Origin of the sequence: Streptomyces sp. NPDC012466, from assembly GCF_042955215.1 — a bacterium.
GTDB lineage: Bacteria > Actinomycetota > Actinomycetes > Streptomycetales > Streptomycetaceae > Streptomyces.
Genome location: NZ_JBIBEQ010000002.1, coordinates 625004 through 682674, shown reverse-complemented (window position 1 = coordinate 682674; position 57671 = coordinate 625004). Strand labels below are relative to the sequence as shown.

Here is a 57671-nt window from a genome sequence, read left to right as displayed (position 1 = left end):
TCAGAGACGCGAAACGCCCTGGAGGGGAGATCCCCTCTGGGGCGTTTTTGCTGGTGAGAGGTGGCGCCCCCGGCAGGACTCGAACCTGCGGCCAAGCGCTTAGAAGGCGCCTGCTCTATCCACTGAGCTACGGGGGCCGGGTGTGGTGGCCTCTGTCGTGGTGCCCGGGTGTGGGCCGATCCGTGACGTTGCCGGGGACAAGGATAGGGCTCCCGCGTCCTTGTCCCTGTTGCTTCGCCTCCGTGGCTCGATGTGGAGGTTCGGTGAAGCGGTCCTGATAATCGCAGGCAGGTACGAATCGTGCATCGCTTTTGGCGTCAGAGGCATCGGGTGTTGTGCACTCGTTATGCCTGGAGCGTGCCCGTGTCCCAGTCGTCCCTTCCGTCCCTTGTGTTCCGTCGGCGCGCAGACATGCTCATATGCTTCAGAATTCCCCTAAAATTGGGCATTCTTCACATGTGGTGACCTTGGACGTACGGCCTCAGCTGCTCGACGCACTCTCCGCCCTGCGCGACCGTGTCGCCGCCGCACGCTTCCCGCTGCCCCTGGCGGGGGCCCCACGCGCGCGTGCCAACCGCGACGAACTCCTCGCGCAGCTCGACGACTACTTGGTGCCCCGCTTGCGGGACCCCGAAGCGCCGCTTCTGGCCGTCGTGGGCGGGTCGACCGGAGCCGGGAAGTCGACGCTCGTGAACTCCCTCGTGGGACGGCGGGTCAGCGAGGCGGGCGTGCTGCGGCCGACGACACGCACCCCCGTGCTGGTCTGCCATCCGGAGGACCATCACTGGTTCAGCGGGATGAGGGTGCTGCCCGACCTCACCCGCGTGTGGGTCCCCCAGCAGGACTCCACGGACGACCTGCTGCTCCCCGGCGAGAACCCCGCGCGCGTGCTGCGCGTCGAGACCGCCGAGACCCTGCCGCCCGGCCTCGCCCTCCTCGACGCACCCGACATCGACTCCCTGGTCGCCGACAACCGCGTCCTGGCCGCCGAACTCATCTGTGCCGCCGACATCTGGGTCATGGTCACCACCGCCGCCCGCTACGCCGACGCCGTCCCCTGGCACATGCTGCGCACCGCCAAGGAATACGACGTCACCCTCGTGACGGTCCTCGACCGCGTGCCCCACCAGGTCGTCAACGAGGTGTCACGGCAGTACGGGGCCCTGCTCACCAAGGCCGGGCTCGGCGAGGTGCCGCGCTTCACCGTGCCCGAACTGCCCGAGTCCGCCTGGGGCGGCGGGCTCCTGCCGGCCTCCGCCGTCGCCCAGTTGCGCACCTGGCTGGTCCATCAGACCCAGGATCCCGCGGCCCGGCAGCACGTCCTCGCCCGCACGGCCTACGGCGTCCTCGACTCCCTCAAATCCCGGATGCCCGAGCTGGCCGGTGCCGCCGCCGCGCAGCACGCCGCCGCGCTGCGGCTCACCTCCGCCGTGGAAGGGGCGTACGACAGCGAGCACGCGCGCGTGCGGGGCCGGTTGCACAGCGGCGCGGTCCTCGCCGGGGACGCGCTCAAGCGCTGGCGCGCCTTCCCCCTGGACTGCACCGCGGCCGAACTCCTCGACGCGCTCGTGGAGAGCCTCAGCGCACTGCTGCTGTGCGCCGTCACCGCCGCCGACGAGCGCGTGGACGACGCCTGGCGGCGCGAACCGGCCTCCGCAGCGCCGGAACTCGCCGCACGCGACACCGGCGCGGACAGCGCCGAGCACCGCATCGGGCTCGCCGTACGGCGCTGGCGCCGCGAGCTGGAGGAGCACGCCGAGGACGAGGTACGCGAACTCGACCGCAACCTCGCGCCCGACCCCGAACTCGTGGCCGCCCTGGTCGCCACCTCCCTGCTGGGCGGCCGCCGGGGCCGGATGGCCGGGGAGGGGCTCGCCGAGCGGATCGGCGCCCATGGGGCGCTGCGGCTGCGCGACCGCGCCGGGCGGCTGCTCACCGAGCACGTGGACCGGGTCCTGCACGCCGAGCGCGAGCGCCGGCTCGCCCCGCTCGACGCGCTCGACGTCCACCCCGAGCCCCAGGCCGAACTCATCGCCGCGCTGTCCGTACTGCAGAAGGAGAGGTGACCGGTGACCGCCGTCACTGACCAGGACCCCACCGAGCACGCCGATCAGCCGGACGACAACACCGGCAGGAGGGGGGCCGCCAAAACCCCTTCCCGGGGCGCCTCGGGTGGCGAGCGCGCGGCGCGTACCGACTCGGCGGAGGCCTGGGACGACGGGCTCATCGCGCGCCGGGTCAACGAGACAGCCGAAGGAGACCGGTTCCCCATGACGGACCACCGCTGCGCCGTCCCTGCGACGGTGACCCCGCTGGTGTACGAGGGGTCGCTACGCTCCCGGCTGGAGGCCCTGCGCGAACTCGTCGGACTCTCCCGCACCCGCCTCGACAGCCGGACCCTCTCGGAGGCCGGCCGCGTGCTCGACGAGGCGTCGGCGCGCCGCAGGCTCTCCGGGCAGCACACCGTCGTCGCCATCGCGGGCGCCACCGGCAGCGGCAAGTCGCAGCTGTTCAACGCGCTCGCCGGGGTGACCATCTCGGAGACGGGCGTACGCCGTCCCACCACCGCCGCCCCCCTCGCGTGCAGTTGGAGCGACGGGGCCGCCGGCCTCATCGAACGGCTCGGGATCCCGCCCCGGCTGCGCCGCCGGCCGCTGCCGACCGGGGACGGCGAGTCGCCGCTGCGCGGACTCGTCCTGATCGACCTGCCCGACCACGACTCCGCGGCCGTACAGCACCGCGAGCACGTGGACCGCATCCTGGCGCTCGTCGACGCGGTCATCTGGGTCGTCGACCCGGAGAAGTACGCCGACGCCGTCCTCCACGAGCGCTATCTGCGGCCGATGGCGGCGCACGCCGAGGTCATGTTCGTGGTCCTCAACCAGATCGACCGGCTGCCCGGCGAGGCCGCCGAGCAGGTCCTCGACGATCTGCGGCGGCTCCTCGACGAGGACGGCATCGCCCTCGGCGAGTACGGCGAACCGGGCACGACCGTGCTGGCGCTGTCCGCCCTCACCGGGGACGGCGTTGGCGAACTACGCGAGGCACTCGGCCAGTTCGTGTCCGAGCGGGGGGCGCCCGCCCGGCGTATCTCGGCCGACGTCGACATGGCGGCGGCGCGGCTGTGGCCCGTCTACGCCACCCAGCGGCGGACCGGGCTCAGCGAACAGGCCAGGGAGGAGTTCTCCGACCGGCTCGCGGACGCGGTGGGCGCCACGGCGGCGGGTGAGGCGGCCGAACGCGCCTGGCTGCGCAACGCCAACCGCGCCTGCGGCACCCCCTGGCTGCGGCTGTGGCGCTGGTATCAGGACCGCGGCGAGCCCAGCACGGGCCGGCTCCCGTCGCGCACGCAGGCCGACGAGGAGGCCACCGCCCGGCAGCGGGTCGAGCAGGCGGTGCGGACCGTCGCCGACCGGGCCTCGGCCGGGCTTCCCGCGCCCTGGGCGCAGGCGGTGCGCGAGGCGGCCGTCCGCGGCTCGCAAGGGCTGCCCGAGGCGCTGGACGAACTGACCGCGCAGGCGGGCGTGCCGACCGGACGGCCACCGCGGCCGGGGTGGTGGCCGGTGGCCGTACTGACCCAGGCGTCCATGACGATCCTGCAGTTCCTGGGCGGGCTGTGGCTGCTGGGGCAGATCGTCGGGGTCATGTCGCCGAACCTGGGGGTGCCGGTGCTGCTGATGGTGATCGGCATCGTCGGCGGCCCGCTCATCGAGTGGAGCTGCCGGCTGGCCGCCCGCGGCCCGGCCAGGCGCTACGGCCTGGAGGCGGAACGCCGGTTGCGGGAGGCGGCGGCCGGATGCGGGAGAGCCCGGGTCCTGGACCCGGTGGCGGCGGAGCTGCTGCGGTACCGGGAGGTCCGCGAGCAGTACGGAAGGGTGGTGGGCGCGGGGCGGTGAGGCCACGGCGGTGAGGCCACGGCGGTGAGGCCACGGCGGTGAGGGACGGCCGTGGGCGGATGGTGAGGCGCCGGGACGGGCGGTGAGGCGCCGGGACGGGTGGTGAGGCGCCGGGACGGGTGGTGAGGCGCCGGGACGGGTGGTGAGGCCCAAGCGACAGGCGGCAGGTGATCGGTGACAAGCGACAGATGATTGGTGGCAGGCGGCAGGTAGGTGGTGGCAGGCGGCAGGTGACGCTACGGCGGTGAGGCGCCGGGTGGGCGGTACTCCGGGGTGGGGCGGCTGTGACGGGCCGCGGAGGTGCCGTCGTCGCGGCTTGGGCGCCACCCGGCGTCACCCCTGTGGGTGGCGGCGTTGTCCACAGGGCCGGGGTCGTCCACAGCGCTCAGCGGGCTCGGCCCGGCGGCGGCAGTCTGGCAGACACAGCCGTACGGGACGGGCCCGTACGCGTGTCGGCCCGGTGCGGGTGCCGTGGTCCGGGCGAGGGAGGGGTTCGCGATGAACGAGACGATGGTGTGCGCGGTCGGCAGGGTGGCGACGCAGCCGGTGTACCGGGAGGTGGCGTCCGGCCCGTCGGCGAGGTTCCGGCTGGCGGTGACCGCGCGCTACTGGGACCGCGAGAAGAACACCTGGACGGACGGGCACACCAACTTCTTCACGGTGTGGGCCAACCGGCAGCTGGCCACGAACACGGCCGCGTCGCTGACGGTCGGAGAGCCCGTGATCGTGCAGGGCAGGCTGAAGGTGCGCACCGACGTGCGCGAGGGGCAGAACTGGACGTCGGCGGACATCGACGCGGTGGCGATCGGCCACGATCTGGCCTGGGGCACCTCGGCGTTCAGGCGCGCGGCCAAGACCGAGACCGCGCCCTCGTCGACACAACCGGAGCCCAACTGGGAGACCCCGCCGCCGGGTTCTGCGGACTCTGCGGCCACACCGACTCAACACGAGCCGGAAGCAGCCGTATTGGCGTGACGATCAGTCGTCGACGCGACTGCCCGAACTGTGGCTTATCGACGAGTGTGCACCGAACAGTCAGGGGTGGATTTGTCGATAAGCCCTGCTCACCTGGGGTCTTGGCGATAACGATTCCGAGTCGGATCACTCGTCCGACCGTCTGACCGGCGGGCGGCGTCCCCCGCGTCCCTAGGATGCCGGACATGGCTCTCGGGACTCTTGTGTCCGGTGAGGCCGCTGATTCTGCAGGTGGGACCGTCCCCCCACGTCAACGGTCCTGCTCGAAGGGGAATTTGGTGTTTGCTTCGTTCTCTGAGCTGTTCGTACGCAGGCGAGGGGCGACTCGCCTCGCCACCGCGACAGTGGTGTCCGGGCTCGTCGCCGCCGGCGGGCTGGCCGGTGCCGGCCGGGCGGCCGCCGACGAGACGACGCAGAGTCAGGGCGGAGCGGCCGCGACGATAGGCGGCCTCAAGACGTACGGCGCGGCCGTCATACACGCCGGCACCGGCGACCAGGAGATCTCGGCGGGCCTGTTCGAGATGTCGGTCGACGGCGGCGGCATGCTCCAGACCTACTGCGTCGACCTCCACAACCCCACCCAGCGGGACGCCAAGTACCACGAGACGCCGTGGAGCGGCACGTCCCTGGGCGTCAACAAGGACGCCGGCAAGATCCGTTGGATCCTGCAGAACTCCTACCCGCAGGTGAACGACCTCGCGGCGCTGGCGCGGAAGGCGGGCGTGCGCGGTGCGATGACCGAGCAGGACGCGGCGGCCGGTACGCAGGTGGCGATCTGGCGCTACTCGGACGACGTGGCCGTCGACGCCCTCGACCCGCAGGCCGAGCAGCTCGCGGACTACCTGGAGAAGAGCGCCCGCAGTCTGCCCGAGCCCCGCGCCTCGCTCACCGTCGAGCCGCCCGCGGTCTCCGGCCGGCCGGGGGAGCGGCTCGGACCGGTGACGGTGCGCACCAACGCCGGCAGCGCGACCGTCACCCCGCCCGCGGACGCCGCGACGAGCGGGGTGCGGATCGTCGACAAGCAGGGCAAGGCCGTCACCACGACGTCCGACGGCGGGCAGGTGTTCTTCGACGTGCCCGAGGACGCTGCGGCGGGCACGGCGGAACTGACCGTGCAGGCCTCGACCACCGTGCCGGTCGGCCGTGCCTTCGCCTCCGAGAGCCGCAGCCAGACGCAGATCCTGGCCGGCTCCAGCGAGTCGACGGTGTCCGCGACGGCCGGGGCGGCCTGGGCGAAGCAGGGGCCGGTCCCGGCCCTGACGGCGGCGAAGGACTGCGCCGGGGGCGGGGTCGACATCATCGCGTCCAACAAGGGCGACGAGCCGTTCACCTTCGAGTTGGCCGGTCTGGAACACACCGTCGCCGCGGGCGAGTCCCGCACGGTGACGGTCCCCCTCCAGGAGGACCAGGCCTACGACTTCACGATCCACGGCCCCGGCGGCTTCGAGCAGCGCTTCACCGGCACGCTGGACTGCCGGACCCGCGGCAGCGATACCGGCACCACCACCCAGACCCTCAGCGAACCGAGCCCGATGACCGTGGGCGGCACGGCCTCCGACACCAACCTCGCCGCGACCGGCAGCTCCGACATCACCCCCCTGATCGGGGGCATCGCCATCGGCCTGGTCCTGATCGGTGGAGCCACCCTGATCGTGCTGCGTCGCAGGGAGGGGGCGGCGGGGGAGTGACCCGGACGAACACCGGGCCGGCCTCTGACAGGGAGTGTGCGGTGCGCAGCACGAGCTGGAAGAAGAACACCGTGCAGGCCGCCGCGGTCGTAGCCACATGCGGATTCCTCGCGCTGTCGCTGTGGCTCGGTGATGAGCTGTGGGATCTGGCCGCGTACTGGCCGGCGTCCGGGATCGGATTCGCCGCCACTGTCGGCGTGCTGCTCCCGATCACGGTCACGGCCGCCCAGCGCTCCTTCCGCCGGTTCTGCTCGGGCGGGAGCGCGTACGCGCCCCGGTGGGCCGTGGCCGGCATCGTGTACGCGGCCGTGGCCCTGGTGAGCGCGATGGCCGCATCCCGCGCGATCCCCGGCAAGAGCTCCTCGGCCACCTGCCACAGCGAGTGGCAGCCATGCTGGGTGAATCACCACTACCCAGGGGCCTTCCTCGTGACGCTCGGCAGCGTGGCCGTGACGGTGGCCGCCATGCACTGGCTGCCGAACTGGCTTCCCAAGCTGCGCGCCCGGTCCCGCCGGTAGCCGCCGACATGGTGGAGCGGGGGCGGGCGGCGTACGGAGCGGCCAGGAGTGCCCGTGTCACACGCCGGTATCAGAACGGCTCCTGAAGCGGCGCTCAGAGCGACCAGGTCAGCCACACGTCCCGACAACGAGAATGGTCCACCGACGAAAGCGGTCCACCGCACCTCAACTGATCAGGGCCGTGGCCCCGGCCTCAGGAGCGAGCCGCTGCGGCAGCGGGTTGCCTCGAGGGGCGGGCGCCGGGGCGTCGGCAGGGGCGGCATTCTGGGGACCGCACGACGACCCGAACGCGGTGAGCGGACCATCGACGTCGAGGAAGAGAAGGGCGCGCTCCGCGCTTGTCACGACGGCACCGTAGCCCGGTGCTGTACCGACTGCGACGGGTGCGATGCGGTCGCTGCCGGCCCAGGTTCAGGCCGGGTGGCAAGTCCCGAGACGGGCGCTGATGCGAAGGTGAACGGGGCAAGCACAAAGGCCCATGCGGTGTGCACAGAGACGCGGTCCACCTCGCCGTGGGGTGCCGTCTCCCGCCGTTGTCGCTCGGCCTCGTGCGCAGCTGACTCCGCCTCCCCCCCGGCCTCCGACGTCCCGTATGAGGCCGGGGGGAGGGAGGGGGCGGGGGCTGCCGCGGACGGGCTGACCGGACCTCCGTCAGCCGGTCCGCACCCCGTCAGTAGCAAAGCGCTCGCCCATCCGAATTCCATGACAGAGGGCCTCCGGTACGCAGAAGCCCAGGCATGGTCAATCGCACGGTGCTACATACCTGACTCGGTCGATGATCGCGACGCCGCCCGACCACATGATCGCGGTCACTCGGGAACAGTTGTTCCAACCGGCGTCGTGGTTGCCCTCGCCTTTGACCGGGCCTGCGTACTGCGAAAAGGTCCCCTCGTCCACCTTGCAGGCCACACCGGTTCGGTTCGGGCACAGCTTCAGCTTCATGTGCTTCGCCGTGCCGAGGTTGTTGTCGAATACTGCGCAAGCCCCCGACATGCTGGTGTTGGATTTCGTGTACGTGAACAGGGTGCCGAATCGACGCGCGTCCGGGAGTGGCTCGGCGAGCTCGAGTTCGTATCCGGATCCGCACAGTGTCGCGGTGGCGCTGACAGCGGCAGGGTCTTCCGCTGCGATGGCACGCGTACGGGCGTCACGGGCTCCGTTCTCGGACAGCTCCACACTGGTTCCAGGGACGAGCATGCTGCTGCCCGAGGGAGTGGGAGCGTGGTCATCGGCCATGGCCTGCGGAGTGACGGCGAGAACGGAGACGAGGGCGGCCGCCGGGGCGAGTTTGCGTATCAGTCTGCGCATGGAAAGTCAGGGTTCCTTTTCGAGAGAGAGCAGGTTCACGACCGCACGCGTCATCTTCAGACGCTCCGCTGGGAGCTGCGCATGGGTGCACACCGGCGAGGGACCGCACAGATCGCATCGGTGTGCACGGGTCAGCGACAAGGCATGAGCGATGTGTCCCCCTGTTAATGGCTCCCGGTCGTTGGGCGGTCGCCCAGTCGGGCAGCTTGGTCTGGCTGCCTCGTGCAGGCATCACATTAGGCATGAATCCGAGCCGAAGTGCAGTGATATAAGTCGGCCAGCGGAAGGAATGGCCTGAATGATTCATGAGGGATGAAGGCCGCAGAGATGGACGTATTCCCTGCGCACCTCGGCAGTTCGCGGTGCGCGACATGTGGAGCTCCGGTGAAGTGCCGGGATTGTTGGCTGATTTTCTTCCCTTGGTGACCGGCATCCGACCTCTGAGGTAACCGAACGACCTCCTGGCCGGGTCCGGGTCTCGCTGGACGGCATCAGGTGCGTGTAGACGCGGAGGTGAAGCCCGGGTCGCTGTGGCCGAGGTAGAGGCTCAGAGCCTTGATGCTCTCCCCGGCGTCCAGGAGGCGGGGGCGCCGTCCGCGAGTACCGGCCGGAGTTGTGGTGTGCGCCGGGAGCTCCCATCCCGCCTGCCATCGACCCAGGCAGAGCCGAGCAGACGCGGCCCCTGGCGTCCAGGTCGTTCGTACAGTGGCGCGCTCCACCTGGACGCCAGGAACCACGCCCGCTCCACGGAACAGGCCGCTGCCGCACTCGGTGATCGCCTCGCCGCGATCGACGCCCGTCAGTCCAGCCAGACGAGCATCGCGTCGTCCGCCCTGGCAGCAGCCTCGAAGAACTGTGTGAGGCCGTCGTACCCGGGACGCCCCCACTCCAGGGAGCCTGGCTCACTCCATCCGAGCGGATATACCTCGGCGCTGGTCAGTTCAGCAGGCTCCACGCCACTGATGAGCTGGGCATAACTGGTAGCCCGCAGAGCTTCCGCCGCGAGCCGGACCCGCTCAGGCCGCAGGTACCGCGGAGGTCCGTACCCCCAATCCTCATCCTCGGCGAACGGCTCCTCACCGTGGATCACGTTCACGGGGAACCCGGTGCGCTCCAGCAGGAAGCGGAGCAAGTCCCACGCCTTGTATGTGGTGAAGTGGCGCGCTTCGGCCGGCGCAGGCTCCGTCTCCTCCTCGGCGTCCTGCACCTCTTCGACGAAGTCCAGAGCCCAGTCGGGGTCTCGGATCGCCCGGTCAAGCTCAGCAGCCGTGACACGCAGGTACTCACCGATCATGCTCATGGCCGGAGACTAGGCGAGGCCACTGACAGCGGCCACTGGACGGGCCGTCTCAGTTTCCGTCTCATTCAGCACGGTTCACCGCCGTCCAGCCGAGACCTGGAGCGGATCCCAGCCCGGTGGCCAGCCGCCCATGAACCCAGGTGAACGCCCCCGCACCCGGCTCGTCACCCAACCACCACAGTTGGCAAGCGTGCGCCCCCGACCAGCCTCCTTGGGCCACCGTGCACCGCTGCGCGCAGCAGTGCGCCTTCCACAGAGGACAGGTGTCCGGCAATCCTGCACTGGTTCGCACAACGGTCGAGACCGGGGGTGGGAGACGTGGCTCGTACGCAGTCCAGGTGTGGAGCGCTCACGGAGAAGGGCACTCGGTGCCGGCGGCTGGCGATGGTCGGTGCGTCGCGATGCAACCTGCACCGTGGCGAGTGGTCGTCGTACACCATCGAGAAGCGCAAGGAAGCCGAACGCAAGGCGAAGACACGCAAGCGTCGCAAGTGACCCCGGCCTGTGTGAGGTGACATCCATGGCTGACATCAACGACAGCGGACAGCAGCGGCGCGGTGCGGTCTGGCACGGCCACCGGCCGCCCGCGCAGCACACGGGTGGACGGGCGGTCAGACCGAACTCCTGAAGCGGGTGTCGGAGGTTCGCCTGCCGGGGGCACCAGTCCAGAAGGGGGCCACCTCCGAAATTTCGGAGGTGGCCCCCTTCTGGCATCCAGACCTTGCCCCTAACTGGTTGGCACGGGTGCGACCGGGCGGACCGCAGTGAAGTCCTGGGACTCGTCGCGGGTGGCGGACAGCAAGAGCAGCCACTCGTCGCAGCCCTGCCACGGATAGAGGTCGCCGCCACCTCCACGGACGACCCGCGGTCCGTCGCCGGTGCGGGGGCGTGCGTCCGCCGGCGCGTCCGTGAAATGCGGAATCCACACATCGGCGCAGATCTCGTTCGCCGACCCCATCGCCGCCAACCCGAAGGCGTTCTCAGCCGCGGCAGTGCGCTCCTCGTCGGCAAAGTCGTCGAGCACCTGATCCTCGTCCGGCCTCCCGTCCCCGCGGAAGGTCAGGGTGGTCGTACCTGCCCGGGCCGCGTACTCCCACTCCGCCTCGCTGGGCAGCCGGAAGGGCAACGCCCCGAGCAAATCGTCCACATCGTCCTCGAATCGGGCCGTGCTCGAATCCGATGCGGCGAAGCTGTCCTCGTACTCGGGCAGCCAGTGCCGCGCTTGCGCCACCGTAAGCGGATGTCGGGCGATCAAGAACGGCTCGACCCGCACTTCTCGCACCGGCCGGGCATGGACAGCACCGGCGAAGAACGCTTCGAGGTCGTCATCGGCGCCGTCGGACCGCTCAATGGCACGAACCGCGTCCAGTTCCGCGTCGGACAGACCCATCAGGAACGTCCCACCGGGGACAGCCCGGAAGACCACTCCGGAAGGGGTGTGCCGCCACGCCGGTCGACCGGCCACTATCTCGTGAGCCCACATGGTGCCGGACGCTAGCAGCCGGGCATCCCGGACGAGGGAGGAGGTCCGGGAAGGGAATGTGGTCAGCTGATCACCTCCTGGACGCCGCAGCTCCGCACCCCTACTGCACCAGATCGAGCGGGGAACAGCGGGGAGTCACGGTGAAAGCCGACGGTACCTGCGAGAGTCCATGTCAGCCATCAACGCAGGTCAGCACCCCGATTCAGGCTCGAATGACCGCACCTTCCCAAGCTGAGGGCCCCGATACGTCGGCTCAGCCGGCTCCCCGTAGAGTCGCTGCATGGTGACTGCGACTGTCCGTGAGTGGCACGACGAGGAAGGGTGGGGGGTGCTCGACTCTCCCGAGACACCCGGCGGTTGTTGGGGCCACTACGCCGACATCCGGACGAAGGGCTTCCACACGCTGTCGCCGGGGCAACGTGTAGATCTCCAATGGGAAGCCCCTGGCTTCAAGCAGGACGGCTACGACTACCGGGCAGTGAAGATAGTGCCTCGGCCAGCCTGACATCCCCATCTGACATCAACAACGGCAGACAGCAGCAGCTACGAGCGACCCTTGACGGCCATGCCTTCCAGGCATTCGAAGCTCCTGAAGCCCCGTTGATCGCGTTGATCGAACCCTTGAAGCGGGTGTCGCAGGTTCGAATCCTCCCGGGGGCACAGAGCTAAGGGCCAGTTCAGAGGCTTGATCCTCTCGAACTGGCCCTTTCGCATGATCACGGTCGTGCCACACGGCCACGGCCGTTGACCATGTGCTGCACTCCCCGGTGTGTCGAAGAGCCCCGGCGGCCCCGGCAGCCACGGCCGCGTCCATGTCGGCACCATCGGACGCGGCCTCCGGTACGGCAACCCGCCCTGCCCCCAACACCCGAGCGGCGCCGCGGACACAACCGCCTGCGGCCCCGCCATGGCCGAGGGACCTCGCGCAGGCCTTGGGCGCGTCATTTCATGGGATCGCCTGTCGGCGTGAGTCAGTTCGTCACGCGGAAGGTGGCGTCGCTGCGGGCCGTCGTGGTGGTGATCGGGTCGAGGCGGAGTTCGTAGGCGTAGTGGCGGATGTACCGGTCGGGGTGGCTGTACGACTGGAAGGACGACCATGTCGGGTCGGCGAGGCCGGCGACCTGGCGGAAGGTGGCGTCCGCGGCGAACCGGGTGGTGCCGTCGTTGTAGGCCAGCTGGAAGTCGTAGTCGGAGTGCCGCAGGAAGTGGCCGGGGAAGTTCACCGACTCGAAGGAGACGGTGCCCGAGCCCGCCAGGCCGGGCCTCAGCCGGAACTGGGCGTCCGGGCCCGTGACGTTCTGGTCGATGCGCACGTCGAAGTTGGCGTGCCGTACGTACCGGTCCTGGAAGTTGAACGACTGGAGCCGCTTGGCCGGGGTGTTGGCCCAGCGTGAGAGCACGCGGCTCTCCTCGGCGGCCGTCAGGTTGAGGATCGAGCCGTGGCGCTTCTTCGTCCCGCCCAGGTTGTAGCTTCCTGACGCCGGGAGACGGTAGGTGCCGGCGGCGGAGGGGTTGGTCGTCGTGACCGGCATGTAGCCGCGTCCGGAGGCGTACTGGTCGAGGTACAGGGTCCACTCGTCGCGGTCCCTGAACTTCATCCACATCGGGCCTTCGACCTGGGAGCCGGTCAGGCCGATGCCGGAGAGGTTGCCGAGGTCGGTCCACGTACCGAGGATCGAGTTGCTGCCTTCGAGCGTGATCTGGCCGTCGCCGGAGGCCCGTACGTAACGGAAGTCACCGACGCCGGACGGCACCTCGACGATCTGGGTGTCGATGATGTTCTGGGTGCCGGGGCGGTCGATGTAGAGCTGCGGGGTGGTGATGGTGCGGAAGTCGGTGGTGCGGGCGTAGTAGATGCGGTGCTTGAGCACGCCGCCCCGGGTCGCGTTCGTCGCCCAGTACAGGACGTAGTCGTTGGTCTCGGAATTCCAGATCGCTTCCGGCGCCCAGGCGTTGCGCCCGTCGGGGATCGCGCCGGCGACGTTGAGCAGCCACGGCTGCGACCAGGTGACCAGGTCCGTCGACTCCCACACCACGAGGTTGCGGCTTCCGTTGTTCATGGAGTCGTCCCATGACTGCCCGCAGCCGATGCACAGGTCGGTCGCGATGATCCAGTACTTGTCACCGCCGGGGGCTCTGACCAGTGCGGGGTCGCGCACCCCACGGGTTCCCACCGTGGAACGCAGGGTCATCCCGCCGCCGTTGAGGTCACTCCAGTTCAGGCCGTCCGTGCTGTGCGAGAAGTAGATCTGCTGACCGGTCGAACCCTCCCCGATGAAGTGCGTCATCAGGTAGCCCGGGTCGGCGGCGGCGGCCCGGTCAGGTGTGGTCAGGGCCTGGCCTGTGAAGAGGAGGCAGGCGGCGAGCAATATGGCCGACAGCCTGGAGAGAAGCGTGCGCACGTGCATGTCCCGTCCTTTCTCCGATGTCCGTTGCACCCGTGGTCGCTGCGCCGACGGCGTCGGCTCACTTGGCGCTGCGCGGCTCTCAGCGATGCCCGTCAGGTCTTCCGGCGTGCCGTCATGGTCCGCTGGATCAGGATGAAGGCGCACAGCAGCACTCCCGTGGCGATCTTCGTCCACCAGGAGCTGAGCGTCCCCTCGAACGTGATGACGCTCTTGATCAGGCCGAGCACCAGCACCCCGAAGAGCGTGCCCAGCACATACCCGGAACCGCCCGTCAGCAGGGTGCCGCCGATGACCACGGCGGCGATGGCGTCGAGTTCCATGCCGACGGCGTGCAGCGGGTCGCCCGACTGGATGTAGAGCATGAACAACAGACCGGCCAGGGCCGAGCAGAAGCCGCTCACCGTGTACACGGCGATCTTCGTGCCGCCCAGCGGAAGCCCCATGAGCAGGGCCGACTGCTCGTTGCCGCCGATGGCGTACACACGGCGTCCGAAGCGGGTGTAGTGGAGCACGTAGGCGGCGACGGCGAGGACGACCAGGGCCACGACGGCGCCGATCGACAGGTCCCCCACGCCCAGTGACACCCGCGTCTGGGCCAGGGTGCCTACCGAGGCGTCGTTGATGGAGATGGACTCCTTGCTGATGACCAGGCACAGTCCGCGGAAGAGGAAGAGCCCGGCGAGCGTGACGATGAACGGCTGGATCTCGAAGTTGTGGATCACATAGCCCATCAGGAAGCCGCCGAAGGCGCCGACGGCCAGTGCGAGGGGGACGACCAGGAGCAGGGGCAGTCCCTGACGTTCCACCAGCCACGCCGTGAACATGGTGGTGAAGCCGATCACCGAGCCCACGGACAGGTCGATGCCGCCCGACATGATGACGAAGGTGGCACCGATGGCGGCGACCAGCAGATAGCCGTTGTCGATGAACAGGTTGAGGAACACCTGGGGTTCGGCGAACCCGTAGTTCTGGTACCGGCTGAGGCCACCGACGTACATGGCGATGAACAGGGCGGCCGTGACCAGGACGGGCAGACGCCGGTCGCCGAGCAGGCGCGCGGCACGGGAGGCGGTACTGCCGCTCGGGGCCGCCTTGGTGGTCTGGGCGGTCGCGCTCATCGCGACACCTCCATCTTCGGGGCGGCGTCGGCCGCCGGAGCGGGCTCCACCGGGGCGGCGTCCCGGCGCGGGCCCTTGGGGCCCTTCGCGCCGAAGACCTTGGCCCGGAACTTCGGGGACTGCAGCAGGCAGACGACGATGACGACGGCGGCCTTGAAGACCAGATTGGTCTGGGTCGGCACGCCGATGGTGTAGATCGTGGTGGTCAGGGTCTGGATGACAAGGGCGCCGACCACCGTGCCGCCGATGGAGAACCGGCCGCCGAGCAGGGAGGTACCGCCGATCACCACGGCGAGGATCGCGTCGAGTTCGATCCACAGACCGGCGTTGTTGCCGTCCGCGGCCGAGGTGTTGGAGCTGATCATCAGGCCCGCGATGCCCGCGCACAGCGCGCAGAACATGTAGACCATGATCTTGATGCGGGTGGACCTGATGCCGACCAGACGGCTGGCCTCGGCGTTGCCGCCGACCGACTCGACCAGCAGGCCGAGTGCCGTACGGCGGGTCAGCGCCACGGTGACGGCCACCACCGCGGCCACCACGAAGACGGAGAACGGCAGGGTCAGCCAGTAGCCGCCGCCGATCAGCTTGTACGGCTCGCTGTTGATGGTGATGATCTGGCCGTCGGTGATCAGCTGGGCGACGCCTCGGCCCGCGACCATGATGATGAGGGTCGCGATGATGGGCTGGATTCCCATCCTGGCCACCAGGAAGCCGTTCCACAGACCGCAGACGACCGCGGCCACCAGCCCGATGCCCATCGCCAGGAACACCGCGGACAAGGTGTTCTGGTCGGCCTGGTCGCTGATGTACGAACAAGTCAGGGCGCCGGTGATGGCGACCACGGCACCGACGGAGAGATCGATGCCGCCGGTGGCGATGACCAGGGTCATGCCGACCGCGACCAGGATCAGCGGTGAGCCGAACAGCACGATGGAGACGAGGCTGCCGTAGAGGTGGCCGTCCGTCATGTTGACCGAGAAGAAGTCGGGCGTGAAGGGGACGTTGACGAGCAGCAGGGCGATCAGGACCGCGACCGGCCAGAACAGGTGGTGTTGCGTCAGTGCTCGCCAGCGGGAGGTGGTGGTCACTGGTGTTCTCCGCTCGCGATGGTCTCGAGGATCTTGCTGGTGGTGATCTCCGGCCCGTTGGTCAGCCGCGCCACCAGCCGGCGGTCGCGCAGCACTCCGATGGTGTGGCTGAGCCGGAGTACCTCCTCCAGTTCGGCCGCGATGTACAGCACCGACATGCCGTCCTCGGAGAGGGACACCACCAGTTTCTGGATCTCCGCCTTGGCGCCGATGTCGATGCCGCGCGTCGGCTCGTCCAGGATCAGCAGCTTCGGCTGGGTGATCAGCCAGCGGGCGAGCAGCACCTTCTGCTGGTTGCCGCCGCTGAGCTGTCCCACGCGGGCCTCCGGGTCGGCGGGGCGGATGTCCAGCGCCTTGATGTACGTGGCGACGAGTTCGTCGCGCTGGGAGGCCGGGATGGGCCGGGTCCAGCCGCGGGCCGCCTGGAGAGCGAGGATGATGTTCTCGCGCACCGTCAGGTCGGGGACCAGGCCCTCGCTCTTGCGGTTCTCCGAGCAGAACGCCACACCGGCCGCGATGGCGTCGTTCGGGGCGCTCATCGAGACGTGCTTGCCGCCGATGGTCACCTTGCCGCTGTCGGGCTGATCGGCTCCGAACAGCAGCCGGGCGAGTTCGGTGCGGCCCGATCCCAGCAGGCCGGCGAGTCCGAGCACCTCACCCTTGTTGATCTCCAGGTCGAAGGGGGCGACCCCGCCGGTGCGGCCGAGCCCCTCGGCCTTGACCAGTGTGTCGCCGACGTCGGAGCGCATCTGGTGCTCGTGCAGTTCCTCGAGCTGGTCCAGGGCCTTGCCGATCATCAGCTCGATCAGCCCGACCTGGTCGAGGTCGCGGACCAGGTGCTCGCCGACCAGGGTGCCGTTGCGCAGGATGGTCATCCGGTCGCAGACCTCGTAGATCTGGTCGAGGAAGTGCGACACGAACAGGATCGCGACGCCCTCGTCCCTCAACTGCCGCATGAGGCGGAACAGTTCGAGTACCTCGTCGCGGTCGAGGCTGGAGGTCGGCTCGTCGAGGACCAGCACCTTGGTGCCGAGTCCCGCGCCGTCCCGGGCTCCGGTGCCCACCGACCTTACGATCGCGACCAGTTGCTGCACGGCCAAGGGGTACGAGGACAGCGGCGCGGCGACGTCGATGTCGAGTCCGAGCCGGTCGACCAGCTCCGCCGCCTCCTTGCGCATCCGCTTCCACTGGATGCGGCCGGCGCGGGTGGGTTCGCGTCCGATGAAGATGTTCTCCGCCACCGAAAGGTTGGGGCAGAGATTGACCTCCTGGTAGACCGTGCTGATGCCGGCCTGCTGCGCCTGCAGCGGGCTGCCGAACCGTACGGATTCGCCGTCCAGGGTGATCGTGCCGCCGTCCAGGGAGTAGACGCCCGTCAGCACCTTGATGAGAGTGGACTTCCCCGCACCGTTCTCGCCCATCAAGGCGTGGATCTCGCCGGGGAAGAGCCGGAAGTCGACGCCCGACAGAGCACGTACCCCCGGAAACCCTTTGACTATGCCCGTCATCTCCAGGACGGGTTGCGGCTCTGCCATGGCAGCGCTCCTCGTGAATGGTCCAGGTCCGCAGGGAGCCTCCCGGCCGAGGGATGTCGGCCGGCCGGAGGCTCCCGCCGGTGGGGACGGTCGGTCAGTACTTGCGGGTGGGGAGCGCGTCCTTGGCCTGGTCCTGCATGAAGTCGCTCTCCTTGGTCTTGATCCAGCGTTCGACCGTCTCGCCGTCCTTGACCTTCTTCACGACCTCCATCAACTGCGGGCCGAGCAGCGGGTTGCACTCGACGATGGCGTTGATCTTGCCTTCGGACATGGCGACGAAGCCGTCCTTCACGCCGTCGATGGAGACGATGAGGATGTCCTTGCCGGGCTTCTTGCCGGCCGCCTCGATGGACTGGATGGCGCCGATGGCCATGTCGTCGTTGTGCGCGAAGAGCACGTTGATGTCCGGGTTGGACTGGAGGAAGGCCGCCATGACCTGCTTGCCGCCGGCCCGGGTGAAGTCACCGGTCTGGCTGACGACGACCTTCCAGTCGTCCGCGTGGTCCGCGTCCATGACCTCCTTGAAACCCTTGGCGCGCTCGATCGCGGGGGCGGCGCCGGTGGTGCCCTCCAGCTGGGCGATCTTCACGGCGCCCTTGTGGCCTGCCTTCTCCAGGACCTTCTCCAGGATCTTGGCGGCGCGCCGGCCTTCGTCGGTGAAGTCGGAGCCCACCAGGGTCACGTACAGGGAGTCGTCGGAGGTCTCGACGGAGCGGTCGGTGAGGACCACCGGGATCTTCGCGGCCTTGGCCTCCTTGAGTACCGCGTCCCAACCCGTGACGACCACCGGCGAGAAGGCGATGACGTCGACCTTCTGCGCGATGTAGTTGCGGATCGCGGAGATCTGGTTCTCCTGCTTCTGCTGGGCGTCGGAGAACTTGAGGGTGTACCCCGCGTCCTTCGCGGCCGACTTCACCGAGTCGCTGTTGGCGGTGCGCCAGCCGCTCTCCGAGCCGACCTGGGAGAAGCCGAGGGTGATCGCCTTGCTGCCGCTGCCGGCGGCGGCGGCGGTGTTGCCGTCCTCCTTGGCGCAGGCCGCGAGTCCGGTCGCAGCCGCCACACCGACCGCGGCGGTGAGGAAGTTTCTTCTGCTGAGCATGCTTGATCTCCTTCGTTGAGCCGGCCCGGGGAGGGGACTCGGTTGCTGCGGGGCTTCTGACGGTCGGTCGGAAACCAGGAAAGTGATGCCGTTCTGCGGGCCGATCAACGTTCGAAATATTGAACATGCGTGGGCGCGCCGTCAGGGGGTGGTCAGGGTGGAGTGCGGCCGGGAACGGCCGGACGCAGAGGGAGGGGGGTCGGCGAGGTGCTCGGCACCGGAGGAGCGGATCGGCGGGCAGGGCGGGATCGGGGAGGGGCGGGCGAAGTGGTCGTGGCGCTGATGTCGCCCGGCCGGCGCGGGCGATGGGTCCGGGCTCGATGACGACCGGAGGTGCTCCGGTCGGGCCGCACCCTCGTTCCACTCCTCGACGGCTCCAGGAGCAGGGCGCGGCTTCACTCCGCCACTGCGAAGAGGCCCTGGCGGACCGCGTTCAGCAGAGGTGCGGAGAACTCCGGCTCCGGGGCGCGAACCCGGACCCGGCGGCGTCGTAGGGGGTACGGGCGCTCACTTCGCCCGGCTTTCGCGACGAGAGGTGCCGGTCTAATCGTTGGCCGCAACCCGCCAGGGAGGTGCTGCTGTGCGCCGGATGTGCCACGGCCGTACCTCCCTCAAGTGGTCAGTGATGGGGAGGTCATATGAGCGCCCGCCGTCCCCCCTGGTCAAGAGGTTGCGCGAGAAGCAGGCCATCACGTTTGGGTAACGCGGGGCAGCGGGCGAGGGTGACGGCCTGCCGGCCGCCCGGCGCGCGAAAGCGCCTTCTTCGGCGGAGATATTGACGCTCGGCAGGCAGGGCCCTACCTTTCGATCGCTGAACGAAGTATCGAACTCTGTGCGACATCCCGGACGATCGGCCCGTTAGCGGTCCTCCTTGCACGCTGGTCCGGGTCGGAGCCGCGAAATGAGGGCACCGTCATGACGGCGACACATCCGGCAGCACTGCGGTCCGTGCGACCCGTCCCTGCCTGCTACCGCCCACGGGACGGGATCGCGAACGCAGGACGCCTCGCGCCCGGATCACGGCACGGCTCGGTTTGGGGCGGCGCCCCTCATCGCACGGTGCGCACCTGAGGAGCGGGGCGTCGGGCGCGGGCTGAGGCTGCACATCCGGATTCAGTTCCGGACGCTGTCTCGCCTGCCATGACCAGCGCATGCCGCCGGATCCGGGACCTACGTCACCGAGCCCCGGCAGCGGGTGCGGGTCGTCCGGTCGTCTGCGCACGAGCAGCCCGAGAAGCCGCCCTTCCGTACCGATATGAAGGCCCTGGGCAAACAACGCGACTGGGAGAGCAGGACCGACGCCAAGGTGCCGGCCCCGGCCGGCATTGCAGCCCGGCTCGGCATCGCCGAGGGCGCCCTGTGCGTCAGGACGTCAAACGAGTTCCTGGCCGACGGCAGGCCGTGCAACTGTCGACGAGTTGGGAGCCGTACGACCTCACCGCGGGCACTCTCGTCGTTCTCCCAGAGGGAGGCCCGCACGCCGGGGCCGGTGTCGCGAACCGCATGGCCGCGACCGGTGTCACCGTCAGCCACGCCGTGGAGCAGCCGGAGCCGCGACAGGCGACCGCCGAGGAGGCCTCTCTTCTGGGCATCCGGAAGGCCGCGCTCGTCAACGCTGCCATCGAGTGTTCACCTCTGGGCCGCCTGGGCCGCGCGAGGGTGCCCGAGGCCGGCCAATGGCGACCGACAGTGACAGGCGAGTCTCAGCCGTCCATCACAAAGACCCAGGTCAGGACCGCCCAGCCATACGCGTTTCCACCCAGGGGTGGCGGTACGGCAAGATGGGGTGTATCTGCCCACTGCCAGTTTCAAGCTGCCGGACGGTTTCTCTTGGCTGAGTTCATTTACACCATGCGCAAGGCGCGCAAAGCGCACGGCGACAAGGTGATCCTCGACGACGTGACGACCAGCTTCCTGCCGGGGGCGAAGATCGGCGTCGTCGGCCCGAACGGCGCCGGCAAGTCGACGATCCTGAAGATCATGGCCGGCATCGAGCAGCCGTCCAACGGTGACGCCTTCCTCACTCCCGGTTACACGGTCGGCATCCTGCAGCAGGAGCCGCCGCTGACCGAGGACAAGACCGTCCTGGAGAACGTCCAGGAGGGTGTCGCCGGGATCAAGGGCAAGCTCGACCGGTTCAACGAGATCGCCGAGCAGATGGCGACCGACTACACCGACGAGCTCATGGACGAGATGGGCAAGCTCCAGGAGGACCTGGACCACGCCAACGCGTGGGACCTGGACGCCCAGCTGGAGCAGGCCATGGATGCGCTGGGCTGCCCGCCCGGAGACTGGCCCGTCACCAACCTGTCCGGTGGTGAGCGCCGCCGCGTCGCGCTGTGCAAGCTGCTGCTGGAGCAGCCCGACCTGCTGCTGCTCGACGAGCCCACCAACCACCTCGACGCCGAGTCGGTGAACTGGCTGGAGCAGCACCTGGCCAAGTACCCGGGCACCGTCGTCGCGGTCACCCACGACCGGTACTTCCTCGACAACGTCGCCCAGTGGATCTGCGAGGTCGACCGCGGTCGCCTCTACCCCTACGAGGGCAACTACTCCAAGTACCTGGAGACCAAGGCCGCCCGCCTCAAGGTCGAGGGCCAGAAGGACGCCAAGCGGCAGAAGCGGCTCAAGGAAGAGCTGGAGTGGGTGCGGTCCAACGCCAAGGGGCGTCAGGCCAAGTCCAAGGCGCGTCTGGCCCGCTACGAGGAGATGGCCGCCGAGGCCGACAAGATGCGGAAGCTGGACTTCGAGGAGATCCAGATCCCGCCGGGTCCGCGCCTGGGCAGCATCGTCGTGGAGGTCAACAACCTCAGCAAGGGCTTCGGCGACAAGCTGCTCATCGACGACCTCAGCTTCACGCTGCCGCGGAACGGGATCGTCGGCATCATCGGGCCGAACGGTGCCGGTAAGACGACCCTGTTCAAGATGATCCAGGGCATCGAGGAGCCGGACTCCGGTTCCATCAAGGTCGGCGACACCGTCAAGATCTCCTACGTCGACCAGAGCCGCGAGAACATCGACCCGAAGAAGTCGCTGTGGGCGGTCGTCTCCGACGAGCTGGACTACATCAACGTGGGCCAGGTCGAGATGCCGTCGCGTGCCTACGTCTCGGCCTTCGGATTCAAGGGGCCGGACCAGCAGAAGCCGGCCGGCGTGCTCTCCGGCGGTGAGCGCAACCGGCTGAACCTCGCGCTCACCCTCAAGCAGGGCGGCAACCTGCTGCTCCTCGACGAGCCGACGAACGACCTCGACGTCGAGACCCTCAGCAGCCTGGAGAACGCGCTGCTGGAGTTCCCGGGTGCGGCCGTGGTCGTCTCCCACGACCGGTGGTTTCTGGACCGGGTCGCCACGCACATCCTCGCCTACGAGGGCGAGTCCAAGTGGTTCTGGTTCGAGGGCAACTTCGAGTCGTACGAGAAGAACAAGATCGAGCGGCTCGGTCCGGACGCCGCCCGCCCGCACCGCGCCACCTACAAGAAGCTGACCCGGGGCTGATCGATCTTGCGGCACATCTACCGCTGCCCGCTGCGCTGGGCGGACATGGACGCGTACGGCCACGTCAACAACGTGGTGTTCCTCCGCTACCTGGAGGAAGCCCGTATCGACTTCCTGTTCCGCCCGGAGAAGGACTTCAAGCAGGGGTCCGTGGTGGCACGCCATGAGATCGACTACAAGCGGCAGCTCGTCCACCGGCACCACCCGGTGGACATCGAGCTGTGGGTCACCGAGATCCGGGCCGCGTCGTTCACCCTCACCTACGAGGTGAAGGACGGCGACCAGGTCTACGTGCGGGCCTCGACGGTGATCGTGCCGTTCGACTTCGAGGCACAGCGCCCGCGCCGGATCACCGCGGAGGAACGGGAGTTCCTGCGCGAGTACATGGATGACGCCGAGGAGGAGGCCGTCGCCGCATGACGGTGCTCCACCTCGCCGACGAGGGGGAGGCGGCGGATCTCGCGGCCTTCCTCTCCAGGCTGCTCCACTACGACCGTGGAGCAGCGGTGCGTCTGCAGGCGGCCGGTACCGCCCTGGCCGTCTTCGGGCGGCCCCCGTCCTTCGAGGTGCTGGCCGTGCGGGCGGTACGGCTGGCGAAGCCGTACGAGAAGGGGCTCGAGGTCACGCTGGACGTGACCGTCTCGGCCGGTGAGTTGCTGGAGACGGTGGACGAGAACGCCGGCACGGCCGTCGTGCCCGGTGCCGTGACCGGGCCGCCGTGGGCCGGTGTGCTGCCGCCCCGCGGGGGCTGGCGGGCCGAGCCGGGGCTGCCCGCTCCGGACGCCCTGCGGGCCCTGGTGGCCGCCGTCGTCGCCGAGTTCCGCTCCCGGACGCAGGAGTTGCCCGCCGAGCGGCGGACGCGGGACGAGCTGGACCGGATCGGGCGGGACATCTGGTCCCGTACGGTCGGGGACACCCGGCTCCCCGTCCGGGCCGTGCACGCGGCGCAGTCCCTCGGGTTCCTGCGGCCCGGAGTGCCGCCGGCGCTGTTCTCCTCGGGTGCGTGGCTGAGGCTGCGCACACCGTACGGGTCCGTCGCCGTACGGCGTGCCGGGCTCGGGGCGCTGGACGTCAGCGTCCGCTGACCGGCCCCCCGGCGGGCGTCAGCCCGCGGTGTTGACCATCGAGGCCGCCGCGTACGTCAGGTAGTTCCACAGCGTGTGCTCGTGCTCCTCGGACAGGCCCAGCTCCTCGACGGCGACCCGCATGTGCTTCAGCCACGCGTCGTGCGCCGCACGGTCGACCGCGAAGGGCGCGTGCCGCATCCGCAGCCGCGGGTGGCCGCGGTTCTCGCTGTACGTCGTGGGGCCGCCCCAGTACTGGATGAGGAACAGCACGAGGCGCTCCTCGGCGGGGCCCAGGTCCTCCTCGGGGTACATGGGCCGCAGCAGCGGGTCCTCCGCGACTCCCTCGTAGAAACGGTGGACGAGCCGGCGGAAGGTCTCCTCCCCGCCGACCTGCTCGTAGAAGGTCTGCTCCTGAAGCGTGCCGCGCCGAATCTCATTCACGCGATCCATGGTCTCAGACGCCCCGGCATAGGACTCAAGACCTAGGACCCTGCCCCTACTGTGGAGACATGGGCGACCACGCACCCGGCAGTGAACTCGACGGTCTCGCCGCCGCCGCGCGGGCGGCACTGGTGCGGCGGATCGAGGCGAGCGGGGTCTGGGCCGCCGATCCGGGCTGGCGGGAGGCCTTCGCGTCGGTCCCGCGGCACCTCTTCGTGCCGTACTACTACGTCGGTGTCGCCGGCGGCTACGAACGCCGCTGGGGCGAGAGCGCCGACCCCGGGGCGCGGGAGCGGTGGCTGCGGGGCGCCTACGAGGACACCCCGCTGGCCACCCGGCTGCGCGACGGCGAGCTGCTGTCGTCCAGCAGCCAGCCGTCCCTGATGGCGGACATGCTGGCCGCGCTGGGCGTCGCGGACGGCCACACGGTTCTGGAGATCGGCGCCGGCACCGGCTACAACGCGGCGCTGCTGGCCCACCGGCTGGGCGACGACAAGGTCACCACCGTCGACCTCGACCCGGAGATCACGGAGTCGGCCCGCAGGCACCTGGCCGCGGCCGGGTACCACCCGGTCGTCGTCACCGGCGACGGCGCCCGGGGCGTGCCGGAGCGCGCGCCGTTCGACCGGATCATCGCCACCTGCGCCCTGAGCACCGTCCCGCGCGCCTGGGTGGCCCAGAGCCGCCCGGGAGGCCGGATCCTGATGCCGCTGGCCACCGGCCTGATCGTGCTGGCGGTGACCGGCGCCGGGGACGCCGAGGGACGCTTCCTGCACACACCCGCCTACTTCGTGCCGCTGCGCGGGACCGGCCGGCCCGGGGGCGAGTCGGCCCAGTTGGGCGGGGTGCCGCGCCGGGCCCGGGAGGACGACCTGTTCCGCTTCCTGCTGGCCCTGACCCGCGACAGCCTCGATCCGCAGGAGGCGCACGCGCTGTGGGAGCAGGAGGGCAGGCCGCAGCGCGAGCGCTACGGCATCACGGTCCGGGGCGAGAGGGAGTGGGCCTGGCTGGACGACCCGGAGGGGCCGTACGCCTGGCCCCTCCCGTCGTGACCGGGCTCAGCCGCGGCGGATCGTGATCGTCGTCCAGGCGCCCACGTGCACCCGGTCGCCGTCCTGGAGCGGTACGGGGACGAACGGCTGGATCGGTTCCTCCGAGCCGTTGACCGTCGTGCCGTTCGTGGAGTTCTGGTCGACGACCGCCCAGCTGCCGTCCGGCTGCTGGACCAGCACCGCGTGCTGGTGCGAGACGCCCGGGTCCTCCGGCGGCACCGACAGGTCGATGTCGGGGGTGTCGCCGGTGGAGTGCCGCCGGCGGCCGATCGTGAGCTGGTTGCCGGTGAGCTGGCGCTGCTGCTCCGGCGAGTACGCGGGCAGGTTCAGGCCCGCGGCCTCGGGGCCGGAGCGCTGCATCATCGCCATGAAGTAGTCGCGGTCCGGGCCGATGGTCGCCGTCCACGTCGCGGGTCCCCGCGGGGGCTGGGGCTGCTGCGGGAAGCCGCCGGGGCCGGGAGGGGCCTGGGTCGCGCCGGGCTGCGGGTAGCCGTAGCCGCCCTGACCGGGGCCGCCGGGGCCGGACGACGGCGGGGAGATCACCCAGTCGTCGTCACCGCCGCCGAAGGACGGACCGCCCTGCTGCGGAGGCCGCTGCGTCTCCTGCGGGAATCCGGGCGGGGCCGGCGGGCCGGACTGGTGGTACGCCTGCGGAGCGCCGGGACCACCGGGGCCGCCAGGGCCGCCGGGTCCGGGCGGGGGCGGGACCGGCCGCGAGGGGTCGGCGCCGAATCCGGGCGGGCCGGGAGGGCCTCCCTGACCACCGGGCCCACCGGGGCCTCCGTGGCCGCCAGGACCCCCGTGGCCACCGGGCCCGGGGTAGCCGCCGGGGCCGCCCGGGCCGGGACGGCCGGACGGGTCGCCGCCGAACGGCGGGATCGGCTCGGCCGGACGGTTCATCTGCGAGGGGCGGGAGCCCTGGTACTCGTACGAGTCACCACCGCCGTACGACGGCCCGGGCGGGCCCGGCCGGCCCGGCGGCTGGAAAGGCGCACCCGGACCGGGCGGCGGGGCCGCGGGCGTGTACGACGTCGCCGTGTTCGTCAGGAAGTTCCACCGGCACTCCTCGCAGAACGGGGCGCCGCCCTCACGCGGCGTACGGCACTGCGGGCAGAGTTCCGGCTCGGCGTTCGGTACGGCGGACAGGTGCGGCGGGCGTCCGCCGGGCTGGCCACCGGGGCCCTGGGGGCCGCCCGGGCCGGCGGGGGGCGGGAAGCCGTAGCCGCCGGGCGGCGGCGGGGGAGGAGGCGGAGGCACGGCACCCGCCATGCGGTGACCGCAGACCTCGCACCAGTCGTCGGAACCCGACTGGTGTCCGTTCGGGCAGGTCGGCATGTCGGCGCGTCCCTCCTTCGATCTCTTCTAGGTCACTTCTTCACGCGAACAGTCTTGGTGGAACGGGTTTCGAGCGTCATCTCGTCAGCCTCCGCGACCTTCGCCTTCAGTCGCACAGTACCGGTCGCGGCATCGACCACGTCCACCACCTTCGCAAGCAGTTTCGCAGTATCGGCGTTCCCGGAGGCACTCGCGAGCTGAACGGCCCGGCCCAGTTTGGCCGTTGCTCCATCCATATCGCCCGACTTACGAAGATCCAGCCCCTGTTGGATGACTTGTGCCAGTTCGGCCTGCCCGGTGTAGTGGGCGACCTGGGGGTTGATCGACGTCGAGGCGACCATGTCGTCCGTCCACACCGCCCGCACCAGGCCCTGCGCGCCGAGGTTCTGGGCGCTGCCGTCGGGCTGCGGAATGACCAGCGAGATCCGGGCCGCCAGCATCTCCTGCCCGATGTTCGCGGCCGGGACCTCCACGCAGACGTGGTAGTCACGGGACTCGTCCCCCCAGGAACCGAGGGGATAGTCACCGGCGCGCGGGCCCGCCTCGGTGCGCCGGCCGGTCAGTTCCTCGACCGTCGGCGCGACCTGCTTGACGAACTTCACGGTCGTGCCGACCGGGGTCCACAGCCGCAGGGAGACGTCCGCGACCTCCTTGCCCATCGCCGTCTCCATCATCTGCGTGAAGTCGGCGGCGAGCCCGGCCGGGTCGGCGACGATGTCGGCGGTGCCGAGCAGGGCGGAGGCGATCGCTGTGACTTCTTTCACTTCCCAGTCCGTGCCCACGCCCCGCGCGTCACACGTGAACCGCCCGGCGCACGCGTCGAGCGCGGCCTTCAGGTCCTGCGGCGACTCGTGCTCGTTGCGGCCGTCGGTGAGCAGGATGCCGTGCCGGATCGCGACGTCCGCGGAGGACAGCAGGCGGTCGGCCAGTCTCAGCCAGGTGCCGATGGCGGTGCCGCCGCCGGCGCTGAGCGAGCGCAGCGCCTGCTTGGCCTGCTCCCGGGTGGTGGCGTCGGCGACCGCGACGCGCCCGCCGCCCGGGTAGACCTCCTTCGCCACGTGCGTCCCGCCGATCACCGCGAAGTGCACACCGTCACGCAGGGTGTCGATCGCCGCGGCCGTCGCGTCGCGGGCGTTGCGCATCTTGGTCGGCGGGTAGTCCATCGACCCGGAGCAGTCGACCATGACCGCCACGGCCGCGGACGGGCCCTGGCCGGGCGAGTAGAGGTGGGGCGCCGCGACCGCGCTGCCGATCGTGCCGCCGCCGGTCGCCGTCACCGTGACGATGGCGTTGACCTCGCCGGCGCCCTCCGGCAGGTACTCGTTCTGGTACACGTCCACCGAGAACTGGGGCACGTTCGACTTCGAGAAATTGGCCATGCCTGCTTCGATCCCCCTCCAAAGCCCCCGCCGCGGCGGGGTGATGACGGTAGGCGGACCGGTCCCCTCCGGTCCGCCGAGGCGTCCCCGTACGTGGCCTCAGGCCGATCCTGCCCCCTGGGGCACGGCGGGGAACGGCACGAGCGCCACTGTTACGTTGTCGTGGCCCCCGCCGTCCAGGGCGTGACCGAGGAGCACCCGGGCGCTGTGCAGCGGGTGCACGGCGGCGTCGAGCGGGACCACCCGGGCCATGTCCTCGGCGGCCTCCGCGTAGTTCCACAGGCCGTCCGTGCAGACCACCACCACGCCGGGCCGGTCCGGCTTGAACGCGGCGGTGTGCGGTTCCAGCTCGTAGGCGTCGGCGCCCAGCCAGCCGGTGATCGCGTGGGCGCGCTCGTCGGCGTAGGCCTCGGCCTCGTTCATCAGGCCCGCGGCGACCATCTGCGCGGCCCACGAGTCGTCCTCGGTGAGCCGGGCCGGGGGAGCGCTGCGGTCGACCGGGACCCAGTAGGCGCGGCTGTCGCCGACCCAGCCGACGATCAGCAGGCCCGACGTCACCACGGCGCCGACGATGGTGCAGGCGGGGGCGTTCTGGTGGGGGGCCTGTTCGCGGGCCGTGGCGGGTTCGCCGGCGAGCGAGTTGACGGCGCGCGAGGCGGCGAGGATCGCGTCGTGCATCGCCTGCTGCGGGTGCGTGCCGCGCGGCAGGGCCGCCAGCAGCGCTTCGCCCGCCGCCTTCGAGGCCGCCGCGGAGGCGTCGTCGGGGCGGGTCGCCGAGGAGACGCCGTCGCAGACGATCGCGACGGAGGCGGGGGAGCCGTCGGGCAGCGCGGTGGTGCCGATGGCGAACGCGTCCTCGTTGCGGTGGTGGCGCAGACCGCGGTCGCTGACCGCGGCCACCGGGCCGGACTCCTGCTCCATGTGGTCCCGTTCGCGCGGCTGGGCGTGGCCGCAGTTCTCGCAGTAGCCGTCGTCGTCCACGCGGCCGGCCCGGCAGGCGACGCAGACCTTGCCGCCGGTGCCCGCGGCCTGGGCCGCCGGCTCGGCGGACACCCGTGGGTCCGGTGCCTGGAGGAGGTACTCGTCGGGCTGTGTCTGGTAGATCTCCGGCGACGCGGCAGGCCCGTCGGGCTGCGGCGGCCGGTCGAACCGCACGCCCGCGGCCGGGGCCGGCGGGGCGCTCGGGGGCGGGGGCGTCTGTGGCGGCAGCGCGGAGCCGCCCGAGTCGGTGCCCGGCAGGTCCGTCGGCAGGTGCACCGCATCCGGGGCGCCCGCGCCGTCCGGCCCGGGGGCGGGCCAGGCCGCGCCGGCGGGTGGCGCCGACGGGGGCTCGGGGTACGCACCGGCCGGAGCGCCCTGGGCGGGCACCGAGCCGTTCATGGTGATGGTCGGGTTGTCCTGAGGCCGTTCCGGCACGGCGGACAGGTCGTATCCGCACGCGCCGCAGAAACGGTCACCCGACTCGAGGGGTTCCTCGCAACTCGGGCAGGCGGACAACTGGGGCATCTGCGACATCAACTACACCCACGTCCGGGGGCGGTAACGATTGGCACGTTCCACCAGGTCGATCCTCTCCTCGCCGCCCCGCGCCAGCCGGGCCAGCGTGCGGTACGAGCGTTCCAGACCGAAACGCAGGCCCCGCTCGTCCAGGCCGCTGCCGAGCAGCGTCCGTCCCCCGGCGGCGGGAGGGGCGGAACCCTGGCCCCCGGAGAGTACCCAGTCCAGCGCGCAGCCGAGGACTTCGGCCGACAACTGCTCCCGCCGCGCCGGATCCAGACCGTACGCCTCCAGCGCCTCGACCTGCGCCGCGGCGGCTGTCAGATCCTCCAGGAACGACGCGTCGGAGGCGGTCGCCGTGCGCTGCCGCAGCCGTGCCCGGACGGCCGCCACCCGCGCGGCCGTGTAGTGGATGGAGGACTCCGGCACCGACTCCAGCGTGCGTACGGCACCCCGCCGGTCCCCGGTCGCGAGCTGCACGCGGGCCAGGCCGAACGCGGCGCTCACAAAGCTCGGGTCGGTCGACCACACCAGCCGGTAGTACTCGGCGGCGTTGTCGAGCTGCCCCAGCACCTCCGCGCACAGGCCCAGCGCCAGCTTGGGCGCGATCTCGCCCGGGAAGGCGTCGTAGATCGCGTCGAAGGCGAGCGCGGCGCCCTCGTCGTCGCCCGTCACCAGCGCGGCCACGCCCCGGTACCAGACCACCCGCCAGTCGTCGGGCCGTTCACCCTCCAGCGCGACCAGCGCCTGGAGCGCGGCGGCCGGCTCGCCGGTCTCCAGCCAGGCCCGGATCTGCCTCAGACGCGTCTCGATCGACGGGGCCGGAGCCGCTGCCAGGGCGCCGAGCAGTTCGGCGGGTGCCGAGGTCATCAGGCCCGCCAGGAAACCGGCGTTGGGGTCACCCGGGTCGACCCGGGGGACCGGCAGGGCGAAGGCGGCGGCAGGGGTGTCGACAGGCTTGACGAGGCTGTGCGGGCCCTCGGGCCGCTGCGGGTGGGGCAGGACGGCAGGAGCACCGGCGGGCGCCCGGGTCCGCACCGCACGGGCCCCGAGGCGGGACACCTCTGCGTCCAGCCTCGGGAACAACTCCGTGTCCGTGACCCGTAGTTCCGGTCCGAAGAGCGTGGACAGGGCGGGGCGGGCACGACCCGTCTGGAGGGAGACGACCTCCCGCAGGACGCCCGTCAGCTGCTCGGTCATCTCCTGCGCGGAGGCGAAGCGGCGGGCCGGGTCGGGATCCGTGGCACGGACCAGGAGCCGGTAGAACGACTCGTACTGCCGGAACACCTCGATGTGGTCCGGGTCGGGCAGGGAGTCGGCGTAGACGTTGGTGTAGCCCTGGAAGTCGAACGTCATGACGGCGAGGGTGCGGGCGACCGTGTACAGGTCGCTCGCCACCGACGGGCCCGCCTCGGCCACTTCCGGGGCCTGGTAGCCGACCGTGCCGTAGATGGCCGACTCCTCGTCGTCCATCCTGCGCACCGCGCCCATGTCGATCAGCTTGAGCTGGTCCTCGGTCTGGATCGCGTTGTCGACCTTGAAGTCGCAGTACAGCAGGTTCCGGCTGTGCAGGTGCCCGAGCGCCTCCAGCGCCTCGATGCCGTACGCGCAGGCCTGCTCCACCGGCAGCGGGTCCCGTCTGCCCTGCGCGGTGCGGCGGGCGTTGGCGATCTCCTTGAGGGACTTGCCGCCGACGTACTCCATGACGATGTAGCCGTCGAGCGAGCCCGTGCGCTGGTCCAGATGCTCCACGAAGTTGTAGATCCGCACGATGTTGGCGTGCTCGATCTCCGCGAGGAAACGACGCTCGGAGATCGCCGCCGCCATCGCGTCCTGGTCGCCCGTGTCCAGCAGGCCCTTGAGGACCACCCAGCGGTCCGAGACCGCCCGGTCGACGGCGAGGTAGATCCAGCCCAGGCCGCCGTGCGCCAGGCAGCCGACCACCTCGTACTGGCCGTGCACCACGTCCCCGGCCTTCAGCTTCGGCACGAACGAGTACGGATGGCCGCACTTGGTGCAGAAGCCCTCCGTACGGCCCGGCCGGTCGCCGCGCGCCCGGCCCACCGGCGCTCCGCAGTCGGAGCGCGAGCAGAACCGCTTCCTCTCGGGCACCTCGGGGTTGTCCAGGACCATCTCGCGCGGGTCGGGCCGCGGGATCGGCGGCACCTGCACCAGCCCGGCGCCCAGCCGCCCCCGGGACGCGGAACCGGTGGTCGAGCCGGAGCTGCGCACCGACACCGAGCGGCCCGTCGACGCACCCGACAGGGACCGCGAGAGGCGTCCCGACACCGAACGGCGGGACTTCGACGACTGGGAGGAGGTCCGCGAACTGCGGCTGCCGGAGCGGGAACTGCCACTGCCGGCGGACCCGCGGGAGCCGCCCCTGCCTCCGGCGGTGATGCCGGTGGGAGGCGAGCCGACCATGCCGTTCTCCGCGACGACCGGGGCGAGACCGCAGGTGTCGCAGTACAGTTCCCCGCCGCCCACGTCCTCGTAGGTGCCGCCGCAGGTGGGGCGCTGGCAGGTGCGTCCGGACACGCCGGGTGGCTCCTGCGGTGCCTGACTCATGGACTCCCCCTCGTCACTCATGCGCCCGGCCCCCTCCGGTCGTCCTCGGGCACGCCCTGCCCCGGCACCCGCGGGCCGCCGCCCAGCAGCTCGGCGGCCGCGTGCTGGTAGCGCAGCACCGCCTGCTCGGCGGCGCGCAGGTCGCAGGGGGCGCTCCACAGCATGCGGCGCGCCTTCTCGTACCGCTCCACCAGCAGGGTGTCCTCCGCGAAACCGTGCCGGGCGACCTTCGCCTTGTACGCGTCCAGCCGGCCGCGCAGCTCGGCGCGGACCGCCAGCGGGGCGGTGACGGCCGTCAACGACTCGCGGGCGCGCAGCAGTTCGTCCTCCGCCTTCTGCTCCAGCGACTCCAGCAGCGGGGACAGCCGGTGCCACTGCGCCTGCCTGCGGTACTCCGCGGCCGCCGCCAGCTGCTCCTGGAGCACGGTCGGCGGGCCGCTGACGACCGGCACCTCCGTCGCCGCGATCTTCGCCAGGACCTCGCCGCGAGCCGTGCGCGCCTCGGCGAGCGTGCGGTCCGCGCGGCTGAGGATGTCCCGCAGCCGCACGATCCGCTTCTCGGCGTCCTGGCGCACGGTCAGCACGGCGTCGATCTCGCGGCGTACGTCCTCCAGGGCACGTGCCTCGCGGTCGTACACCGCCGTGTCCGGCCTGCCGCCGCCCGGAGCCGAACTGCCCTCCGCGGCCAGCCAGAACGCCAGCGGGTCCGAGACCACCTGCTCGCGCAGCTTCGTCAGTATCCGCGTGATGCGCTCCAGGTCGTCGCCTGCCGGGTGCTCGCCGGGGCGCACGCCGACCGAGTGCGCGAGCCGGCGGGTGCGCTGGAGCTCCGCCGCGAGCAGATCGATCCGGGCGGGCAGAGCCGACCAGACCGCGTCCGCGGCGACGATCATGTCCAGGCTCGTCGCGTACAGCTCGTTCATCCGGTCGACGAGGGCGGAGAGGGAGTAGCGCTCGCTGAGCTTGGTCGGACCGCCGTGCAGGGTGGGGGCGTTGGCCGTCGCCGTGGCGCTGCCCGCGACGGTGACCGAGTCGCCGTTCAGCAGCTCCGTCAGCTCCACCAGGTCCTCGCGGCTGGACCAGCGGCGCCGGGCCCGGATGTCGCGGGCGGTGCGCAGCGCGTCGGTGTAGGCGTCGAAGTACGTCCACAGCAGCGTGATCGACGCCTCCGTGGACGTCCAGCGCTCCTGGGTGACGCCGGTGAGCCGGGCGCCTTCCAGGAGTCTGCGGCCCGCGTGGTCCTGCAGGGCGAGGAGCGAGGTCTCGATCGCCTCGTGCTCCGCGCCGAGCCGCGCCAGCGCACGGTCCACCTCGTCCCGGTCCATCACCGGCCCGGTGGATCCCGTGACGCCCATCGATCACCTCTCGCTGCGGTCGTGTGTCGCGTGTCGTCTGTCGTCGTCTGGTGCGGGTGCTCGTGGGTTCGGCAGGGGGTCAGGTGGTGCGGAGGTACTGCGGTGCCGGTGGTTCCGACTTCTTCGCATCCTTGCCCAGGGTTGCCGACAGCCATTGGTCGTACGACGCCTGCCAGCCGTTCGCGGTGTCCTTGCGGTAGTCCACCAGGATCTGGTTGACCCGGCGTACCAGATCGTCCGCGTCCTTTTTCATCGCCACGCCGTAGTACTCGGCAGTGAAGGCGTCACCCTTGAGCTGGACCGTCGGATCCTGTGCCGCCTGGCTCGCCGCGAGAGCGCCGTCGGTGACCACCGCGTCGACTTCGCCCAGCTGGAGCCGCACCAGGCAGTCGAGTTGGTTCGGCACGGTGGTGGAGATGTCGGTGCTGGCGGGGAGGTCGCCGGCCTTCTGGTCCGCCTCCAGCTTCGCGTACGCCGTCGAGCCGGCGGCCGTGCAGACGCGGCGGTCCGCGAGCGTGCCGTCGTAGCCCTTGACGGGCGAGGACTTCGGGGCCAGGACCTGCTGGCCCGTCTTGAAGTAGGGCGCGGAGAAGGCCACGTCGGCGATGCGGGCGCAGTTGATGGTCATCGTGCGGACGACCATGTCCACACGGCCGTCCTTGATCGCCGGGATGCGCTGGTCGGTGGGGATCGCCTTGAACTGCACGGCGTTCGGGTCGCCGAGGATGTCCTCGGCGATGCGGTGGACCAGGTCGATGTCGAAGCCCTCGAGCTCCGCGGTCTTGCCGCTGTTGGGGTTGCGGTAGCCCCAGCGGTAGCTGTTCTGGTCGACACCGACGATGAGTTTGCGCTTCTCGCCCTCGCGGTTCTTGATCGCCCGGATGGTGTCGCCGTCGGCGGAGGAGGGGGAGAGCGTCTGCTTCTCGGGGGCCTCGCAGTCCTCTTCCGCCGCCGTGCCGGCGGTGCGCGTGGCCGCGGTGGTGTTCTGGGTGGCCGTGGTGGCCGTGGTGAGCGGCAGGCAGAGGGCCACCAGCGCCACCAGGGCGCAGACGACTGCCATCGCGGTCACTCCGCCCCAGCCCCTGAGTGCGTCTCGCACGGTCGTTCCTCCCTTCGCCCCTGGCCCGTTCACCGGTACTCCGACAGCCTGCGGCCGATGCCCAGGACCGCGCCCGCGGCGCCCAGCACCGCGAGCACGGCCGCGCCGGCCGGCAGGCCCGTCAGTGCGTCGCGGCCGTCACCCGCCGCGCGCTTGAACTCCGTCTCCTCGTGGGCGAGTGCCGTGCGCAGGTTCTCGTCGACGCTGTCGAAGCACTCGCCCGTCGCGCCCTTGGCGCCGATGACCCTGTCCAGGGCCTGCTGGTAGTTGCCGTTCTCGTCCTGCTCGCGGGCCGCGGTGTGGCGCTTCTTCCACTCCGTCATGTTGCCCACGGCGGCGGTGACGGGGCGTTCGCCCGAGGTGTCGTCGGCGAGCTTCTCCGCCGCCGCCAGGTGTGCGGCGAGGGCCTTGATGTCCGAGCCGAAGTCGTAGTCGTAGGCGTCGTAGGTCGTTTCGCCGACCTTCTTCGTCTCCGCGCCGCGGGCCACCAGGGTCAGGTTCTCGTTGCCCCGGGCCTTGAGGGAGGCGATGCGCGCGTCGTGCAGGACGTTCAGGGAGCGGACGCCGTGGTCGTAGGAGTCGTTCAGGCCCGCGCGGGCGAAGGTGTGGCCCACGACCAGCCAGAGGAGGACGACGGTGGCCGTGGCCGTGGCGGTCACCAGGCCGTGGTTCAGGACCCTGTTCGTCCGCCGGTAGTTGCGGTGCTGGGCCCAGGCGAGGGCGGCCAGGGCGGCGACGCCGAGGGCGATGGCCGCCCACGGGTACGGGGTGGCGCCCGCGTAGTCCGCGCGCAGGCGCTGGTTCTCCTTCTTGTACAGGTCCTCCGCCGCCGGGAGCATCTGCTGTTGCATCTTCTCGTTGGCGTAGCGCAGGTAGGCGCCGCCGACGGGGAAGCCCTGGCGGTTGTACGTACGGGCGCGCTCCACCAGGCCCTTGTACTCCGGGAGGAGCCGGTTGAGCTTGGCGATCGTCGCCGTGGACGGGGAGTCCGGGTCGGCGTTGGCGGCGGCGTTGACGAGCTTCTCGGCGGCCGTGCGGATGTCACGCTCGTAGCGGTCGCGGGTGGTGGCCGACTCCTGGCCGCCGGCGAGGAAGCCGCTGGAGGCGGCGGTGTTGGCGTCCGCGAGGGATCGGTAGATGTCGGCGGCGTCCGAGCTGAGGGGCTGGCTGCGGGTGAGGACGTCGTCGGCGGCGGCCGCGCGGCCGGTCATCTGCCAGGCGGCGACCGCGCCGAAGGCGATGACGAGGAGGGCCAGGAGGGCGCCGATGATGCGGAGGCGGCCGGGTTCGGTGGTGGCGGCGGAGCGGAGCTGGTCGAGGCCCTCGGCGAAGGCGGTGCGGCGGGGTCCCGCCGGGGGTGCGGGCGGCGCCGGGGCGCTGCCGGGCGGCCGGGCCGGGGGTGCCGCCTGTGCCGGTACCGCCGGCAGGATGGGCAGGCCCGGGCCCGGTGGTGGCGGGCTGCTCTTCGGCGTGTACGTCACTGTGACCTCCCCCGTGGTCATCCGTCGCCGCAAGTATCGCTGCCGGGGCCGACATCCGCACCGGCCTTGCCTGGATCTTGATCGGATCGCAGCGTGGACACCACCCCCTGCACCACCCCTTGCCCAGGAACACGTACGGGGAGGTGGTTCGGTTCCCGGGCTCGTCGCGTGGGTGGAGGCCCTAGGCGTCGTAGTACGTCCGCAGCCTCTCCTGTGCCCCCTCCCTCGTGCCGACGTGGTCGAGGCCCAGCAGCGCGGCGCCCAGGACCGGGCTGGCCGTCACCACCCGCGGGACGGCCTTCGGTGCGCGGCCGGCCAGCAAGTGCTCGATGTGGTCATTGAGTTGGGCATGCCGGGCCGCCAGGACGCCGCCGCCCAGGAGGACCGGGGTCTCCTCGGACAGGAGATCCAGGCGGGTCAGGGCGACCACGGCCATGGCGACCACCTCCTCGGCCTGGCGCTCCACGATCGTCCGGGCGATCGCGTCACCGCCGGCGGCCGTGGCGAAGAGGACCGGGGCCAGTTCGTGGCGCCGGAGCGTCGGGATGTGCTCCAGGTGCAGCGCCTCGACGAGGGCGTACATGGAGGGCAGGCCGAAGTGGGCGGGGAGGGTGTGGGACAGGGCGGTGGGGGCGCCGCGGCCGTCCTCCGCCCGGGAGGCGTGCCAGAGGGCCTCCTCGGACAGGCCCCAGCCGCCGCCCCAGTCGCCCGAGACCCTGCCGAGTGCCGGGAAGCGGGCCGTGCGGCCGTCGGGGCGCATCCCCACGCAGTTGATGCCCGCGCCGCAGACGACCGCCACGCCCCGGGGTTCGGTGGCACCGGCTCGCAGGATCGCGAAGGTGTCGTTGCGGACCGTCACCGTCGTGCCCCACGCGCGTGCCCGCAGCGCCGCCGCCAACCGCTCCTCCTCGACGGGGAAGTCGGCGTTCGCCAGGCACGCCGAGACGTGGGTGACGGAGGTGAGACCCGCGGTGGTGAGGGCCTGCGCCACCGTTTCGGCGAGGGCGTCCATCGCCGTGTCCACGCCCACGGCCGGCGGACGGAAGCCGCCTCCTCGTGCCGTGGCGAGCACGTCCCCGTCCGCCGTCACGATCGCGACGTCCGTCTTGCTGTTGCCCGCGTCGATGGCGAGGACACGTGCGGTCAGGCCCACGCGAGGTGCTCCCGGTTGTGTGCGATCAGCCGGTCGGTGAGCGTCTCGGCGTACGCGTACTGGCCGACGAGGGGGTGCGAGAGGAGGGCGCGGAAGACGCGGTCCCTGCCGCCGCGCAGGGCGGCCTGGAGGGCCAGTTCCTCGTAGGCCGTGACGTCGGCCATCAGGCCCGCGTAGAGCGGGTCCACGGACTGGACGGGGAGGGGGGACGCGCCCTTGGCCCCCACGGCCGCCTGGACCTCGATCACCGCGTCGTCGGGGAGGAACGGGAGCGTGCCCCGGTTGTAGGTGTTCACCACCTGGTAGGGCGAGCCGCCGCCGCCCAGGAGGGCCGCGGCCAGGTCCACCGCCGCCTCCGAGTAGAAGGCACCGCCCCGCTGGGCCAGCAGCTCCGGTTTCTCGTCCAGGGCCGGGTCGGCGTACAGCGCGAGCAACCGGCGTTCCATCTCGGCCACTTCGGCCGCACGGGACGGTTTCGTCCGCAGTTCCCTGACGACCTCGTCGTGCGCGTAGTAGTAGCGCAGGTAGTAGGAGGGGATCACGCCCAGGGTGTCCAGCAGGGGGCGGGGCAGGCGGAGGTCGGCCGCGATCGTGTCGCCGTGGTCGCCCAGCAGTCTCGGCAGGACGTCCTCGCCCTCCGGGCCGCCGAGGCGTACCGCCGTCTCCCAGGTGAGGTGGTTGAGGCCCACGTGGTCCAGGTGGATCCCGGAAGGCTCCACGGACAGCAGGGCCGCGAACTTGCGCTGCAGGCCGATCGCCACGTTGCACAGGCCCACCGCCTTGTGGCCCGCCTGGAGCAGGGCGCGGGTCACGATGCCGACGGGATTCGTGAAGTCGATGATCCACGCCTGCGGGTTGGTGCGGCGTACGCGCTCCGCGATGTCCAGGACGACGGGGACCGTGCGCAGGGCCTTCGCGAGACCGCCGGCGCCGGTGGTCTCCTGGCCCACGCAGCCGCATTCCAGGGGCCAGGTCTCGTCCTGCTCGCGGGCCGCCTGGCCGCCCACGCGGAGTTGGAGGAGGACCGCGTCCGCGCCGTCCACCGCCTCGTCGAGATCGGTGGTGGTGGTGATACGGCCCGCGTGGTCCTGCCGGGTGAAGATGCGGCGGGCCAGGCCGCCCACCAGGTCGAGACGGTCCTGGGCGGGGTCCATCAGGACCAGGTCCTCGACGGGCAGGGTGTCCCTCAGGCGCGCGAAACCGTCCACGAGTTCGGGGGTGTAGGTCGAGCCTCCGCCGACCACGGTGAGTTTCATCTGTGTCTAACCCTTTACTCCGGTGAGCGTGACGCCCTCTACGAACGCCTTCTGCGCGAGGAAGAACACGAGGATCACGGGGGCCATGACCAGCACGGTGGCGGCCATGGTCAGGTTCCAGTCGGTGTGGTGGGCGCCCTTGAACGACTCCAGGCCGTAGGAGAGCGTCCAGGCGCCCGGGTTCTCCGAGGCGTAGATCTGGGGGCCGAAGTAGTCGTTCCACGCGTAGAAGAACTGGAAGAGGGCCACTGCGGCGATGCCTGGTCTGGCCATCGGCAGAACGACCTTCAGGAGCGTGCGCAGATCGCCGCAGCCGTCCACCTTGGCCGCGTCCACGTACTCGTCGGGGATCGTGGTGAGGAACTGGCGCAGCAGGAAGATCGAGAACGCGTCGCCGAACGCCATGGGGATGATCAGCGGCCAGAGCGTGCCGGACAGGTCCAGCTGCTTCGCCCAGAACAGGTACATCGGGATGATGATCACCTGCGGCGGCAGCATCATCATCGAGATGACCAGCATGAGGGCCGGATTGCGGCCGCGGAAGCGGAACTTGGCCAGGGCGTAGGCCACGGGGATCGAGGAGACGACCGTGAGGACCGTGCCCAGACCCGCGTAGATCAGGGTGTTCTTCCACCAGGTGAGGAAGCCGGGGGTGTCGAAGACCTTGGCGTAGTTGCCCCACTCCCAGGTGTGCGGGATCAGGTCGCGGCTGAGCGCCTGGCTGTCGCTCATGAGGGAGGTGAGGAAGACGAAGACGAACGGGAGAGTGAAGAAGAGGGCCGCCGCGATGCCGAACGAGTGGATCGCGATCCACTCCAGCAGAGCCCTGCGGTGGGCCGTGCGTTCCGCCGGTGACGGGGGTGTCTTCAGCTCCAGGGGTTCGTCGAGTATCCGCGTCATCGTTCACCTGCCTGGATCAGGCCGCCCCTGCGGCGCATCAGGAGTGCGGTGAAGGCCATGGAGAAGGCGAACAGGACCAGGGCGACCACGCAGGCCGAGCCGTAGTCGAAGCGCTGGAAGCCCAGGTTGTAGACGAGTTGGGGGAGGGTGAGGGTGGACTTGTCGGGGTAGCCGGGCTCGAACAACGTGCCCGCGCCCTGGATCACGCCCGAGGCGACCTTCCCGGCGATCAGAGGCTGGGTGTAGTACTGCATCGTCTGGATCACGCCGGTGACGACCGCGAACATGACGATCGGCGAGATGTTCGGGAGCGTCACGTAGCGGAAGCGCTGCCAGGGGCTCGTGCCGTCCAGTTCCGCTGCCTCGTACTGTTCCTTCGGCACGTCGAGCAGGGCGGCCATGAAGATGACCATCAGGTCGCCGACGCCCCAGAGGGCCAGGAGGGTCAGGGCCGGCTTCGACCAGGTGGGGTCGTTGAACCAGCCGGGGGCGGGCAGCCCGGTCGTCTCCAGGACCGAGTTGACCGGGCCCGTACCGGGGTTCAGGAGGAAGGCGAAGGCCATCGTGGCCGCCACGGGCGGGGCGAGGTAGGGCAGGTAGAAGAGGGTGCGGAAGACACCCGTGGCCGTCTTGATCTTGGTGATCAGCAGGCCCACGCCCAGGCCGAAGGCGACCCGGAGCGTGACCATGACGACGACCAGCCACAGGGTGTTGCGCAGGGCGGGCCAGAAGAGGGGGTAGTGCTCGAAGACGTACGTCCAGTTCTTCGTACCGCTCCACACCGGTGGCTTGAAGCCGTCGTACCGCATGAAGGAGAAGTAGACGGTGGAGAGCAGGGGATAGGCGAAGAAGACCGTGAAGCCGATCAGCCAGGGGGACAGGAACGCCAGGGTGCGCAGGGTCGAACGGCGGTGTTTCGCCCGCAACGTAGAGGTACTCATGGCCTACTTCGCCTGTGCGATGTCCGTGTCGATCTGCGCGGCCGTCTTCTTCAGTCCGGCCTTGAGATCGGTGGCCTTGCCGCTTTCGTAGTCGTAGCCGAACTCCTGGATCGTGGTGAGGTAGACACCGCCGTTGATCGAGGCGGGAGCCGTGGTGGAGTCCGGGTTCGCGGCGATCTCCAGGAACGTCTTGAAGCGCGGGTCGTACGTCAGCTTCGGGGACTTCAGAGCCGCCAGCGTCGAGGGCACGTTGTGGATGGCGTTGGAGAAGTCCACCACCGCGTCCGTGTCCGTGGTCATGTACTTCACCAGTTCCCAGGCCGCGTTCTGCTTCTTGCTGGTCGCGGCGATACCGGCGATGGTGCCGGTGATGTAGCCCTTGCCGTACTGGTCGGCCTGGTCGTCGGGGACGGGCAGCGGGGCCACGCCGATGTCGAACTTCGGCTTGGCGTCCAGGGCCATGCCCAGGCGCCACTCGCCGTCGAGCTGCATGGCGACCTGGCCGGTGTGGAAGGGGTGCTTGGGGCCCCACTCGTCGCCGAGCCCGGAGCGGTAGGTCTCCAGCTTGCGGTAGCCGCCGAGTTCGTCGACCAGCTTCTTCTGGACCGTGAAGGCCTTCGCGAAGGCCGGGTCCTTGCCGACGTTCGACTTGCCGTCCTTGTCGAAGTACGTGGGGGAGAACTGGCCGAGGTAGTGCTCGGTGGTGGTCTCCCAGCCGTGGTAGTTCGGCATGAAGCCGAGCTGCTTGTACGTGTCACCCTGGGGGATCGTCAGCTTCTTGGCGACCCGCTCGAACTCCGACCAGGTCTTCGGCGGGGCGGCGACACCGGCCTTCTCGAACGCCGTCTTGTTGTAGTAGAGGCCGTAGGCGTCGCCCAGGAGCGGCACCGCGCAGCGGTTTCCGTCGAACTGGGTGTACTCGTTCATCGCCTTCGGGAAGGTCTGCCGCGGGTCGATGCCCGACTTCTCGAAGAACGGGTTGAGATTCACCAGGGCGCCCGAGGAGCAGAACCTCCCGACGCTGTTCGTGGTGAACGACGAGATCACGTCCGGGGCCTTGCTGCCGCCGGTGCGCAGGGCCTGGTTCATCTTGTCGTCCGTCATGTTGCCGACGACGTCGACGTGGATGTTGGGGTGCTCCTTCTCGAATCCGGTGACCAGGTCCTTGACGGCCTTGACCTCCGACGGCGCGCTCCAGGCGTGCCAGAAGTTGATCGTCGTCTCCTTGGACGCGTCGTCGCTCGCACCGGCGTCCGGCCGGCCGGTGCACGCGGTGGCGAGGAGGGCGAGGGAGGCGGAGGCGGCGAGCGCGAGCGTCGCTTTTCTGGATGTTCCGGGCATGACAGAGCTCCCTGAGGCACGGGGGAAGGAAGGAGGGACTACCGGGGGAGGGGGGTGGATCAGCGGGAGGTGTCGAAGACCTCGTCGCGTGTGGTGGCGAGCGCGCTCTCCAGCGCTCCGCGCAGCACGGGGTGTTCACGGACGTCGCCCACGACCAGACGCGGGCGGGACGCGGCCAGCTCTTCCAGTTCGGCCTGGACGAGGGCGCGCAGCGGCTCGCCGCCCGAGGTGAGGGACGCGCCGCTCAGCACGACGAGCTCGGGGTCGAGGACCGAGACCAGCGAGGCCAGACCGGTGGCCAGCCGGGTCGCGAAGGTCTGGAGGAGGTGCCGGTGGGCCTCGTCGCCGGACTGTGCCGCCCTGGCCACCAGTTCGGCGGCGGCCTCGGCGTACGGGCCCGGCGGGACGTCCTCGATGCCGAGCTCGCGGGCCAGGCGCGGGACGGCCTGGGAACCGGCCAGCTCCTGGTAGCCGCCGCTGTTGGCCTTGGTGACCTGGCGGACCAGGGGGGTGCCCGGCACCGGCAGGAAGCCGACCTCGCCGGCGCCGCCGGTCCAGCCGCGGTGCAGCCGGCCGCCGAGGACCAGGGCGGCGCCCAAGCCCTCCTGGTTCCACAGCAGCACGAAGTCCGCGTGGCCCCGGGCCGCGCCGAGGCGCTGCTCGGCGAGCGCGACCAGGTTGACGTCGTTCTCGTACTCGAACGGCATGGGCAGGGCGGCGGCGAGCTCGTCCAGCAGGGTGGGGGAGTGCCAGCCGGGGAGGTGGGAGGCGTAGCGCAGGCGGCCGGTGGTGGGGTCGAAGGCGCCGGGCGTGCCGATGACCAGGCGGTGGATGTCGTCCCGGGCGAGACCGGCCGCCTTCACCGCGCCGTCCAGGGCGTCGGTGACCTGCTGGGCGACCGGGGTGCCGGTGCGCCTGCCGGGGGTGGGCAGCTCGTGGCGGCCGATCGTGCGGCCGGTGATGTCGGCGACCGCGGCGAGGATCCGCTGGGGGGTGACGTCGAGTCCGGCGGCGTAACCGGCCGCCGGGTTCACCTCGTAGAGCTGGGCGCTCGGTCCGGGACGGCCTTCGGTGGTGCCGGTGGCCAGGACGAGCCCCGCCGCCTCCAGGCGGGCCAGGAGCTGGGAGGCGGTCGGCTTGGACAGGCCGGTGAGCTTGCCGATCCGGGTGCGGGACAGCGGTCCGTGCTCCAGCAGCAGGTCCAGGGCGGCCCGGTCGTTCATGGCGCGCAGGACGCGCGGGGTGCCCGGCGTGCCGGCGGTTCCTGCCATGCGTGTCCACACCTGCCCTTCGGCTGCTCAGCTTCTCAGTGATCAGGCGGGGAAGTCCACCGGACGGCCGTCGCCTCCGGATCACTGTTAGGAAAGTTTCCTATCGGTGGGAGGAAGGTAGGCCGGGCGCCGGGCGGGCGTCAATAGGCGACGGCCCGTCGGTATACGGACACGCGTGGAACCCCCACCGGGCATGCGGCCGAACGCCCATCGGACACGCGGCCGGACACGCGTCGGGGCATGCGAAGAGGGCGGCACCCGGCAGGACCGGATGCCGCCCTCTTCCGTGGGCCGGGACGCTACTTCGTGGTGCTCGTCGGGGCCGGCGGGGTGAGCGGGGAGGCCGCGGCCGACTGCGGGGACGACGCGTTCGCGTACACCGACGGGGCGGCCATTCCCGCCGTCGGGTCCGCGGGCTGCTCCTCGGCCGGGGCCGTGGCACCGCCGACGATCCGGATGTCCGCCGCGTCGAAGGCCCGCTTGACGCGCCAGCGCAGCTCGCGCTCCACGGTCAGGGACTTGCCGGGCATCGTCTTGGCCGTCACCCGCACGACCATGGAGTCCAGCAGCACGCTGTCCAGGCCGAGCACCTCGATGGGGCCCCACAGCAGCTCGTTCCAGGGCTCCTCGGCGCCCATCTTCTCGGCGACCTCGTCCAGGGTGGCCTTGACCTTGTCCAGGTCCTCGCCGGCGTGGACGGTGACGTCGACGTTGGCCGTGGCCCAGCCCTGGGAGAGGTTCCCGATCCGCTTGACCTCGCCGTTGCGGACGTACCAGATCTCGCCGCCGTCACCGCGCAGCTTGGTCACGCGCAGGCCCACCTCGATGACCTCGCCGGAGGCGACGCCCGCGTCGATCGTGTCGCCCACGCCGTACTGGTCCTCCAGGATCATGAAGACACCGGAGAGGAAGTCGGTGACCAGGTTCCGGGCGCCGAAACCGATCGCCACACCGGCGACACCGGCGGAGGCCAGCAGCGGGGCGAGGTTGATGTTGAACGCGGACAGGATCATCAGGGCAGCGGTGCCCACGATCAGGAAGCTCGCCACCGAGCGCAGCACCGAGCCGATCGCCTGGGAGCGCTGACGGCGGCGTTCCAGGTTGACCAGCAGGCCGCCCAGGGAGGTGCCGTCCACCGTCTGCTCGGTGCGGCTCATCCGGTCGATGAGCTTGGTGATCGCCCGGCGCACCGCGACGCGCAGCACCACCGCTATCACCACGATCAGCAGGACCTGCAGACCGATCGCGAGCCACGTCGACCAGTTCTGCTCGACCCAGCCGGCGGCGTTCGTGGCGCTCTCCTGGGCGTCCTCGAGCGAAGGCACTCTCGGGGACTGCGTCTCCGAGGGGGTCGGCGACGGTGACGGGTCGGCGGCCATCAGGACGGCGTCCGCAAGGGACAAGGACACGGCAGGTACCTCCAGGTGCAGCGGTCTGCCCCGGCGCGGTGGTTCAAGGGGGTCAAGGTCACGACTGGGTCACCGAAGGGGCAGAACCACCACACTAACGGGGCATTGTGTGTGCTCCCGCGGGATGTGTGAAGGAGAGACCGTGCTCACCTGGGCTTGAACCGGCCATGATCCTGGGGATGAATGAGATGTGGTCGAAAACACTCCCAGCCCGTTACGGGGACATGGTGGCGCGTCCACCAGGCATGAGGGGAGACTGGCTACGAATCGTCCCGGCGCGAGCCACGCGCCGCCGGCGTCCAAGGAGGCATCCGTGCCGCATGTCCTGGTCCTCAACGCGTCGTACGAGCCGCTAGGCGTCGTACCGCTCCGCCGCGCGCTCGTCCTCGTCCTGGAGAACAAGGCCGTATGCCTCGAGGAGTCCGGCGCCTATCTGCACAGCGCGACCGTCACAGTCCCCGCACCCAGCGTGGTCCGGCTCAAGCGGTTCGTCCGGGTTCCCTATCGGGGGCCCGTTCCACTGACCCGCCGGGCGCTGTTCGCCCGTGACGGGGGCCGGTGCATGTACTGCGGTGGCGTCGCAACCAGCGTCGACCACGTCATCCCGCGCAGCCGCGGGGGCAAGCACGTCTGGGACAACGTGGTGGCGTCCTGCCGCCGCTGCAACCATGTGAAGGCCGACCGCCACCTCTTCGAGATCGGCTGGCGGCTCCGTCACAAACCCGCCCCGCCGTCCGGCCTGGCCTGGCGCATCATCGGGACCGGCCACAGGGATCCGCGCTGGCTGCCGTACTTGCAGCCGTACGGCGCGGAGGACGCCATGGCCCGGATCGACGGCATTTCCGCCTGACGACGATCCGGGCCTTCGTGTTGCCGCGTGCGGCGCGCCGACCGGCCCGGGGAACCCCCGTTCCCCCGGGCCGGTCCGTCATGGGCGGGAGCGGCTACGCGTAGCGCAGTTCCCCCGGGTGCACCGATCGGCGCAGCAGGGGCAGCGCGGTGGCCGCGGCCAGCAGGCAGGCGGCGTAGACGGCGAGGGGCACCAGGAGCGCCGCCCAGGGGACCGGTCGGCCGCCGCCGTCGGCGAGCGAGGCGTACAGCGTGCCGACGGCCATGCCCCCTGTGCCCGCGAGCAGCACCGCAGGCGCCAGCGGCAGCGCGCTCTCCAGCAGCAGGGCCCGGCCCAGCACCGCGTGCGGCACCCCCGCCGCGGCCTGCGCGGCCAGGCCCCGGCGACGGGTGGCCAGGGCCTCGGCGGTGCCGACGGCGAGACCGGACACGGTGATCGCGAAGGCGACGGCGATGGCGGTGCCGGTGAGGTCGAATCCGGTGATGTAGTAGTCCGGGCTCTCGGCGAGGTGCCTGCCGGAGCGCATTCGCGCGAGGAACGCCCCTCGGACACCGAGGAAACCGGTCCCGACGATCGTCACCAGCAGAACCGCCGCGTGCGTACGGGCAGCCGCCCAGGGGTCCTCGCGCAGCCGTTCCGCCGCGATCAGGACCGCCGCCGACCGGGCCCGGGCCGCCAGGACCCGTCCGGTGACCATGGCCATGGCCCCGGAGAGCCACACCGCGCCCGCGCCGGTCGCGAGGGCCACGCCCACCATCGCCAGCGGCATCCCGGCGTTCGGCCGGTTGGTGCCGGCCGAGGACGTGTGGAGGACGGCGAGCAGCGCCACCATCCCGACCAGCAACACTCCGGCCAGGAACAGCAGCCCCGGCCCCCGCCCGGTGCGCGGCGCGACCCTGCGGACCCAGCCGAGGGGCGAGGCCACCACCCGGCGCAGCGCCAGCGCGCCCGCCGCCGCGCCCAGCAGCGGTACGGCGACGGCGACCAGGACGATCCCCGCCCAGGTGAGGGCCGTGGGCCGGGCCCACAGGCGCAGGAGGAGCAGCACGGCGAAGACGGTGGCGACCGCCGAGCCCAGCAGACAGGCCAGCCCGGTCTCCAGCGCGGCGATCCGCCGCACCTGCCAGGGCGTCGCCCCGGCCAGCCGCAGGCCGGCCAGCCGCCGGTCGCGGTGCACCGCCCCGATCCGGGCGCACTGGCCGAGGAACCCCAGGACCGGCAGGAGCAGGAGCAGGAGCGTGACGATCACACCGGCCCGCGTGCCGGGCTCGTCCAGCAGCCCGGCGGCGACGGGCACGTGATATTGGCCGCGCAGTGATGCCAGTGCGACGGCGGCCAGGGCGAACCCGGTCGCGAGCGTCGCGCCCGTCGCCGTGAGGGTCACCCGCCACCACTCGCCGCGGTCGGAGCGCCGAGTGAGGTCCCAGGCGAGGCGCAGATCGGTCCGGAGTGACGTCACGCCGTCACCCCCAGCGCGGCCACGGCCCCGTCCCGCAGCTGGACCTCGCGGTCCGCGTACGCCGCCACCTGGGCGTCGTGCGTGATCAGGAGGACGGCGGTGCCCGACTCGCGGGCGGTGTGGACCAGGGCCGTCATGACCTGCTCTGCCGCCAGCGAGTCCAGGGCGCCGGTCGGCTCGTCGGCGAAGACCACGCGCGGGCCGGTGACCAGGGCCCGGGCCAGCGCGGCCCGTTGCGCCTGGCCGCCGCTCAGCTCGCCCGGCCGCAGATCCTCCTGGCCCCGCACCCCGAACCGCTCCAGCCACTCACCGGCCCGGGCCCGGGCCTCGGCCCGGCCGGTGCCCGCCAGCAGCAGGGGCAGGGCGACGTTGTCCAGGACCGTCAGCTCGGGGATGAGCTGCCCGAACTGGAACACCACGCCGAACTCGGTTCGCCGCAGCTCGCTGAGCCGCTTCTCGGGCAGGTCCTCCAGCCGCGCGCCGTCGTACGTCACCGAGCCGGAGTCGGGGCGGACGATGCCGGCCAGGCAGTGCAGCAGCGTCGACTTGCCGCTGCCGCTCGCGCCGGTCACGGCCAGGATCTCGCCGGCGTGCAGGGTGACCGAGGCACCGCGCAGGGCGGGGGTCCGGCCGTGCGCCTTGGTGAGACCACCGGCCGTGAGAAGGGGCACGGGTCTGCTCATGCTGCGTCGACCTCCGCGGTCAGAGTGGTGAGCCGGGCCGCCGTGGTGTTCATCCAGCGGAGATCGGCGTCGAGGTGGTTGAGGGCGTAGTCCGCCGAGAGGACGGTCGCGAGGTCCGCCCCCTTGGCGGCCTTCACCGCCGTGAGCTCCCGCATCCGCTCCATGTGCGCGGCGCGCTGGGCGCTCAGGTACCCGGCCGGGTCGCCGCCCGAGAGGATCGCGACCACGACCTTGGCGAAGATCTCGTTCGCCACGAAGGGCGCGGGCGGCGCGATCTCCCCGGCCCACCGGGCCAGTTCGCGTGTCCCCTGGTCCGTCGTCCGGTACGTCGTGCGTTCCGGGCCGCCGTCCGAGTCGGTGCCGTCGACCTCGGCGAGGCCGTCCCGCACGAGGCGCTGGAGGGTCGTGTAGACCTGCCCGTAGGCCAGCGGGCGGGCCTGCGGGAAGCGTTCGTCGTGGCGTCGCTTGAGGTCGTAGCCATGGCTCGGACCCGAGGCGAGCAGGCCCAGCAGGATGTGGCGGGTGCTCATGCCGATCATTATGCACTGAGTACATGTACTGAGTGAATAGTGAACGGCGAAGCAGTCTCGTCACCGAAGTCCGGCGGTCCTCAGTCCGTGACGGCGTACGCCTCCACCGACCACAGCGAATACCCGTACGGAGTCGCCCGCTTGTCGCCCTGCACGCGCACGAAGCGCACGTCCCGCTCGTCCATGCGGACGTCCTCCCGGCCGCCCCCGCTGTCCCGGACGGCGGCGGCGTCACGCCAGCGGCGGCCGTCGGGGGAGACCTGGACGCGGTACGCCGAGGGGTGGGCGTCCTGCCAGTGCAGCGCGACCCGGCCGAGCCGCGCCGGACGGGCCAGCTCGACCTGCCACCAGGCGCCGTCGTCGACCGGGGAGGACCAGCGGGTGTCCGGGTCGCCGTCGTTGGCCGCCGACGCCGGGAAGTCGGGCGTCTCGTCGCCCGAGGACCGGGTGGTGCCGGTGCGGGCCAGGTCGGGGCCGCCGGTGGGCGGGACGGCGCGGACGGTGAGCGTGCGGTCCGCTCCCGCGAACCCCAGCCGGATGTCGTACGACCGCATCGGGGTGCCGTGCTCCACGGTCACCTCGACGGGGACCTCCACCGTCGTGCCGCGCCGCACGGTCAGCTCCGTCCTCGGCACCCGGACCCGGACGCCCTCGGGTGCCTCGGCGGTGAGCCTGCCGCGGGCGTCGGCGGGGCGCAGCGAGCTCAGCCGGGCCGTCAGCCGCTCCGTACGGCCGGTCTCGACGTCCGCGCGGTCGCGGGGCAGGCCGAGGGAGGTGGCGGGGGCGTCGGTGAACCAGGGGATGAGGTGGTGCACGCGGGAGGGGGCTGGGCCGGTGATCCGCAGGGCGTCGGCCCGCGCCGAGAGCCGCACCTCGGTCGCCCCGGACCGGTCCAGCCGGCCCGCCTCGCGCCAGCCCTGCCCCGGCACGCGCACCTCGACGCCGCCCTCGGTGCCCGGCTCGGTCAGGGCGGTCACGGCGGTCAGGGCCCGGGGCCGCGGGAAGCGCAGGGTGCGGCCGTCGCCGGGGTTGCGGGGCGGCTCGTGATGGATGCCCGACCAGGCCGCGTACGACTTCTGCGCCCGTTGCAGGAAGGGGTCCAGCACCTCCGTGCCGACCTCGACCGGCGCCGACTCCAGCCGGGCCCGCAGGACGCCGAGCCTGCGGTACGCCGTCCAGGCCGCCGCCGCGTCCCCGGCGCGCTGCGCGTCCAGCATGCCGAGCGCGGCCGTGCCCGCCTGCCCGTAGGTCGCCAGTTGCTCCGCCCAGGGAGCGACCTCGGAACCGAGGCCGGTTCCGGACAGCCGCCGGGGCAGCTCGCGCAGCACGGTGAAGGCCTCGCGCAGCCGCCGCGCGGCGTCGCCGCCGGTGCCGCCGGCCGTGCGGGACCTCCAGTACGCCTCGGCCAGCGGGCGCAGATACGCCGACTCCTCCTCGCCGAGCACCGACGACGCGTCGTTTCCGGCGAGCGCCGCCAGGGCCTGCTCGCGGCGCCGGTCCCCGCCCGCGAGGTCGGTGATCGCGGCGCGCCAGGACTCCCCGGGACGGTAGGCGCGCGGGTTCCAGGCGTAGTCGGCGGCGGTGAACAGCGGGATGCGGGACGCCTCCGGCTGCTGCATCGCGTTGGCGAGCAGGGCGGCCGAGCCGGTCGCCACGGCCGGCTCCCGGCCCCGGTAGGGGCCGAGGAAGATACGGCCGGGGTCGTAGTCGTTGACCGGGTAGTTGTCCATCGTGACCAGCGGATGCCGCAACGCCCCGCGTGCGTCGGCCAGTTCGCCGCCCGTGATGGTGCGGGGCACCACCCCGACCCCCGTCCACGCCACCTCGACGTCCGCGGTGAGGTCGCTCGCCAGCGCCCGCCGGTAGTCGGTCGTGCCGTCCTCGTAGTACTCGGTCGGCATCAGGGACAGGGCGGCGGCGCCGGGGTGCCGCCGCGCCAGGTGCCGGGCCACCGCGTTCGCCACCCGGGCCTGCGCCCGCGCGGCCGCCTCGGGACCGGAGCCGAACCGGTCGGGGTCCGCCCCGCAGTGCCACTCGCTGTAGCTGACGTCCTGGAACTGGAGCTGGAACGCCCTGAAGCCCAGCTCCCACATCGCGTCCAGCTTGCGCGTCAGCGCCCGCACATCGGCGTCGGAGGCGAAGCACATCGCCTGGCCCGGGGCCACCGCCCAGCCGAGCGAGACGTGGTTGCGCCGCGCCCGCTCGGCCAGCTCCCGGAACCGGGCCCGCTGCCCGGCCGGGTAGGGCTCACGCCAGCGGGCCTGCCGGTAGAGGTCGTCACCGGGGGCGTACAGGTAGCGGTTCTGCTTGGTGCGCCCCATGAAGTCGAGCTGCGCCAGCCGCTGCCGGTGCGTCCACGCGGTGCCGTAGAAGCCCTCGGTGATGCCGCGGACGGCGGTGCCGGGCCAGTCACGCACCACGACCGCCGCGATCGTGCCGTCGGGGCGCAGGAGCTGGCGCAGCGTCTGCACGGCGTGGAACAGGCCGTCCTCGCCGGTGCCGGTGAGGGAGATGCCGTCGCGGCCCACGGACAGTTCGTATCCCCCGGAGGGCAGGGCATGGCGGTCGCCCCGGCGCACGGGCTCGGTCCGCGTCCGTACGACCAGGGCGCCCGGCCCGGCCGTGTCCGTGATCCGACGGGCCCCGGCCCGCCGCAGCAGCTCGCGCAGGGCGTCGACGGCATGGGGGTCCCCCCGGTCCGAACGAGGCCGGGAGCCGGGGGGAGGGTCCGCCGGTGCGCCGGTGATCAGGGCGACGTCGCGCGGCACCGCGACCGGGGCGCCGTTCGCGCGCAGCGACTGCGGGCGCGGCCAGACGGAGAGGTCCCCTCCGGCGGTGTCGGGAGTCGCCGTCGCGGTCGTGCCCGGGGCCGGCGGAGCCGCCATCGCGGCGGGCGGGGCGACGAGGCTCCCGGCGACGACGGCGACCGCGAGGGCGGCGGTCCGCTTTCCACGCCGCAGTCCCACAGGTCCCCTCCAGATGTTCGACCGGGAGAACGAGCCCACCACCGTCCGGTGACCGTGTCAACGAGAGTGGCCGTTGTGGCGGAAATGCCGGAATCTGGAGTGTGTGGAGGGGAGCGGAATGTGAGCAGAAGCACGATGTTCGCCCTGGGGCGTCTGCCTTCGCGCCGACTGGGTAGGGCTGCGATGACCCATCGAAAGCCGTACTCGACAAGGAGGCCCCCGTGGCTGCGATGACTTTCCTTCCGCTCCCGGCCCCGTCCAAACCCGTGGCGGACCCGTCCGCCGACCTCGACGACCCCCACTACCACCACCCGCGGTACTGCGTCTTCAGCTCCGAGAGCACCCACACCGAACTGCCGCTGACCAGCGAGCCCCCGCTGCCCGACGCCGAGCCCCTCACCAGTGAGCCGCCGCTCGCCGAAGCCGCCCCCCTGACCAGCGAGCCCCCGGCCTTCGTCCCGGACTACTCGAGGATGTAGATGACCGCACCCCGGCCGGCCGACCCGCCCTCCGAGGATCTGTCCCGCCTCGCCGTCCTGCACGGCGTCGCCACGTCCTACAGCCCGTCCCCGGACCGCACGGTCGCGGCCTCGGCCACCGCTCTCACCCTGACCCTGGCCGCTCTCGGCGTGGACGCGAGCACGCCCGGCGCCGTGAGCGCCGCGCTCGCGGCCCGCGAGCGGGAAGTGGGTGAGCGGCTGCTGCCGCCGACCGTGGCCGGCTGGAGCGGCAGCACCCCGGCCGCCCTGGCCGCTCTGCCCGAGGGAACCCGGCTGCGGATCGACACCGAGCAGGGCGAGACCCGCGCCTCGGCCGACGGTCTCCCGCCCGGCGTCCACCGGCTGACCGCCACCACCCCCGACGGCCGCACCGCCACGGCCCACCTGATCGTCGCCCCGCCCCGCCTGCCCAGCCCCGCCGGGCGCTCCCACGGACTCCTCGTCCAGCTCTACTCCCTGCTGTCCCGCCGCTCCTGGGGCATGGGCGACCTCGGTGACCTCGCCGAGCTGGCCGGCTGGGCCGGGCGATCGCTCGGGGCCGGGTTCGTCCAGGTCAACCCGCTGCACGCGGCCGTCCCCGGGGCCCCCACCGACCCCTCCCCGTACCGCCCGTCCTCGCGCCGCTTCCCCGATCCCGTGCACCTGCGCATCGAGGACATCCCCGAGGCCGCGTACGTCGAGGACCCCGAACGCCTGCGCACCCTCCTGGAGAGGGCCGGCCGGCTGCGCGAAGCGGTGCTGCACAAGGGCGCGTTGATCGACCGGGACGCGGTGTGGGAGCTCAAGCGGGAGGCGCTGGAGCTGCTCGGCGAGGTCCCCCTCGGTCCCGGCCGGCGCGCCGCCTACTGCGACTTCCTCGCCGAGCAGGGCCAGGCCCTGGAGGACCACGCCACCTGGTGCGCGCTCGCCGAGGTGCACGGCTCCGACTGGCACCGCTGGCCGACCGGTCTGCGCGATCCGCGGTCGGCCGAGACCGTCCGGGCGCGCAACGGCCTCATGGACCGGGTCGACTTCTGGTCCCGGCTCGCCTGGCTCACCGACACCCAGCTGACCGCCGCGCAGCGCGCCGGGCGCGAGGCCGGGATGCCCGTCGGGGTCGTGCACGACCTCGCGGTCGGAGTCCACCCCGGCGGCGCCGACGCCTGGGCGCAGCAGGAGTACTTCGCCGCCGGCATGTCGGTGGGCGCCCCACCGGACGCCTTCAACGCCCGCGGCCAGGACTGGGGCCTGCCGCCCTGGCGCCCCGACCGCCTGGCCGAGTCCGGTTACGCCCCGTTCCGCGAGCTGCTGCGCGCCCTGTTCCGCTACGCCGGGGCGCTGCGCATCGATCACGTCATGGGCCTGTTCCGCCTCTGGTGGGTCCCGCAGGGCCACCCGCCCACCGAGGGCACCTACGTCCGCTACGACGCCGAGGCCATGCTCGCCGTGCTGGTCCTGGAGGCTTCCCGGGCCGGGGCGCCGGTGATCGGCGAGGACCTCGGCACCGTCGAGCCCGGCGTGCGCGAGGCGCTGCGCGAACGCGGGGTGCTCGGCACGTCCGTGCTGTGGTTCGAACGCGACTGGGAGGGCGACGGCCGCCCCCTGCCCCCCGACAGCTGGCGCGCCGACTGTCTGGCCACCGCCACCACCCACGACCTGCCCTCCACGGCCGCCCGCCTCACCGGCGAGCACGTCGAGCTCCGCGACAGCCTGGGCCTGCTGACCCGCCCGCTGGAGGAGGAGCGCGCCGAGGCCGCCGCCGACGCGGGGGAGTGGCTGACCCTGCTCTCCCGGCTCGGCCTGCTGCACGGCACGGGCGGCGGCAGCGACACCTCCTCGGAGGAGGCCGAGATCCAGGCCGTCCACCGCTTCCTGCTGCGCACCCCGGCCCGCATGGTCGGTGTCTGGCTCCCGGACGGCGTGGGCGACCGGCGCCCGCAGAACCTGCCCGGGACGTGGGACCAGTACCCGAACTGGCGTCTGCCCATCGCGGACGCGCAGGGGCGGCCGGTGACCCTGGAGGACCTGGCGGCCTCGCCGCGGCTGCACGCACTGATGGAGGTGCTCAGGGAGGGCGGATCGTGAGGCGCGGGCCTCTTACGGCACCCCGGGCGCGCGTCCCCGGTGGGCGTTGGATACTTTGACACCGTGGACAAGAAGAACGCCCTGCGCGCCGGCGCCCTGGCAGCCGGTACGACGCTGATGATGCTGCTCATGTCGTCCCCCGCGAGCGCGCTCACCCGCGACGACGGTGACGACCCCGGCCCGGGCCTGAGCGTCATCGAGACGCTGGGCCTCTTCGTCGTGGCCCCCATCGTGCTCTACCTGGTCATCGCCGGACTGGTGATGATCGGCGACAAGACGCACAAGAAGAAGGACCCGACCAGCTCCAACATCACCACGAAGGCCGACGCGAAGAGCGAAGCCAAGGCCTGATCAGCGTTCCTCACCGAGGGCGCCGCCGCGATGACCGCGGCGGCGCCCTCGGCGTTTCAGGGCCTGTCCGTCCCCGCCAGGAGGTCCCGCAGCAGATCGGCGAGCTGCCCGGCCCGCTGCGCGCCCAGGGCGGACAGTGCCTCCGTCTGGACCGCCAGCCCCGCCCCGACCGCCTCGTCGACCAGTGCGAGGCCCTCGTCGGTGAGCGTGACGTGCAGCCCGCGCCGGTCGTGCGGGTCGGGGGAGCGGCGCAGCAGCCCCGCCCGCTCCAACTTGTCCAGCCGCCCCGTCATGCCGCCGGTGGTGAGCATCAGCGTCGCGGAGAGCTGCCGGGGTGAGAGCGTGTAGGGCTCGCCGGAGCGGCGCAGGGTCGCCAGCACGTCGAACTCCCCGCGGGAGATCCCGAACGTCGCGTACACCTTTCCCACCCGCTCGCCGATCGCGTGCGAGAGGCGGTTGATCCGGCCGAAGACCTCCATCGCGGCGGTGTCCAGGTCGGGCCGGACCGTCGCCCACTGCCCGATGATCGCGTCGACGGGGTCCTTGCGCTGCCCGGGGCGTTCGCTCATGCCCCGAGTATCGGCTGCCGGTCGGTCGCCCGCAAGAAAGTAGCTTGACTGAAAGTTGCTTAGCGCTAAGCTACTTTCTACCGACCTACTTGAAGGGTGCCCGCCATGGCCACCTCCCGCGCCGCTCTCATCACCCTCACCGCCCTCGCCCCCGTCTCCTGGGGCACGACCTACGCGGTCACCACCGAGTTCCTCCCGCCCGACCGCCCCCTGTTCACCGCCCTGGTGCGCGCCCTGCCCGCCGGCCTGCTGCTGCTCGCCCTCGCCCGGGTGCTGCCGCGCGGTGCCTGGTGGTGGAAGGCCGCGGTGCTCGGCGCGCTGAACATCGGCGCCTTCTTCCCGCTGCTGTTCCTCTCCGCGTACCGGCTGCCCGGCGGTCTGGCGGCGGTCGTCGGCTCGGCCGGTCCGCTGTTCGTGGCCGGCCTCTCCGTGCTGCTGCTCGGGCAGCGGCCGTCGGCGCGCACGCTGCTGACCGGGGCCGTGGCCGCGTTCGGCGTCAGCCTCGTCGTCCTGCGGGCGGCCGGGGCGCTGGACGCGCTCGGTCTGCTGGCGGCCGTCGCCTCGACGGCGTCGATGTCGACCGGCACCGTGCTCACCCAGCGGTGGGGGCGCCCCGAGGGCGTCGGCCCGCTGGCCCTCACCGGCTGGCAGCTGACCGCGGGAGGCCTGCTCATCGCGCCGCTCGCCTTCCTGGTCGAGGGCGCCCCGCCGGCGCTCGACGGCCCGGCGGTCGGCGGCTACCTCTACCTGGCCGTGGCGAACACGGCGGTCGCGTACTGGCTGTGGTTCCGGGGCATCGGCCGCATGACCGCCACCCAGGTCACCTTCCTCGGGCCGCTCTCGCCGCTGACAGCGGCCGTCGTCGGCTGGGCGGCGCTCGGGCAGGCGCTGACGCCGCTGCAACTGGTCGGCATGGGGCTGGCGTTCGGGGCGACGGTGGCGGGGCAGTTCGTGACCCGGCCGTCGCGGACGGTCGGCATCACCGGGAGGAACGTCCACACCGGGCCGACGGACGTGCGGGGCGGGGCGCTGCGGCGGTAGGGGCGGGGCTTTGGAATGATCGGTTCATGCGCGCCGCCCGGCTCCTCTCCCTCGTTCTCCTGCTGCAGAACCGGGGCAGGCTGACGGCCGACGAGCTCGCGGAGGAGCTGGGTGTCTCGACCCGGACCGTCTACCGGGACATCGACTCACTGAGCAGCGCGGGCATTCCGGTCTACGGGGACGCCGGGCACCGTGGCGGCTACCAGTTGCTCGGCGGCTACCGGACCCGGCTCACCGGACTGCACGCCGACGAGGCCGAGGCGTTGTTCCTGGCCGGGCTGCCCGGTGCGGCGGACGACCTGGGACTGGGCGAGGTGCTCGCGGCGGCACAGCTGAAACTGGCTGCGGCGCTCCCGACCCCCCTGCGGGACCGAGCCGACCGGATCCGAGAGCGCTTCCACCTCGACGCTCTCGGCTGGTACCGGGAACAAGACTCCCCACCCGCTCTCGTAGCGCTCGCCGATGCCGTGTGGAACCAGCGGCGCATCCAGGTGCGCTACCGCCGCTGGGCCGAGCCGCAGGAGGTCGAGCGCGAACTCGACCCCTACGGCCTGGTCCTCAAGGCGGGCGTCTGGTACCTCGTCGCAGCGGTGGACGGCGCGGCGCGGACCTATCGGGTGTCGTCGATCCTCCGCCTGACCGTCGGGGAGGACGGCTTCGAGCGCCCCGAGGGCTTCGACCTGGCCGCCCACTGGCAGGACTACCTCACCGCCTACGACGCCCGCAGGCTGCGGCTTCAGGCCTCCCTCCGGATCGCTCCGGCACTGCTCACCGCACTGCCGGACCGCCTGGACGCGGCACTCGTCCGCGCCGTCGAGGCCTCGGGAGGCCCGCCGGACGGCGACGGCTGGGTGACAGCGACGGTACCGCTGGAATCGGTCGACCTGGCGGTGCCCCTACTGCTGTCACTGGGGCCGGACATCGAGGTGCTCGCCCCCGAGGAGCTACGCCGCAAGATCGCGGAGACGGCGGCGGCCGTGCTCGACCGGTACCGGCCGGCGGACACATCAGACGGGGCGGGGGCCGGCGACCTCAGCAGCAGTCCGGCGGACAGGGTCGCCGACAGCGCAAGGGCGGCAAGGACCGCAAAGCCGTAGCGCGTGTCACTGTGGTCGGTGACCATCGCGACCAGGAACATCACCCCGACCGTGGCCGCCAGCCCGCCGCCGTTCGCCAGCCCGAAGGCCCTGCCCACCGAGGCATCGTCTGCCGAGGCCATCAGCATGGTGCGGGAGGCGATCCGGGCCTGCCCGAAGAAGAACGCACCCAGTGGCACCCCGACGAGGTATCCGGCGATCCCGAACTGGCTCTGCAGCACCAGGCAGACATCGCAGAGCAGAAAGCCCACGACGGCGATGCGAAGGTCCGTACTGCGTCTGCCGACGATCCGGTAGGCACCGGCGGCCACCAGGAAACCGAGGCACCCGAGGCCGTCCACGACACCGAACGTCCCTGCGCCCAAGTGGAGTTCACCGATCACGGCGGTGGGCAGCAGAGCATTGAAGACCGTGACGACCACGCTCCCCTGGGCGTAGAGCAGGATGAAGCGGCGCATCCGCAGCGGCCCACGCGTAGCCGCCCGGGCCGGAGCCTGCTCCCCGGCGACGGCGGCCGTCGACACCCGGTCCGGGCAACGCCCCACCGCAGCGACGCAGAGCGCCGAGACCATGAAGGTTCCGGCGTTGAACACCAGCAGCGGTACGGCACCGAACGCCTGGACGCACAGCCCGCCGACCGTCGCCGAGAGCAGCATCCCTGCCTGGGTCGCCATCTCGTAGCGGGCGTTGAACCGCCGCAGCCTGTCCGCCGGAACCCGTTCCTTGATCAGCGCGGAGCTGGCCGGGAAGAACAGGGCACCGACCACGGCGAGCGCCAGATTGGCGCTGTAGATTCCGGATCCCGGGGCGCCACCGCAGGCCAGCCACAGCGGCAGCCCGAGGGCCAGCGCCGCGCTGGTGACATCGCAGCCGATCCACAGGGCTCGTCGGTCGAAGCGGTCGGCGAGCCGGCCGAAGAACGGCGACAGCAGCGCCTGTGGCCCGGCGACGGCGATGAACAGCCAGCCGACAGCCATCATGGTCCGCTGCTCCCTGATCATGAGCAGCGCCCCGACGATGAGCTGGACATTGTTGCCCAGAGCGGTGGCGAAGGCAGCGGGCACAAGCAGCCGCTCGGCGCGGCGGGAGTGGTGGCTGAGGATCATGGCACCACTGTCCAGAGGTTCGCTGACATCTTGTGTCAGTGAAGTTCTCGCGCCGCAAGGTCCCGTGGGGCCACGTCATCTGCACCGTGGTGCCGAAGTGCCCCGCCTGAGCCACAGTTGTCCGGTCGTGGCTTCGGATGCCTCTCCGAAGGGGCGTCCGGTGCACGTCCGCTGCGGAGGAGGGCAGACGAAGGGGCGTCCGGTGCACCGGACGCCCCTTCTGTCGGCGAGGGAAGAGCCGCCGGGATTACTCCCCGGCCGCCGCGTCCGCCCGCTGGGCCCGCAGAGCGCGCTCGACGCCCGCGCGGGACTCCGAGACCAGACGGCGCAGCGCCGCGTTCGGCTCGGCGGAGGCCAGCCAGGCGTCCGTCTTGTCCAGGGTCTCCTGGGAGACCTGGACCGTCGGGTAGAGGCCGACGGCGATCTGCTGGGCCATCTCGTGGGAGCGGGACTCCCAGATGTCCTTGACCACCTCGAAGTACCGGTCCGCGTACGGGGCGAGCACCTCGCGCTGGTCGGTCTGGACGAAGCCGCCGATGACCGCCTCCTGCACGGCGTTCGGCAGCTTGTCGGAGTCGATGACCGACGCCCACGCCTCCGCCTTGGCCTCCGGGGTCGGACGGGCCGCCCGGGCCGTGGCCGCGTGACGCTCACCGGCGGCCGTGCGGTCCCGCTCGTACTCGCCCGCGATCTCCGCCTCGTCGAACCGGCCGACCGCCGCGAGCCGCTGCACGAACGCCCAGCGCAGCTCCGTGTCGACGACCAGGCCCTCCACGGTCTGCGAGCCGTCCAGCAGCGCGTCCAGCACATCCAGCTGCTCGGGCGTGCGGGCCGTCGCCGCGAACGCGCGCGCCCACGCCAGCTGGTGGTCGCTGCCCGGTGCCGCCGCCCGCAGGTGGGCCAGCGTCGCGTCGGTCCAGCGGGCCAGCAGCATCTCGCGGGCGGCCGGGTCGGCGTACAGGTCGATCGCCAGCTTCACCTGGCGGTGCAGCGACT

46 protein-coding genes, 1 tRNA gene and 3 pseudogenes (1 of these 50 cut by a window edge) are annotated in these 57671 nt (G+C 71.5%); 17 read left to right on the top strand and 33 right to left on the bottom strand.

Annotated elements, in window-relative coordinates; genetic code table 11:
- Positions 1-61: 61 nt before the first annotated feature.
- Positions 62-137, bottom strand: a tRNA-Arg gene (locus ACFY9E_RS10575).
- A gap of 321 nt (positions 138-458) precedes the next feature.
- Here ACFY9E_RS10575 and ACFY9E_RS10570 point away from each other — a divergent pair.
- The 5 genes from ACFY9E_RS10570 to ACFY9E_RS10550 all read left to right on the top strand — a co-directional run bounded on the left by ACFY9E_RS10570 (position 459) and on the right by ACFY9E_RS10550 (position 7077).
- Positions 459-2066 (top strand): dynamin family protein, encoded by a 1608-nt coding sequence (locus ACFY9E_RS10570; protein ID WP_390981369.1) that lies wholly within the window; start codon positions 459-461, stop codon positions 2064-2066.
- Positions 2067-2069: 3 nt separating this feature from the next.
- Entirely contained in the window at positions 2070-3896 is a 1827-nt protein-coding gene (locus ACFY9E_RS10565) for a GTP-binding protein (protein WP_390981367.1), read from the top strand.
- Between the two features lie 498 nt (positions 3897-4394).
- Complete coding sequence (locus tag ACFY9E_RS10560; RefSeq protein ID WP_390981365.1) at positions 4395-4871, top strand: single-stranded DNA-binding protein; 477 nt, start codon at positions 4395-4397, stop codon at positions 4869-4871.
- 278 nt (positions 4872-5149) lie between these two features.
- Positions 5150-6559: a Cys-Gln thioester bond-forming surface protein gene (locus ACFY9E_RS10555; protein ID WP_390981364.1), complete on the top strand. Its 1410-nt coding sequence runs from the start codon at positions 5150-5152 to the stop codon at positions 6557-6559.
- Positions 6560-6600: 41 nt separating this feature from the next.
- Positions 6601-7077: a hypothetical protein gene (locus ACFY9E_RS10550; protein ID WP_390981362.1), complete on the top strand. Its 477-nt coding sequence runs from the start codon at positions 6601-6603 to the stop codon at positions 7075-7077.
- A 165-nt stretch (positions 7078-7242) separates the two neighbouring features.
- Here ACFY9E_RS10550 and ACFY9E_RS10545 read toward each other — a convergent pair whose 3' ends face one another.
- The 5 genes and pseudogenes from ACFY9E_RS10545 to ACFY9E_RS10525 form a co-directional block, all read right to left on the bottom strand.
- A complete protein-coding gene (locus ACFY9E_RS10545) occupies positions 7243-7422 on the bottom strand; it encodes a hypothetical protein (RefSeq protein WP_390981360.1) in 180 nt (59 codons plus the stop codon).
- A 396-nt stretch (positions 7423-7818) separates the two neighbouring features.
- Positions 7819-8385, bottom strand: coding sequence for a hypothetical protein (locus ACFY9E_RS10540; RefSeq protein ID WP_390981358.1), 567 nt, complete (start codon positions 8383-8385; stop codon positions 7819-7821).
- Positions 8386-8688: 303 nt separating this feature from the next.
- Positions 8689-8966 (bottom strand): annotated as a pseudogene (locus tag ACFY9E_RS10535) (hypothetical protein); the annotation flags it as partial.
- Positions 8967-9184: 218 nt separating this feature from the next.
- Positions 9185-9685 carry a DUF1877 family protein gene (locus ACFY9E_RS10530; protein ID WP_390981357.1) on the bottom strand — a complete coding sequence of 167 codons (501 nt, stop codon included), beginning with the start codon at positions 9683-9685 and terminating at the stop codon, positions 9185-9187.
- Between the two features lie 727 nt (positions 9686-10412).
- Positions 10413-11075 carry an SUMF1/EgtB/PvdO family nonheme iron enzyme gene (locus tag ACFY9E_RS10525; RefSeq protein WP_390981355.1) on the bottom strand — a complete coding sequence of 221 codons (663 nt, stop codon included), beginning with the start codon at positions 11073-11075 and terminating at the stop codon, positions 10413-10415.
- 373 nt (positions 11076-11448) lie between these two features.
- On the opposite strand from ACFY9E_RS10525, the gene ACFY9E_RS10520 reads away from it, so the two are divergent.
- Positions 11449-11673 (top strand): cold shock domain-containing protein, encoded by a 225-nt coding sequence (locus tag ACFY9E_RS10520; RefSeq protein ID WP_390981353.1) that lies wholly within the window; start codon positions 11449-11451, stop codon positions 11671-11673.
- Between the two features lie 466 nt (positions 11674-12139).
- Here ACFY9E_RS10520 and ACFY9E_RS10515 read toward each other — a convergent pair whose 3' ends face one another.
- The 5 genes from ACFY9E_RS10515 to ACFY9E_RS10495 form a co-directional block, all read right to left on the bottom strand.
- Positions 12140-13576: an AbfB domain-containing protein gene (locus ACFY9E_RS10515; RefSeq protein WP_390981352.1), complete on the bottom strand. Its 1437-nt coding sequence runs from the start codon at positions 13574-13576 to the stop codon at positions 12140-12142.
- Positions 13577-13668: 92 nt separating this feature from the next.
- Positions 13669-14694 (bottom strand): galactofuranose ABC transporter, permease protein YjfF, encoded by a 1026-nt coding sequence (gene yjfF / locus ACFY9E_RS10510; protein ID WP_390981350.1) that lies wholly within the window; start codon positions 14692-14694, stop codon positions 13669-13671.
- Complete coding sequence (locus tag ACFY9E_RS10505; RefSeq protein ID WP_390981348.1) at positions 14691-15785, bottom strand: ABC transporter permease; 1095 nt, start codon at positions 15783-15785, stop codon at positions 14691-14693. Before ACFY9E_RS10505 ends, yjfF begins: the two co-directional genes overlap by 4 nt.
- Entirely contained in the window at positions 15782-17320 is a 1539-nt protein-coding gene (locus tag ACFY9E_RS10500; protein WP_390981346.1) for an ATP-binding cassette domain-containing protein, read from the bottom strand. The genes ACFY9E_RS10505 and ACFY9E_RS10500 overlap by 4 nt, the downstream gene beginning before the upstream one ends.
- A gap of 94 nt (positions 17321-17414) precedes the next feature.
- The gene (locus ACFY9E_RS10495; RefSeq protein ID WP_031136182.1) at positions 17415-18419 is read right to left on the bottom strand and encodes an ABC transporter substrate-binding protein; all 1005 of its coding nucleotides are present in this window, start codon (positions 18417-18419) and stop codon (positions 17415-17417) included.
- 1156 nt (positions 18420-19575) lie between these two features.
- On the opposite strand from ACFY9E_RS10495, the pseudogene ACFY9E_RS10490 reads away from it, so the two are divergent.
- The 4 genes and pseudogenes from ACFY9E_RS10490 to ACFY9E_RS10475 form a co-directional block, all read left to right on the top strand.
- Positions 19576-20030: pseudogene (locus tag ACFY9E_RS10490) on the top strand (UTRA domain-containing protein); the annotation flags it as partial.
- Between the two features lie 219 nt (positions 20031-20249).
- Complete coding sequence (ettA, locus tag ACFY9E_RS10485; RefSeq protein WP_390981344.1) at positions 20250-21914, top strand: energy-dependent translational throttle protein EttA; 1665 nt, start codon at positions 20250-20252, stop codon at positions 21912-21914.
- 6 nt (positions 21915-21920) lie between these two features.
- On the top strand, positions 21921-22334 hold the full coding sequence (locus ACFY9E_RS10480; protein WP_352099376.1) for a thioesterase family protein: 414 nt from the start codon (positions 21921-21923) through the stop codon (positions 22332-22334).
- A complete protein-coding gene (locus ACFY9E_RS10475; RefSeq protein WP_390981342.1) occupies positions 22331-22999 on the top strand; it encodes a hypothetical protein in 669 nt (222 codons plus the stop codon). Before ACFY9E_RS10480 ends, ACFY9E_RS10475 begins: the two co-directional genes overlap by 4 nt.
- A gap of 18 nt (positions 23000-23017) precedes the next feature.
- On the opposite strand, the gene ACFY9E_RS10470 is transcribed toward ACFY9E_RS10475, so the two are convergent.
- Entirely contained in the window at positions 23018-23431 is a 414-nt protein-coding gene (locus ACFY9E_RS10470) for a globin (protein WP_053671759.1), read from the bottom strand.
- A 59-nt stretch (positions 23432-23490) separates the two neighbouring features.
- Here ACFY9E_RS10470 and ACFY9E_RS10465 point away from each other — a divergent pair, with 59 nt between their 5' ends.
- Positions 23491-24474 carry a methyltransferase domain-containing protein gene (locus ACFY9E_RS10465; protein WP_390981340.1) on the top strand — a complete coding sequence of 328 codons (984 nt, stop codon included), beginning with the start codon at positions 23491-23493 and terminating at the stop codon, positions 24472-24474.
- 6 nt (positions 24475-24480) lie between these two features.
- On the opposite strand, the gene ACFY9E_RS10460 is transcribed toward ACFY9E_RS10465, so the two are convergent.
- The 14 genes from ACFY9E_RS10460 to ACFY9E_RS10395 all read right to left on the bottom strand — a co-directional run bounded on the left by ACFY9E_RS10460 (position 24481) and on the right by ACFY9E_RS10395 (position 43429).
- Positions 24481-25809: an FHA domain-containing protein gene (locus ACFY9E_RS10460; protein WP_390981338.1), complete on the bottom strand. Its 1329-nt coding sequence runs from the start codon at positions 25807-25809 to the stop codon at positions 24481-24483.
- Between the two features lie 32 nt (positions 25810-25841).
- The gene (locus tag ACFY9E_RS10455) at positions 25842-27188 is read right to left on the bottom strand and encodes a VWA domain-containing protein (protein ID WP_390981336.1); all 1347 of its coding nucleotides are present in this window, start codon (positions 27186-27188) and stop codon (positions 25842-25844) included.
- 99 nt (positions 27189-27287) lie between these two features.
- Complete coding sequence (locus ACFY9E_RS10450) at positions 27288-28703, bottom strand: protein phosphatase 2C domain-containing protein (RefSeq protein WP_390981334.1); 1416 nt, start codon at positions 28701-28703, stop codon at positions 27288-27290.
- A gap of 3 nt (positions 28704-28706) precedes the next feature.
- Positions 28707-31253, bottom strand: coding sequence for a tetratricopeptide repeat protein (locus ACFY9E_RS10445; RefSeq protein ID WP_390981333.1), 2547 nt, complete (start codon positions 31251-31253; stop codon positions 28707-28709).
- Positions 31254-31270: 17 nt separating this feature from the next.
- Positions 31271-32608, bottom strand: a complete 1338-nt coding sequence (locus ACFY9E_RS10440) for a hypothetical protein (RefSeq protein WP_390981331.1) — start codon at positions 32606-32608, stop codon at positions 31271-31273.
- 79 nt (positions 32609-32687) lie between these two features.
- Entirely contained in the window at positions 32688-33668 is a 981-nt protein-coding gene (locus ACFY9E_RS10435; RefSeq protein WP_390982054.1) for a transporter substrate-binding domain-containing protein, read from the bottom strand.
- Between the two features lie 68 nt (positions 33669-33736).
- Positions 33737-35188 carry a hypothetical protein gene (locus ACFY9E_RS10430; protein WP_390981329.1) on the bottom strand — a complete coding sequence of 484 codons (1452 nt, stop codon included), beginning with the start codon at positions 35186-35188 and terminating at the stop codon, positions 33737-33739.
- Between the two features lie 181 nt (positions 35189-35369).
- Entirely contained in the window at positions 35370-36341 is a 972-nt protein-coding gene (locus ACFY9E_RS10425) for a BadF/BadG/BcrA/BcrD ATPase family protein (RefSeq protein WP_390981327.1), read from the bottom strand.
- Positions 36332-37597: a 6-phospho-beta-glucosidase gene (locus ACFY9E_RS10420; RefSeq protein WP_390981326.1), complete on the bottom strand. Its 1266-nt coding sequence runs from the start codon at positions 37595-37597 to the stop codon at positions 36332-36334. The genes ACFY9E_RS10425 and ACFY9E_RS10420 overlap by 10 nt, the downstream gene beginning before the upstream one ends.
- Positions 37598-37603: 6 nt before the next feature.
- Positions 37604-38497, bottom strand: a complete 894-nt coding sequence (locus tag ACFY9E_RS10415; RefSeq protein WP_390981324.1) for an ABC transporter permease subunit — start codon at positions 38495-38497, stop codon at positions 37604-37606.
- Positions 38494-39438: an ABC transporter permease subunit gene (locus tag ACFY9E_RS10410; RefSeq protein WP_390981322.1), complete on the bottom strand. Its 945-nt coding sequence runs from the start codon at positions 39436-39438 to the stop codon at positions 38494-38496. Before ACFY9E_RS10410 ends, ACFY9E_RS10415 begins: the two co-directional genes overlap by 4 nt.
- A 3-nt stretch (positions 39439-39441) precedes the next feature.
- On the bottom strand, positions 39442-40779 hold the full coding sequence (locus ACFY9E_RS10405; protein WP_390981320.1) for an extracellular solute-binding protein: 1338 nt from the start codon (positions 40777-40779) through the stop codon (positions 39442-39444).
- A 59-nt stretch (positions 40780-40838) separates the two neighbouring features.
- Positions 40839-42050, bottom strand: coding sequence for an ROK family protein (locus ACFY9E_RS10400; protein ID WP_390981318.1), 1212 nt, complete (start codon positions 42048-42050; stop codon positions 40839-40841).
- A 299-nt stretch (positions 42051-42349) separates the two neighbouring features.
- A complete protein-coding gene (locus tag ACFY9E_RS10395; RefSeq protein WP_390982052.1) occupies positions 42350-43429 on the bottom strand; it encodes a mechanosensitive ion channel domain-containing protein in 1080 nt (359 codons plus the stop codon).
- Positions 43430-43772: 343 nt separating this feature from the next.
- Here ACFY9E_RS10395 and ACFY9E_RS10390 point away from each other — a divergent pair, with 343 nt between their 5' ends.
- The gene (locus tag ACFY9E_RS10390) at positions 43773-44309 is read left to right on the top strand and encodes an HNH endonuclease (RefSeq protein WP_033314199.1); all 537 of its coding nucleotides are present in this window, start codon (positions 43773-43775) and stop codon (positions 44307-44309) included.
- Positions 44310-44403: 94 nt separating this feature from the next.
- Here ACFY9E_RS10390 and ACFY9E_RS10385 read toward each other — a convergent pair whose 3' ends face one another.
- The 4 genes from ACFY9E_RS10385 to ACFY9E_RS10370 all read right to left on the bottom strand — a co-directional run bounded on the left by ACFY9E_RS10385 (position 44404) and on the right by ACFY9E_RS10370 (position 49947).
- Entirely contained in the window at positions 44404-45768 is a 1365-nt protein-coding gene (locus tag ACFY9E_RS10385; protein WP_390981316.1) for an FtsX-like permease family protein, read from the bottom strand.
- Complete coding sequence (locus ACFY9E_RS10380) at positions 45765-46451, bottom strand: ATP-binding cassette domain-containing protein (protein WP_390981314.1); 687 nt, start codon at positions 46449-46451, stop codon at positions 45765-45767. The genes ACFY9E_RS10385 and ACFY9E_RS10380 overlap by 4 nt, the downstream gene beginning before the upstream one ends.
- On the bottom strand, positions 46448-46981 hold the full coding sequence (locus ACFY9E_RS10375; protein WP_390981312.1) for a helix-turn-helix transcriptional regulator: 534 nt from the start codon (positions 46979-46981) through the stop codon (positions 46448-46450). The genes ACFY9E_RS10380 and ACFY9E_RS10375 overlap by 4 nt, the downstream gene beginning before the upstream one ends.
- 80 nt (positions 46982-47061) lie before the next feature.
- Positions 47062-49947, bottom strand: coding sequence for a beta-N-acetylglucosaminidase domain-containing protein (locus ACFY9E_RS10370; protein WP_390981310.1), 2886 nt, complete (start codon positions 49945-49947; stop codon positions 47062-47064).
- 221 nt (positions 49948-50168) lie between these two features.
- On the opposite strand from ACFY9E_RS10370, the gene ACFY9E_RS10365 reads away from it, so the two are divergent.
- The 3 genes from ACFY9E_RS10365 to ACFY9E_RS10355 all read left to right on the top strand — a co-directional run bounded on the left by ACFY9E_RS10365 (position 50169) and on the right by ACFY9E_RS10355 (position 52862).
- On the top strand, positions 50169-50426 hold the full coding sequence (locus ACFY9E_RS10365) for a hypothetical protein (protein ID WP_390981308.1): 258 nt from the start codon (positions 50169-50171) through the stop codon (positions 50424-50426).
- Positions 50427-52511, top strand: coding sequence for a 4-alpha-glucanotransferase (malQ, locus tag ACFY9E_RS10360; RefSeq protein ID WP_390981306.1), 2085 nt, complete (start codon positions 50427-50429; stop codon positions 52509-52511).
- A gap of 63 nt (positions 52512-52574) precedes the next feature.
- Positions 52575-52862, top strand: a complete 288-nt coding sequence (locus ACFY9E_RS10355; RefSeq protein WP_390981304.1) for a hypothetical protein — start codon at positions 52575-52577, stop codon at positions 52860-52862.
- Between the two features lie 56 nt (positions 52863-52918).
- Here ACFY9E_RS10355 and ACFY9E_RS10350 read toward each other — a convergent pair whose 3' ends face one another.
- A complete protein-coding gene (locus tag ACFY9E_RS10350) occupies positions 52919-53431 on the bottom strand; it encodes a MarR family transcriptional regulator (RefSeq protein ID WP_390981302.1) in 513 nt (170 codons plus the stop codon).
- A gap of 105 nt (positions 53432-53536) precedes the next feature.
- On the opposite strand from ACFY9E_RS10350, the gene ACFY9E_RS10345 reads away from it, so the two are divergent.
- Positions 53537-54472: an EamA family transporter gene (locus ACFY9E_RS10345; RefSeq protein ID WP_390981300.1), complete on the top strand. Its 936-nt coding sequence runs from the start codon at positions 53537-53539 to the stop codon at positions 54470-54472.
- A gap of 26 nt (positions 54473-54498) precedes the next feature.
- The gene (locus ACFY9E_RS10340) at positions 54499-55569 is read left to right on the top strand and encodes a WYL domain-containing protein (protein WP_390981298.1); all 1071 of its coding nucleotides are present in this window, start codon (positions 54499-54501) and stop codon (positions 55567-55569) included.
- Between the two features lie 83 nt (positions 55570-55652).
- Here the strand turns inward: ACFY9E_RS10340 and ACFY9E_RS10335 are convergent.
- Positions 55653-56675, bottom strand: a pseudogene (locus ACFY9E_RS10335) (MFS transporter); the annotation flags it as partial.
- Between the two features lie 247 nt (positions 56676-56922).
- Positions 56923-57671 carry the 3' end of an aminopeptidase N gene (pepN, locus tag ACFY9E_RS10330; RefSeq protein WP_390981296.1) on the bottom strand. It continues 1831 nt past the right edge of the window, so the window shows 749 of its 2580 coding nt (coding positions 1832-2580); its start codon lies off the right edge, out of view — the gene reads right to left on this strand; its stop codon occupies positions 56923-56925.

What these genes read in the sequence shown, in the direction of transcription:
- ACFY9E_RS10560 (WP_390981365.1), top strand. Translation starts at nt 4,395, where the DNA reads ATGAACGAGACGATGGTGTGCGCGGTCGGCAGGGTGGCGACGCAGCCG.
- ACFY9E_RS10540 (WP_390981358.1), bottom strand. Translation starts at nt 8,385, where the DNA reads ATGCGCAGACTGATACGCAAACTCGCCCCGGCGGCCGCCCTCGTCTCC.
- ACFY9E_RS10530 (WP_390981357.1), bottom strand. Translation starts at nt 9,685, where the DNA reads ATGAGCATGATCGGTGAGTACCTGCGTGTCACGGCTGCTGAGCTTGAC.
- ACFY9E_RS10525 (WP_390981355.1), bottom strand. Translation starts at nt 11,075, where the DNA reads ATGGGTCTGTCCGACGCGGAACTGGACGCGGTTCGTGCCATTGAGCGG.
- ACFY9E_RS10520 (WP_390981353.1), top strand. Translation starts at nt 11,449, where the DNA reads ATGGTGACTGCGACTGTCCGTGAGTGGCACGACGAGGAAGGGTGGGGG.
- ACFY9E_RS10515 (WP_390981352.1), bottom strand. Translation starts at nt 13,576, where the DNA reads ATGCACGTGCGCACGCTTCTCTCCAGGCTGTCGGCCATATTGCTCGCC.
- yjfF (WP_390981350.1), bottom strand. Translation starts at nt 14,694, where the DNA reads ATGAGCGCGACCGCCCAGACCACCAAGGCGGCCCCGAGCGGCAGTACC.
- ACFY9E_RS10500 (WP_390981346.1), bottom strand. Translation starts at nt 17,320, where the DNA reads ATGGCAGAGCCGCAACCCGTCCTGGAGATGACGGGCATAGTCAAAGGG.
- ACFY9E_RS10495 (WP_031136182.1), bottom strand. Translation starts at nt 18,419, where the DNA reads ATGCTCAGCAGAAGAAACTTCCTCACCGCCGCGGTCGGTGTGGCGGCT.
- ACFY9E_RS10475 (WP_390981342.1), top strand. Translation starts at nt 22,331, where the DNA reads ATGACGGTGCTCCACCTCGCCGACGAGGGGGAGGCGGCGGATCTCGCG.
- ACFY9E_RS10470 (WP_053671759.1), bottom strand. Translation starts at nt 23,431, where the DNA reads ATGGATCGCGTGAATGAGATTCGGCGCGGCACGCTTCAGGAGCAGACC.
- ACFY9E_RS10465 (WP_390981340.1), top strand. Translation starts at nt 23,491, where the DNA reads ATGGGCGACCACGCACCCGGCAGTGAACTCGACGGTCTCGCCGCCGCC.
- ACFY9E_RS10460 (WP_390981338.1), bottom strand. Translation starts at nt 25,809, where the DNA reads ATGCCGACCTGCCCGAACGGACACCAGTCGGGTTCCGACGACTGGTGC.
- ACFY9E_RS10455 (WP_390981336.1), bottom strand. Translation starts at nt 27,188, where the DNA reads ATGGCCAATTTCTCGAAGTCGAACGTGCCCCAGTTCTCGGTGGACGTG.
- ACFY9E_RS10450 (WP_390981334.1), bottom strand. Translation starts at nt 28,703, where the DNA reads ATGTCGCAGATGCCCCAGTTGTCCGCCTGCCCGAGTTGCGAGGAACCC.
- ACFY9E_RS10445 (WP_390981333.1), bottom strand. Translation starts at nt 31,253, where the DNA reads ATGAGTCAGGCACCGCAGGAGCCACCCGGCGTGTCCGGACGCACCTGC.
- ACFY9E_RS10440 (WP_390981331.1), bottom strand. Translation starts at nt 32,608, where the DNA reads ATGGGCGTCACGGGATCCACCGGGCCGGTGATGGACCGGGACGAGGTG.
- ACFY9E_RS10435 (WP_390982054.1), bottom strand. Translation starts at nt 33,668, where the DNA reads ATGGCAGTCGTCTGCGCCCTGGTGGCGCTGGTGGCCCTCTGCCTGCCG.
- ACFY9E_RS10420 (WP_390981326.1), bottom strand. Translation starts at nt 37,597, where the DNA reads ATGAAACTCACCGTGGTCGGCGGAGGCTCGACCTACACCCCCGAACTC.
- ACFY9E_RS10415 (WP_390981324.1), bottom strand. Translation starts at nt 38,497, where the DNA reads ATGACGCGGATACTCGACGAACCCCTGGAGCTGAAGACACCCCCGTCA.
- ACFY9E_RS10410 (WP_390981322.1), bottom strand. Translation starts at nt 39,438, where the DNA reads ATGAGTACCTCTACGTTGCGGGCGAAACACCGCCGTTCGACCCTGCGC.
- ACFY9E_RS10405 (WP_390981320.1), bottom strand. Translation starts at nt 40,779, where the DNA reads ATGCCCGGAACATCCAGAAAAGCGACGCTCGCGCTCGCCGCCTCCGCC.
- ACFY9E_RS10400 (WP_390981318.1), bottom strand. Translation starts at nt 42,050, where the DNA reads ATGGCAGGAACCGCCGGCACGCCGGGCACCCCGCGCGTCCTGCGCGCC.
- ACFY9E_RS10395 (WP_390982052.1), bottom strand. Translation starts at nt 43,429, where the DNA reads ATGGCCGCCGACCCGTCACCGTCGCCGACCCCCTCGGAGACGCAGTCC.
- ACFY9E_RS10380 (WP_390981314.1), bottom strand. Translation starts at nt 46,451, where the DNA reads ATGAGCAGACCCGTGCCCCTTCTCACGGCCGGTGGTCTCACCAAGGCG.
- ACFY9E_RS10375 (WP_390981312.1), bottom strand. Translation starts at nt 46,981, where the DNA reads ATGAGCACCCGCCACATCCTGCTGGGCCTGCTCGCCTCGGGTCCGAGC.
- malQ (WP_390981306.1), top strand. Translation starts at nt 50,427, where the DNA reads ATGACCGCACCCCGGCCGGCCGACCCGCCCTCCGAGGATCTGTCCCGC.
- ACFY9E_RS10350 (WP_390981302.1), bottom strand. Translation starts at nt 53,431, where the DNA reads ATGAGCGAACGCCCCGGGCAGCGCAAGGACCCCGTCGACGCGATCATC.
- ACFY9E_RS10345 (WP_390981300.1), top strand. Translation starts at nt 53,537, where the DNA reads ATGGCCACCTCCCGCGCCGCTCTCATCACCCTCACCGCCCTCGCCCCC.
- ACFY9E_RS10340 (WP_390981298.1), top strand. Translation starts at nt 54,499, where the DNA reads ATGCGCGCCGCCCGGCTCCTCTCCCTCGTTCTCCTGCTGCAGAACCGG.